Annotated in this window: 31 protein-coding genes and 1 pseudogene; 11 read left to right on the top strand and 21 right to left on the bottom strand. The window is 63.4% G+C overall.

Translation table 11 applies throughout. From position 1 onward, the window contains the following. Positions 1-689: 689 nt before the first annotated feature. Positions 690-1,964, bottom strand: a complete 1,275-nt coding sequence (locus ACIBK9_RS51310; RefSeq protein WP_397166683.1) for a DNA cytosine methyltransferase — start codon at positions 1,962-1,964, stop codon at positions 690-692. A 94-nt stretch (positions 1,965-2,058) separates the two neighbouring features. Between ACIBK9_RS51310 and ACIBK9_RS51315 the strand changes: the two genes are divergently transcribed. After that, the gene (locus tag ACIBK9_RS51315; RefSeq protein ID WP_397166684.1) at positions 2,059-2,556 is read left to right on the top strand and encodes a very short patch repair endonuclease; all 498 of its coding nucleotides are present in this window, start codon (positions 2,059-2,061) and stop codon (positions 2,554-2,556) included. Between the two features lie 68 nt (positions 2,557-2,624). Here ACIBK9_RS51315 and ACIBK9_RS51320 read toward each other — a convergent pair whose 3' ends face one another. The 3 genes from ACIBK9_RS51320 to ACIBK9_RS51330 all read right to left on the bottom strand — a co-directional run bounded on the left by ACIBK9_RS51320 (position 2,625) and on the right by ACIBK9_RS51330 (position 5,614). Beyond that, positions 2,625-3,815 carry a restriction endonuclease gene (locus ACIBK9_RS51320; RefSeq protein ID WP_397166686.1) on the bottom strand — a complete coding sequence of 397 codons (1,191 nt, stop codon included), beginning with the start codon at positions 3,813-3,815 and terminating at the stop codon, positions 2,625-2,627. An 87-nt stretch (positions 3,816-3,902) separates the two neighbouring features. Next, a complete protein-coding gene (locus tag ACIBK9_RS51325; protein WP_397166688.1) occupies positions 3,903-4,889 on the bottom strand; it encodes a NaeI family type II restriction endonuclease in 987 nt (328 codons plus the stop codon). Continuing rightward, positions 4,886-5,614, bottom strand: a complete 729-nt coding sequence (locus ACIBK9_RS51330; protein WP_397166690.1) for an HNH endonuclease — start codon at positions 5,612-5,614, stop codon at positions 4,886-4,888. The genes ACIBK9_RS51325 and ACIBK9_RS51330 overlap by 4 nt, the downstream gene beginning before the upstream one ends. A 212-nt stretch (positions 5,615-5,826) precedes the next feature. On the opposite strand from ACIBK9_RS51330, the gene ACIBK9_RS51335 reads away from it, so the two are divergent. After that, entirely contained in the window at positions 5,827-6,648 is an 822-nt protein-coding gene (locus ACIBK9_RS51335; RefSeq protein ID WP_397166691.1) for a hypothetical protein, read from the top strand. A 1,526-nt stretch (positions 6,649-8,174) separates the two neighbouring features. Beyond that, a complete protein-coding gene (locus tag ACIBK9_RS51340) occupies positions 8,175-8,702 on the top strand; it encodes a hypothetical protein (RefSeq protein WP_397166692.1) in 528 nt (175 codons plus the stop codon). A gap of 64 nt (positions 8,703-8,766) precedes the next feature. Here the strand turns inward: ACIBK9_RS51340 and ACIBK9_RS51345 are convergent, their stop codons facing one another. The 9 genes from ACIBK9_RS51345 to ACIBK9_RS51385 form a co-directional block, all read right to left on the bottom strand. Continuing rightward, on the bottom strand, positions 8,767-9,072 hold the full coding sequence (locus ACIBK9_RS51345; protein WP_397166694.1) for a hypothetical protein: 306 nt from the start codon (positions 9,070-9,072) through the stop codon (positions 8,767-8,769). Positions 9,073-9,146: 74 nt separating this feature from the next. Next, entirely contained in the window at positions 9,147-9,440 is a 294-nt protein-coding gene (locus ACIBK9_RS51350; protein WP_397166696.1) for a hypothetical protein, read from the bottom strand. After that, entirely contained in the window at positions 9,430-9,837 is a 408-nt protein-coding gene (locus ACIBK9_RS51355; RefSeq protein WP_397166698.1) for a hypothetical protein, read from the bottom strand. Before ACIBK9_RS51355 ends, ACIBK9_RS51350 begins: the two co-directional genes overlap by 11 nt. A gap of 324 nt (positions 9,838-10,161) precedes the next feature. After that, positions 10,162-11,745, bottom strand: coding sequence for a PIN-like domain-containing protein (locus ACIBK9_RS51360; RefSeq protein ID WP_397166699.1), 1,584 nt, complete (start codon positions 11,743-11,745; stop codon positions 10,162-10,164). Positions 11,746-12,596: 851 nt separating this feature from the next. Continuing rightward, positions 12,597-17,672 (bottom strand): FtsK/SpoIIIE domain-containing protein, encoded by a 5,076-nt coding sequence (locus ACIBK9_RS51365; protein WP_397166701.1) that lies wholly within the window; start codon positions 17,670-17,672, stop codon positions 12,597-12,599. 109 nt (positions 17,673-17,781) lie between these two features. Next, entirely contained in the window at positions 17,782-19,293 is a 1,512-nt protein-coding gene (locus ACIBK9_RS51370) for a hypothetical protein (RefSeq protein WP_397166703.1), read from the bottom strand. Positions 19,294-19,370: 77 nt separating this feature from the next. Beyond that, positions 19,371-21,152 carry a hypothetical protein gene (locus tag ACIBK9_RS51375; protein WP_397166705.1) on the bottom strand — a complete coding sequence of 594 codons (1,782 nt, stop codon included), beginning with the start codon at positions 21,150-21,152 and terminating at the stop codon, positions 19,371-19,373. Positions 21,153-21,241: 89 nt separating this feature from the next. Further along, the gene (locus ACIBK9_RS51380; RefSeq protein ID WP_397166706.1) at positions 21,242-22,039 is read right to left on the bottom strand and encodes a helix-turn-helix domain-containing protein; all 798 of its coding nucleotides are present in this window, start codon (positions 22,037-22,039) and stop codon (positions 21,242-21,244) included. Positions 22,040-22,259: 220 nt separating this feature from the next. After that, the gene (locus ACIBK9_RS51385; RefSeq protein ID WP_397166708.1) at positions 22,260-23,363 is read right to left on the bottom strand and encodes a hypothetical protein; all 1,104 of its coding nucleotides are present in this window, start codon (positions 23,361-23,363) and stop codon (positions 22,260-22,262) included. A gap of 402 nt (positions 23,364-23,765) precedes the next feature. On the opposite strand from ACIBK9_RS51385, the gene ACIBK9_RS51390 reads away from it, so the two are divergent. Together ACIBK9_RS51390 and ACIBK9_RS51395 are read left to right on the top strand one after the other, a co-directional pair. Continuing rightward, positions 23,766-25,391: an ISL3 family transposase gene (locus tag ACIBK9_RS51390; RefSeq protein ID WP_397166709.1), complete on the top strand. Its 1,626-nt coding sequence runs from the start codon at positions 23,766-23,768 to the stop codon at positions 25,389-25,391. A gap of 1,311 nt (positions 25,392-26,702) precedes the next feature. After that, on the top strand, positions 26,703-27,710 hold the full coding sequence (locus tag ACIBK9_RS51395) for a hypothetical protein (RefSeq protein WP_397166711.1): 1,008 nt from the start codon (positions 26,703-26,705) through the stop codon (positions 27,708-27,710). Between the two features lie 390 nt (positions 27,711-28,100). Here the strand turns inward: ACIBK9_RS51395 and ACIBK9_RS51400 are convergent, their stop codons facing one another. Together ACIBK9_RS51400 and ACIBK9_RS51405 are read right to left on the bottom strand one after the other, a co-directional pair. Continuing rightward, complete coding sequence (locus ACIBK9_RS51400; protein WP_397166712.1) at positions 28,101-29,201, bottom strand: integrase core domain-containing protein; 1,101 nt, start codon at positions 29,199-29,201, stop codon at positions 28,101-28,103. A 204-nt stretch (positions 29,202-29,405) separates the two neighbouring features. Next, complete coding sequence (locus ACIBK9_RS51405; protein ID WP_397166714.1) at positions 29,406-29,696, bottom strand: sigma factor; 291 nt, start codon at positions 29,694-29,696, stop codon at positions 29,406-29,408. Between the two features lie 132 nt (positions 29,697-29,828). On the opposite strand from ACIBK9_RS51405, the gene ACIBK9_RS51410 reads away from it, so the two are divergent. The 5 genes from ACIBK9_RS51410 (at position 29,829) to ACIBK9_RS51430 (ending at position 34,605) form a co-directional block, all read left to right on the top strand. Continuing rightward, positions 29,829-30,494 carry a Crp/Fnr family transcriptional regulator gene (locus ACIBK9_RS51410; protein ID WP_397166716.1) on the top strand — a complete coding sequence of 222 codons (666 nt, stop codon included), beginning with the start codon at positions 29,829-29,831 and terminating at the stop codon, positions 30,492-30,494. A gap of 102 nt (positions 30,495-30,596) precedes the next feature. Beyond that, positions 30,597-31,412 (top strand): hypothetical protein, encoded by an 816-nt coding sequence (locus ACIBK9_RS51415; RefSeq protein WP_397166717.1) that lies wholly within the window; start codon positions 30,597-30,599, stop codon positions 31,410-31,412. After that, positions 31,405-33,345, top strand: a complete 1,941-nt coding sequence (locus tag ACIBK9_RS51420) for a hypothetical protein (RefSeq protein WP_397166718.1) — start codon at positions 31,405-31,407, stop codon at positions 33,343-33,345. The genes ACIBK9_RS51415 and ACIBK9_RS51420 overlap by 8 nt, the downstream gene beginning before the upstream one ends. Beyond that, on the top strand, positions 33,338-34,099 hold the full coding sequence (locus ACIBK9_RS51425; protein ID WP_397166719.1) for a hypothetical protein: 762 nt from the start codon (positions 33,338-33,340) through the stop codon (positions 34,097-34,099). The genes ACIBK9_RS51420 and ACIBK9_RS51425 overlap by 8 nt, the downstream gene beginning before the upstream one ends. After that, positions 34,096-34,605 (top strand): Pycsar system effector family protein, encoded by a 510-nt coding sequence (locus ACIBK9_RS51430; protein WP_397166721.1) that lies wholly within the window; start codon positions 34,096-34,098, stop codon positions 34,603-34,605. The genes ACIBK9_RS51425 and ACIBK9_RS51430 overlap by 4 nt, the downstream gene beginning before the upstream one ends. 600 nt (positions 34,606-35,205) lie before the next feature. On the opposite strand, the gene ACIBK9_RS51435 is transcribed toward ACIBK9_RS51430, so the two are convergent. Together ACIBK9_RS51435 and ACIBK9_RS51440 are read right to left on the bottom strand one after the other, a co-directional pair. Continuing rightward, the gene (locus ACIBK9_RS51435; RefSeq protein ID WP_397166722.1) at positions 35,206-36,837 is read right to left on the bottom strand and encodes a UvrD-helicase domain-containing protein; all 1,632 of its coding nucleotides are present in this window, start codon (positions 36,835-36,837) and stop codon (positions 35,206-35,208) included. Then, positions 36,807-38,837, bottom strand: coding sequence for an ATP-dependent nuclease (locus ACIBK9_RS51440; RefSeq protein WP_397166724.1), 2,031 nt, complete (start codon positions 38,835-38,837; stop codon positions 36,807-36,809). The genes ACIBK9_RS51435 and ACIBK9_RS51440 overlap by 31 nt, the downstream gene beginning before the upstream one ends. 259 nt (positions 38,838-39,096) lie before the next feature. On the opposite strand from ACIBK9_RS51440, the gene ACIBK9_RS51445 reads away from it, so the two are divergent. Continuing rightward, positions 39,097-39,588: a hypothetical protein gene (locus ACIBK9_RS51445; RefSeq protein WP_397166726.1), complete on the top strand. Its 492-nt coding sequence runs from the start codon at positions 39,097-39,099 to the stop codon at positions 39,586-39,588. Positions 39,589-40,052: 464 nt separating this feature from the next. On the opposite strand, the gene ACIBK9_RS51450 is transcribed toward ACIBK9_RS51445, so the two are convergent. The 4 genes and pseudogenes from ACIBK9_RS51450 to ACIBK9_RS51465 all read right to left on the bottom strand — a co-directional run. Then, positions 40,053-40,430, bottom strand: a complete 378-nt coding sequence (locus tag ACIBK9_RS51450) for a tyrosine-type recombinase/integrase (protein ID WP_397166732.1) — start codon at positions 40,428-40,430, stop codon at positions 40,053-40,055. Beyond that, on the bottom strand, positions 40,430-40,699 hold the full coding sequence (locus ACIBK9_RS51455) for a hypothetical protein (protein ID WP_397166728.1): 270 nt from the start codon (positions 40,697-40,699) through the stop codon (positions 40,430-40,432). The genes ACIBK9_RS51450 and ACIBK9_RS51455 overlap by 1 nt, the downstream gene beginning before the upstream one ends. A 339-nt stretch (positions 40,700-41,038) precedes the next feature. After that, on the bottom strand, positions 41,039-41,509 hold the full coding sequence (locus ACIBK9_RS51460) for a helix-turn-helix domain-containing protein (protein ID WP_397166730.1): 471 nt from the start codon (positions 41,507-41,509) through the stop codon (positions 41,039-41,041). A gap of 93 nt (positions 41,510-41,602) precedes the next feature. Then, a pseudogene (locus ACIBK9_RS51465) lies at positions 41,603-41,935 on the bottom strand (ISL3 family transposase); the annotation flags it as partial.

Here is a 41,935-nt window from a genome sequence, read left to right on the forward strand (position 1 = left end):
CCGAGGAGTTCGAAGCTCTCCACTACGCTCAACATCAACCCAGCCAACCCGTCGGAATCAACCGTTGAGGTCTCCATCAAAGTCGGGGCGGTTCACAGTCCCGCACCCAAGATCCAACATCAGATCCCTAGAGCTGAGACTCAATCGGCCGAGAATGCCATCAGTCATCCACCGGATGAACTCCGGACTGTAGGCCCAGTTCTCGTCGTACCTGTCCGCCAGGCGATCGTAGTGAGCCCGCGTGACATCTCTCCGCACGAGACGTTCCCTCCAAGCCGAGGCATCAGGGCAAGACTCAGCATCCGACGGGCGGCAAGGTCAGTCAAGGAACGGCCGATTCCCGTACGAGGTTTAGCCGATGATGCCGGAAATCTTCCCCGTAATTTCAGCCGCTGGCCTCTCGCGGATCAGTTCTCAGATGCGGCGAACCACGCTATCAACCGGCGGCGAGGCAGGGCTTTGTGAGGTCCGCATCCGGACAGCGACGAGCGGCAATTATTCGTGAGTAGCAGATGTCTAATCCTTGTCGCGTATCCCATCCCTAGCCTCTGAGAGCTCCTAGCGCTCAGAGGCTTGCTCGTGTCCCCCCTCCTTAACGGCACTGCGCTGGTGGCGCCCGCCGTTGCCGCTGCGCCCGCTTCAGCCACCGTGGGGCGTGAGAACGCTGCCGCTGCATCCTGCTGCACGAGTCAGCTGATGCGAGATCGGAACTTTTCAAACTGATCGTGACGGATGTGGTCATCCTGGCCCATAAATGCCTTAAAAGCTCCAAGCTTGTACGCTGCAGGCTCGGTGCCGTTGCTGACCTCGATCTGGAAGTCCCGCCCTAGGAGATTGATGCGGCGTTCCAACTCCTTGAGCTCGAGCTCCAACATGGCGGCAAGGTCGGTGGCGGTCATGAAGTCGCCGTGGTTGCGAAGCGCAAGATAGATCGGATCTTGAGGTTCGCGGAAGGTCCGCTCTCTCCGCTGGGTTCTCTTATTGAGCGCGGCGGCGATAGCTTCTCCGAGTACCTTGGCCACAGGCGGAGGGAAAGCGTTTCCAATCTGGCGATAGCTCGAGGTCTTCTTACCCTTGAACTCCCACTTGAAGTGGTCGTCGTCCCAGCCCTGGAGGTGCTTGACCATCTCCACCGTGAGCTTCGGTCCGCGGTCAACGATTATGTCGTCATCTGTATAGGGTGCATGATCTGCCAGTCCGTGGCCATCAACCCACATCTCGCTCCATGCACGCTTTGCACGGGTTGGACCAAGGTCCGCGCCGCCGTGCTTCTTGGATCCGCCCACGATCGTTGGGGCGATGTCATTGGCGCGGTCGCGCCACTCTTCAGCTCTTGCCCAGCCGTTCGCCTTCATGAGGTGGTACAGGGTCTCGCCAACCGTGGAACGCTTGCCTGTGGGCTCAGGCCAGTGAAAGTGCTCAAAGTCGTCAGGAGCCATCGCGATGAGCACGAACCGAGGGCGAAGCTGGGGAACCCCGTAGTCAGACGCGTGGAGGAGCTTCCACTCGGCCGCGTAACCGAACGTCTTGAGCCGGTCCAAGACATGCTGCCGGTAACCTGCGAAGCGCGGCATGCTCAGCCCCCGAACGTTCTCCAGCATGAGGGCTCGAGGGCGGAGGGTGTGGACCTGCTCAACGGCCCAGGCGAATAGATCTCGCTCGTCATTCGCGCCCAGTTGTCGACCTGCGATGGAGAAGGGCGGGCACGGAACCCCTCCAGCGAACAAGTCGATCGGCTGGCCGCCTCGCTTGTCCGGCGTGTAGTTCGCTGGGTCCCACACCTGAGGATCCGCCACATCCCCCGAGGCCACATGCCAGTCAGGACGGTTGTGCTTCAGTGTGTTAACTGCGTTATCGTCCAGCTCGATGGCGAGCTCGTGATCGAAGCCAGCTTTCTCCAGCCCAAGGGACTGGCCGCCGGCTCCAGCACAGATCTCAATGACCCGAAGGTGCTTCTCGGTCACAGGGACCCCTTTCGTAATCTGGATACGGCATGGACCAGTGGGCAGCTGTATCTTCTCGGAGAAGACAGGGAGCCATGAGCCCAACGGAACGATTGTGTCTGACCAGAAGAGACTTCAAGCTAGAGAGCAGGCCCACGAGCGCGGGCTGTACCCGGCGCCGCTCAACGAGGGCCGATCGCGGAACATGCAGGCCAACCGCCGGGCGAACACCAAGCCGGAGGTGGTGCTGCGCAGTGCACTGCACCGGCTGGGGTATCGCTACCGCAAGGATCTTCGCCTTGATCTTGGAAAGCTGAAGGTTCGTCCGGACATCGTCTTCACCGCGCGGAAGGTTGCTGTCTTCGTGGACGGCTGTTTCTGGCATGTCTGCCCCGAGCACGGCCGGCGACCGACGACAAATGAGTGGTACTGGACGCCCAAGCTCCGTCGGAACATGGAACGCGACCAGGCAGTTAACGAGGCGCTGAGATCTGCTGGATGGCGGGTTGTCCGCCTCTGGGAGCACGAAGCGCTGACCGCCGCCGTTGAGGCGGTGATCGCTGCAGTCGATCCCGGTTCCGAACATGCGAGCGACTCTAGCGCTACTGGCTGACAAGTTGCCCAGGTTGGCAAGGTGTATGCGGACAGGATGACGGTAAAGCTTCGTAGAAGCCAAACTGATCATGCTGATACCGGGAACCGGTGCTCGAGCCATGCTTGTACGGCTTCTGCGTCTCCGTACCCATGACGCCGGAGGACATCGACGATGTCGCGGGCACAGATCATGACGATGGGATGCGCATCGCCGCGAACTTCCTTGTAGACCTGGCTGTTGAAGTGGGAGGTTGTCACGAACACACCGAACTGGCGGTGGCGGATTCTGGAGATCAGCCGGGCGACGTCCTCGACGCTCACCGAGTTGCTCGGGGCATAGCACTTAGCTTCGAGAGCGAACTCGACGGCTACCCGATCGCCCTCGGGCCCTAGAAGATACTCGCCAACAGCATCGCGACCGCCATCGCGGCTATGCCGGGTGACCTCACAGGCGCCCGTTGAAGGGGCTAGCATCCGCCAGATCTCGACGGCACAGGCCTCGAAGTCATGGGGACGGCCGGCAAAGTGTCTGTGGATGGCTGCCACCATCAGCTTGCCACCCGCGTCAGGCAGCTGCTCCGCCGTACTCCGAATGACCGTGGTGGACGGCGCGAGGAGCGTTTGGTACGTGCGGGCTTCAACCCACTTACGCCATGGCGGCGGGCAGTTCGGCCCGAGTGGGTCTCCGCTGACGAGATCCATGATCCAGGCTCGCTCGATCTTCGGGACGTCGAGAACCGTGAACCGGGCACGGTAGTTCTGGAAACGAATACCACGGGTCGAACGCCAGATCGCTTGCAGCTCATCGTCGGACGTCAGTGCGGCGCCGCCGGGCGCAAGAAGGCCACGGAAACGGATATCGCGGCCAGCGGGGGCTGCCTTCTCGAACAGGAAGAATGGTGGCACGCTCACTCGAGCGTCGCTGTGGCTCCAGTTGAAGGCATCGCGGAGCAGGAGATTGCCGCGACGCGAAGTCTTGTGGAGTTCTGTGCCCGGGCGACGGTTGTCTCCGTAGAAGGTGAAGAGGCCGGTCTGAGCGTCTAGTTCGTCTGGCCAGTCGGGCTCGGCGCCTGTGGTGAAGAGGACCGCGAATCGGACGCTCTGCCGCGTGGGGGAACCGTTGCAGCGGAAACCGCCCCGGTTGCCGACTCCAGGGAGGAGCCGGGCCAGGGGATCGTCGGACGCGTTGCCTGCGCTGCCGCCCGCAAAGACGGCATCCACCACGAGATCAGCCGTTGCTAGATCAGCAAACGGCACCGTCTGATCTTCATCGCCCACACGGGAAGGTTACTCAATATGCCCGGATTCGCGGTATTAGAGCCCGCTTGCCCGCAACATTGGGTGGCCCGCCGCTCCGCTGGAGAGCTACTCCTGCGCTGAGGGCGATCGCTTGATCTCTGGCAGGGGAGGAGCGGGTTCTACTGGATCATCAGGTCCTGCGACTACCCATCGCTTTCCTTCAAGAAGGATGTACGGCAGGTCGCCATGCTCGGGGCGGCGTTCCGTGAGCCGGACGCTGATGGACTCGCCCGCGCCCGGGACTGGGATCCCCAACTGACGAGCAAGGTCCCTGTGGCTGTCATACTGGCCGAAGATCACGATGCCCTCAGGCTGGAGCCTGGAGCGAGCGCCGCCATTTCCGCGGATCCGCTTCATGTAGTCTTCTTGCTGTGCCACGGTGGCCACAGCCGTCCTGCTGACCAGCCGACCCTGTGCTCTGCGAAAGAGTTCGTCTACGCGTTTGCTCCCATGGCCTTTGCACTTGTGCCCCGCAGGCCCACAGCCGAAGACGGTAGCAACATCATCTTCTGGCATGCGGAGCAGTATATTCTCCGGGAGAGGGGCGTTCTGGAACAGCCAGCGAATGGTCTTCTTACCTTCCTTTGTCAGGCGGCGCTTGAGATCACGGTTTCCCTTGGCTGACGTTAGAAGGTGTGGATGCGCACGAACCAGGCCCGCAGACCATTGGCCAAGCTGATCATTCCCCCAGAGACCTAAGAGTAATTGCCCTACTGCCTCCGGCGGGATCATCCAATCCCCGAGATCCTGGGAGTACTTACAGTCCACCTCGACTCCGACGATCGAGTAGTCCAGTAGGTGACCATCGTCGAAGTCAAACTCCCGCTGCAGGTTGATCTCGACCAGTGTCCCGCAGTGGGTCTTCTCGGTCTTGTGTAACTGCTCCCAGCGGAAGCGGCCGGTGTGCTGACCATCCAGGAGCATGTCGAACGTCCTCCGGATTGACTTTGCGATTCTCGCGCCATCCTCGTCGAGGCCCATGAGGTGGGAGAAGACCGCCTCTAGCTCCGAGTCGTTCACCGGCTGGGTGACGTCGCTGCTGCCGATGATCAACTGCCGCTCCCCAGTGCGATGCCGAGCTGCTTCTTGAGGGCGTCCCGATGCGCGGCGGGAATCTGGCGGTAACGCGCCCAGATCTGCTCGGTTTCCGTTGCGGCCCTTCGATCGGCCACCATCCAGGTCAACAGCTTCGTCTTCTCCCTCCTGGGCAGTTCCTGAATACGGTCCCATACCTGCTCGGCGGAGAGCTGGACTCCCGTCAGGTGCCTGGCGGTCTCGTTGCACCGCGCGCACTCCGTAACAAGATCCTCGAGCTGGGCAGCCGAACCGTGCTTGTGCGGAGTGACATGCCCAAGAGTGAGCCTCGCGTGGCTGCCGGATTCGTCGGGGTATTCCTCGCCGGCGCTAATGCCGCAGCGGACACAGCGATGGTTGTCCCGCTCCATGACCTCGCGGCGAAGCCTGCCGCTGATCGTTCGCAGCCCAACCGAGCGCTGCCCAGGCTCCCAAATGTGGGTACCGACCTTCTCGAGGTACAACTCATCAGGGCCCAGGCTGGCCATGTCGCGGTAGGTCTTGATGACCCAGCCGGCCGGCCGGAGGTCTCGCATCCGCCGGTCCACCTGCTCAATGCCGGGGATCGCCTTCCTCAGCTGCTGCTTGTTGAACCGGTTTCCTTCGCCAACTTCACTGTGTAGCCACAGGGCGACGCGAATCCGAGTTCCCAGTTTGTCGTTCGTCCAGACGACGTCTACCAAGAGGCCCTCGCTCCCGGTCATGGATCCCAATGAGGCCGACTCCTCATCAAGATCCCTCCTTTCGAGACTAGCCTCCGCGGCAGGATCCGGCAAGTTGTCGGCAGATAGTGGCATCGAGCCAGGTAGATCCAGTCATGCCCGCTTTGATTCCATATTTGTCGGTGGCGCCGCTTATCTTCATCTATAGAACGGTTCGATGTCCCTGCAGGCCGCAACCCTCGGATGGGGCCACTGTGATCTTTCGCACCACTGCTCAAGATGTACTCGACCTGTTCAACGTGACCAGCCTCACCGAGGCTGTACTCCAACGATGGCTTGACCACCCCGCCAAGAAGGACACGGTCGTCCCCCAGGTGCTCGCACACCAAACCTCCACCATCTACCGTCTGACTCCTGAAGACGTGGAGCGCGTCTGCATGTCGACTGAGCATGCCCTCGGCGAGGTGAAGCGTGCCACGGCTGAGAGCGTTAAGGCGATCGTTGACTGGCATCCGGACTTCGCTTTCACCCATACTTTCCATCTCGCAGTGGAGTCATTGGAAACGCTGCCCACCTGGCAGCAGTTCCGAGCGTTCGTCCATGACGATTCTCGGGGAAACGAGATGCTGTGGCGTCCCGCTCAGGACAAGATCACCCAGGTATCGTCCGCGCCGGACGGGCCCAGCAGGGCCGTAGCCACAGATTCCATGCGCTGGAGGGTTGGGAACGCCTACTACTCCTTCCTCCGGGAGATCTTCGTGGTTGTGCATCTCCGCAACGCCGGGCTCGACGTACGGATGCACCCGCTCGCGGACGCGCTCTTTCGAGTCGACTTCTGGTGCGGTCGTACGGTGTGTAGCCTGCTTGTGAAGAACGCTAAGTTCCACAAGGACGGTCAGGGGCGCAAGGTTCCAACGAGCGAACTTCTGGCCGGCGCTGTTCCGCCCTTTCACTTCCACCCGATTCAACTGGAGCGGGCGTCCAGGTTCGGAGTGGTGCATCTCCCAAGCCTGGAGCAGGTCCGCGTCGCAGCGAGCCGTTTGCACACGGCCCTCCATGCCTCCGCAGCTTCCTGAGCATGCCATACGCAGAGACTCGTCCGGGGACCATCGCCTGGATACCGGGCGGGCCTGCGGCGCGTGCTCAGATCGCCGCCGAGATCGTCCGTCGGCGTGCCGACAGCCGAACCTTGGTGGGCATGCCCCCGCCGGGTCGGTGAGCCCGTCCAGGCCCGCACCGGCCCACGAGGTGCTCGCGGCGCTATCGCCCGAGCCCTCACGGCTGCTGATGGCCGCCATGACGACCCTGTCGGCTCACCGTACGAGAACACCGCTTATCGGGCCGCGCGCGCCGCGGTGGATGCGCTCCATTGACGCGGCCAGCAGCGCGCTTCCTTCGACCAGGGCGCCGGGATGGAGCCAGCATGAGCCCGAGCACCCACGACAGCTGCGTGCCCGGTGCTCAAGTGCGGTCAGCGCCGGCGGCGGGATGGGGTCGAGAGGACCCGGCGATCATGAGGTTGGTGACGCAGATGACGCAGGCTGTCCGAGGCGATGCGTCATGCCCTGCGAGGGCCATCGGCGGAAGCTCGGTCTGATCGTGATCGTCAAGATGCGGAACGGGCTCGTCTCCACCAGCGCTCTTTCAGCGGAGACAAGCCCGTTCTCTTAGAGATGGGATGAGGGCGGGTGCTTCAGTCGATCATTTTGTGAAGAGTGCTTACGGCCAGCAAACCGATGATCAGGGCTGTTGCCGGCCCCTCCGTCTGGCTCACGGGAGCGGAGATGGCCGTTGCGACAGTAAGGATCAGGAACCAGCGCTGCGGCAGAGGCGGCGGGTTCTTGGGGCGGGGAGTAGGTCGTACCCTGGGCATACGGCGTTTCCTCCTGGCTGCAATGGGGTGGATGCGCCGGATTTGCGGCCCCTGGGCGGTACCCCGGGGGCCGCACTCATTCCGGTGAGTACATGGTGCCCCTCAAGACGTGGCATTGCGACCCGTCCTGCCCGACGTCTTGATCCGCCAGTTGAACATCCCTGAGCATGGACAACTCCCAGTTAGCACTCCTCTATAGACAAGGGGCGGATCAAGGCGTCCAAACCGTTCCGAAAAAACCCTAGAGTTGATCGGAGGACGTTCCTGTAAGGACATCACGTGAGACTGAGGGATCGCGAGAGGCTGGCACAACGACTAGATCGCCTCCTGCGTATGGCGAGGTCGGCGGAGGCCGCCCAGAAGAAGCTGAGGCAGCAGCAGCGGCGGTCGATACAAAGGGTGGCGATTAGATCACGCTTCGTGTACAACGGGACCTTGATTCCACATCGCACGTCTTCCGGTCGTGCACTTCCTCCCAAAGTCGTTCGTCCGCCTGCTGCGCGTCTCGTTTCCCCGAACGGCGTGGCTTTGAGGCTGTATCTAATTGCCCTTTGTGTCGCCCAAGTCGGCTCGGGGGCGGGTGCCCGTCCGAAGAACCGGCTGCCTCTGCGGGAGGGGGGGCCGGGCACCGGATGGATTGATCTCTTTGCCCTGCCGACCTCCAGTGCAGAGACGTCCGCTATGGCAGCCGACAAAAAGTTCCGACGTTTGACGTCTGCCCTAGCTAGCTTGGCGCAGGAGAGAAACCAGCTCGTATACCTGCCTCATGGATACGAGAGATCTGGCAGATACGAGGGATTCCAGCTGCTGGACGAAGGTGGGGTACGATCCACTGGCGACTCGGTGCCGTATGTGGTTCCAAGAGCAGGAGAGACTCAGTTTGGTCTTCCTTACGGCCTCTTCGAGAACGGATGGATACATATTCTGGAAGACGCTGAGCTCCTTTCCCTTCTTTCTCTGGCGCATCATCGCGAGGTGAATCTTCTTTCTGAAGAAACGTGGATCAAAATTGAGAGCGCGGAGCGGTTACATAACTACGGACTGGGACGCGATGCATATCAGTCTCATCAGATTCTCCAGCGGTTTGGCCTGCTAGAAGTCGATGCAGATCCAGACCGGCGCCGTGATGGCACTCTCCCAGTTCGCCCTCGCTATGCCGCCAATGGCCTACTCCATAGGTTTCAAATAGTGGAGGATGGATTCGATGAGCCAGCTGTAGAAGTTGCCGTGGCAGCTCTTCGAAGACTTCTTTCCTGATGAGGTCTGGTCCTTTAATTTCGGGGGTCTCCCTGAGGTTCCCTGAGCATGCCGGCGGGTTCCGCTAGAATAGGAAGGGCGGGCGTTGGAAAACGAACAAGCCCTTCGTTATGTTGCTGACGCTAGCGACATCCAAGCCATGGGCCAACTGGGCATCGCTCTCGGGACAACAGTGTGCCTGCCGACAATTCCATCCATGCAGGTCAAGCCGCTTGTGAGTACTCATGGAGGACGCCGAGGAGCCGGTCTCGTCGGCGGACCTTTCGTGGCGGCATGACTGCACCCACCGCTCCATGATCGAGTTCATCCGCGGCATCCGGATGCCGGTGAGCACCGTCTTGATGCCGGCCTCGGCGAGCACCTCGTCCATGAGGGCAGGGAACTTCCCATCCCGATCGCGGAGCAGAAAGTGCGCCCGACAGCCCGCATCGTTCAGATCCATCATCAGATTCCTGATCGTCTGGATGACCCAGCTGGCGCTCGGGTGTGCGGTGGGCCGAGCACCCGGACACGTCTGGTGGCGTGCTCGATCACCGCCAGAATGTACTGGCGTTGCCCGTTGAGGGTGATGGTCTCGATGAAATCGCAGGCCAGCAGGGCGTCGGCTTGCGAGCGCAGGAAGTCGGCCCACGTGGTGGCCGCCCGATCCGGCGCCGGATCAAGACCGGCCTGCTTGAGGATCTCCCACACCGTGGACGGCGCGACCTTGATGCCGAGCGTGGTGAGTTCACCATGCACCCGCCGATAGCCCCAGCTCGTTCTCCCGAACCAGGCGCAGGATAAGAACGCGGATGGAGCGGACCGTGGGCGGGCGCCCACGTCGCTTCGGCCGGCAGGTACGGGCATGGCGACGTCGCATCAGATCGCGGTGCCAGCGGAGAACCGTGTCCAGACGGATGAGGAGCCGCAGTTGGCGCAGGGCCTTCCAGGGCAGCGAGGTCAGGAGCGCGGCAAGGAAGGCTCGGTCCTCGGGCGCGAATCTCACTCTGGTGTCGGCGCCGAGCTGGCGTTCGAGGACGGTGATCTGGTGACGCAGAGCAAGTATCTCCACGTCCTTGTCCCGATCGCCCATGGGCGGCAACCGCAGCGCGGCGAACGTGTTCGTGACGGTCAGGTAGGCCAGGCGAAGCAGCACAGCGGATCATCCTGCCGTACGCGCTTCCGTCTCCCGGGTGACCAGAGCTCGCGAAGCCCTCGCAGGGTCATGACCTGGGTGGACGTAATTATCGGCAGGCGCAGACCTCATGACGGCAGCCCAGATTATTCGCGAGCTGCCTGCATCGCTGGAGTTGCACGAGCTCGAGCGTCGGATAAGCCTCCTAGGAAGGATTTCCATGTGGAAGTTCGGAACGGCGACAGCGAAACCGCATATAAGCTGGGTTCTTTCAAAGCTTTCCTATGCCAAGTTGACCACGATAGGAACGCCCAGTTTCTCAAGCATAAGGCTCGTATTAGCTGATTAGCCGTCGGCCTCGGCCTCGAAATCGATCTCGTCCAGAGTGCGCAAGAGTCCGTCTCTCTCGCGAGAGGATAGAGCCGGATCGCGCCGGATGTTGTTTGCGACTATAGAGCGGATCATTGCTCTATCGATGCCGAGACCATGCAGGGTGTACACGTCTTCGCCGTTATGCTTTCCTGCGTCAATATCTAGGCCTAGTTCGCGCAACTCTCGCGTGCGTCGTTCGGTATGGACCGAGTCGCCGGTAGCTATGCGAAGGCGCCCTGCTGACACTGGGCTGCCAATGTTCTGATAGAGAATAGCGAATAGGTCCTCATGAATTCGGCTTCCGTAAGGTATCCTGAGGTACTTGCCCGGAATCTTTCCCTCTACTGGTGAAGTAATGAGTGTAGAGAGTTTATCCCTTAGATCATGGAAGGGCGGGCAGCCATCAGAAAGCTGATCCCGCACCAGGGCTTGCATCGACTCAGCGAGGACCCGCTTTACGTTCAAGTATGAATCGAGCAATTCATCTGAAGACTCTCCTGCAGAGAGGCGGGCACGTAGATCATCGACGGCGTGAACGGCTTCCCGATGCATTTTTGATTCTTGAAGCGTCTCTGTTGCGCGGTCAATCTCTTCATATGTCGTTGTGCTGATTTGCGCGTCTAGATAGAGATGGGCTCCTTCAAAGAACTGTGCCGACTTGAGTATCTGGAGATCTGCCTCCGCGCGTGCCCACAATTCGTCTGACAGTGTCGGCCACGGCCGTGCCGGGCGGCCTGGCTCTGCTGGCTCATACCAGTCTTTCTTTTCGTCGGAGGATACGAATATCACGCGCCGCGGCTCGGGGAGTTGCCGGGCGCGGTCAATAATTTCCTCCCAGATTAAGTAATCACCCGCGCGACTTAGGTCCGTGCTTTTGGTGCTGTCGGAAAACCCTGGCGGTATATCATTCGGAAATCTGTATGTAATGGCCTCGATCACCCGGTCGCGGACAACGTCGGGCGGCACTGGCGCGGCGACTTGATCACCATAGAGGCCCGCTACTGTCGGCAGGATATGATCATCTGTATCGATTGATCCCAAGGCGAGATCATGCTTATCCTTCAGATCTTTGACGCGCTGGCGAAGTTCTTGCTTGGCGGCGGCAATGGACGAATCGACGGATTGGGTAGTTATTGAGTCAGAAAGCTCCTGTGCAACCTCATGATTCCATGCGTACTTTGCGTATAGTTGCCCAACCTCATCGCGTGCCGCGATGATGGCCTGCCGTGCAGCAGTGAACCTTTTTTCGATGTCTTTTAGCGCTTCGTTGAGAGTCCTCGTCCGTGCCGCTATTACGCCGTGGCGTCGCCGGACGAATTCTAGTCCCACCTGATGAGGAAGCCATAACCGTGATTGGACGCGTGTTAGCGCGTTTATCACCTCGTCTCTGGCTGCCGTGTGAAGCTCGTAGAGACTCAGGAGAATATTTGTGTCCAAAACAATCAAAGCATGTTCAAAGAATTCGCGGTGGCGTATGTCACCTTCATCGACTTGTGGCGCCTGCAACCAAGACTTGTACTGGTGAAGCAACCGTAGATCCTTGTGCTTGTCCGCCATCAGTCTCTCCCATTGCCGGAGGCTCTCATGGAACCCTTGGGTATGGAGACTACATGGTTGAAGCTGGTTTGTCTGAATGTAGCCATATGGTGCTGAGTGCTCCATAGGGGGACGATTCGCCCATACATTCTATTTTGGGTACATTGAGAGATGGGATGGACGGTATGTCCCGCGAGGTCATGTATGCCTCAATGTCGGTACCGCCAAAGACGCAGCCATCACCGCGTTTTCGTGGCATGACACAGTGGCATGATGCCATCACTGTCCGCTGCATCACTTCCCCTTCCTGGGTGACTGCCAGCGCACCTGCGGGCTCGGCACCAGCGCTCTCACCCGGCGGCACGATAATGGTGCGTCGGGGCTGACTCAATTAGTGTCCCCTCCGTCATCTCTTGGATGTATTAACTGCGAGTGTTGTAACAAAGGGGCCTGCTCAATAAAGAAGCCTCCGGTGTAGTGAGGTGCCGAATCTGCGCCGCGCGGAGGCTTCATGTTCCCGCGCAACGCCTGGCCGAGCGTCCTTGGACGCTGTCTGCTGGGTGGCTGGTCGCACACGTGGCTGCTGATATGGGCATCCCCCGGCTCACCGCCTACAAGGTGGCTGCGCCGCCGGGGCCAGTTCGCCGTGTCTCTCGACATTGTCTGCAGGGCGACCTCCTCCGGCCAGCTGGCCGAAGGAGGGGCGGCTCCCCCTATTCGGGGAGCCGACATCTAGGTACTGCCAGCCATTCGGCATCTTGAACATATCAGCGGTCTTCTGTTGCTGATCATTGCGTTGATCTCGGCCATGACACAGTGGCGATGGAGGCCTCGTGGTACAGGTTCAGCAGCGTGGGACTTGGCGTGCCGGGCTACCTCAGAACTGCTCGTACATCCGAGAGATTGGTGAAGGGAGCCTGTAGCCTCTCCACCCTGCCATTGCGGTAGAAAAGCAAGTCACCGTCGCCCAGCAGGTTTTCTGCTCCGCCTTGGTCGAGGACGGTCATTGAGTCTCGCACGCTCGGCAAGGAAAAGGCGATTCGGGCACTGAGGTTCGCCTTGATGCTCCCGGTGACGACATCGACGCTGGGTCGTTGGGTCGCGAGGACGAGGAAGATCCCATAGGCGCGTGTGAGTTGCGCGTAGCGCTGGATGAGTTCGCTGAACGCCTTGCGGTCGCTCCCGGACAGGACCAGATCGGCGAACTCGTCGACCAAGATGACAAGTTGTGGTAGCTCCTCCAGTGTGCCTCCGGATTCGTAGAATTCGGAGGCAGAACTTACTCCTGCCGCTTCCAGGATGGGCTGGCGGCGGTCGACTTCGCGCTCCAGCGTGGTGCGCAGGATTTCCAGAGCCGTGTCGGGATCGCTGATGATCTGGCCGTTGCGGACGTGAGAGGCCCTCGCGAAGGGCGCAAAGTCCAGCCTCTTGGGGTCTACAATGACGAGTTCCAGCTGGGCTGGCGTGCGAGCACGTAGCAGCTCGACGAGGAGGCCTCTGAGGAATACGGACTTTCCGGATCCGGTGGCGCCGGCGACAAGCAGATGCGGGAGCCGGGAGAGGTCGGCAACTTGCACCGCTCCGCTGGGAGCTACGCCGGCGATGAAGGATAGTGCTCCCGGTTTCGCGGGTCGGTCGAGTTCCACTAGAACTTCGGTTAGTGGGACGGACCGCCGGTTGCGCCTGGGCACGTCGATGGTCACATACCCAGGTTCGTGGCCAACGGAGATTTCGCCGACCGCGGCAACTTCCCTGCTGATGTCCCTGGCTCGTCGCTCAATGTCGGTGATTGAGAGCTTGCCCAATGTGCGTGTTCGGAAGCGGATGACGCTAGGACCGGAGTAGGCCAGAGAGGTGTCGAACGGCTCGACGGCCAGGCCGTATTTGGCGAAGGCACTGTCCAGGCGGCGCGCGCTGGAGACAACCTCTTCTTGCTGCTCCTGGGAGGACTGCCGATCCTGTGGGGGTGCAGGCATCTGGCCAGGAGCGGTGGCTGGGAGGTACTGCAGGTCAGGGGCAGCGGATTCGGGCGAGGCCGGATCGAAGCCGTCAAGGCCGGCAGCCGCGAGACGGGGCGGTCCCATGGGAGGGGCGGGGTCAAGACGCTGCCAGGTTTCGGGCGCGTCGATCGGGTCCGCATGCAGGGCACTCCGGACGGCCTGGCTGCCGATGCTAACGATGTCTACTGGTCCGTCGGCACCGTTGAGCTGGGCCAGCGACAGATTGCCGGGTGCGTTCCTCTCAACGGAGACGACCAGCCCCCGGCGGTAGGCGCCGTTGCGCCAGTGACCGAAGCCGAGCTCATAGTCTCCTTCCGCGATTCTGTGGAGGAGGGGTTCGGCATCATCCGGGCTTGAGTCGGCGAGTCGGAACGCGGTGTTGCGCGCTACGGCGGAGCGGATTAGTTCGGCGAGTTCGCATCCTCTGAGGTCTTTGAGCGGGCCAGGGTCCTGGTACCTGCCGGCAAGCCACCCTATGCTCTCCTCCACCTGGGCAGCTGCGGCGCTGTAGTCTGGCGCCTCGCTCCAGAACTTGATCTCTGTGACGACCATCTGGACCAGGGGAGGCTCGGTGCCTCGGGGGAGGACGGACACCAGCAGGAGGTCATCGCACATCGCGTCACGGTTTTTGCGGGACGCGGCGAGTCGGCGCGGTATGCCGGCTTGAGGGAATGATGGGATAAGTTCTTCAAGTGAGACGACAGCCCGCAGACCGGGCGTGTGGTCCAGCACCTTTTCTACCGTCTGCGCGTATCGAATGGCGCATGCGGTCCCAGCGCGTTCGAGGACCTTGTTCTGAGGGCGCTGAACGATCTGCAGGGCCCACCTGCCAGAAACGCTTTCCAACAGGGACATCAAAGAGCGAGTTTGCTCCTCGTTGGGGGCTGCGATGCCGTCCAGTGCCTTATTGAGCGCGGCGACGTAGGGGCTCAGGTATTCGGTGCCAGTGATGCCGTCGTAGCCGTAGGTGCCTGGGTCGGCTCCTTCTTCGTACTCCAGGAGCGTGCGCCTCGCCTCTCCTGAGTGGGTGAAGGCCTCTAGCCCAATGAGGCGGTCCAGATGGACGACCCAGGCGGACTTCCTGTACCACTCGGATAGGTCTTTGTCCGAGGTGCGTACGGTGACCATGCGTGTCTGCCCGGGGACGAGGTTTTCGCCGCCTTGCCCCCCGACGAGCTCCAGGCACCGATACTGGATGGCTTCGAGGTCGGAGGCTCCGATTCCGGGTTTCGGCGCGAAGACGCCGGTGGCGAAGACGGGGTCGGCTTCCGGGACAACGATGCGGCCAGGCGAGCTGGCCAGGGCACGGGCGTGGGTCGTTCCTGCGCGGTGGTGCAGGCTGACTGGCCGGACCTTGCGCTCGCCAGGGCTGCGGAAGAGGAAGGTCAAGTGAGAAAAGTCCTCTTCGTTGTCTTCGCTGTCCACAGTGTGGTGGCGGATGACTGAGCGGGTGCACACCAGGCGGTCAAGCGGGTCTGAGCCTGCGGAGGCCACCAGAGCGCCGACGGAGTGGCGGGTGTCCTCGTCTCCCCCTGCCAGCACTACCTGGAGTCTGGGGCGGGTGTAGGCCTCGCCCGTCAGATCCTTGCGGTAGAACTCTCGCAGTGCTTCCAGGGCCGGTTCGGCGCCTGGGTCTGCGAAGGTGACGGCCACGGTGGTGTTGGGAGTGTTAAGCCCTGGGTGGACGTCGAGAAAGAAGGCGATACGGCCAGCGATAAAGGTGCTGTTGCGCTCCAACGCGCCTGGGATGCTGTCGTCCAGGGGGCGATATCGCCTCCAGAGGAAGGCTGTGCCGCTTGGGGCGGCCTCGTGCCAGCCGCTGTCCGCCTTGAGCAGAGGAAGCAGGTATTGGGGTGAGAAGGCCTTGATATCGGCTCTGTCGAGTGCTCCTTCCTCGCCTGCAGCGAGCGCACTGAAGCGTTCGGCCAATGAGGCGTAGTAGGCGACGCTGAGGGGGTTAGTCGGAGCAATGAGCAAGTCGGGGACGCCGGCGATCTCTACCGTGTCGATCAACAGTATCTGCTCATATTCCGTGCGGGAAACCCCGGTGTTGGGCAATGCCTCAAGGAGGGCCCGGTATGCCGTGGTATAGGCGCGAATCTGGGGGAGGCGGGGGTCGAGGGCGAAGACGCTGCCAACAGAGGCGGCAAGCTCGAAGAAGACGCGCCTAGCCTCGGTGAACACCTGCATCTCCATCTTCCATCCAGGTTCTGGCAGCGGGAGAGACTGGTGGACCTCGAGGCCCTGATCGTAGATGCGGTATGAGGCCCCGCGGGGGTGCTGAAGTATCAGCCGTTCGGGGAGGAGCAGGTTGGTCTTGCCTAGCCGGGGGCGCACTTCCAGGCGCTGGGCGCCGTATCTGGCAGTGATGACCGACTCCTGGGAAGAATTGTCGCTAACGGGGATAGATGCGTTGGCCGGCCAGTCGGTCTCACGGAAGGCCAGCATGGCGTGGGCGAGAGTGGGCTGCTGGCTGTTGGCGGCTGGCGGCTCGCCGCGGCCGCGCGGTTGCGGGTTCAGCAGCGGATCTTGCTCCTGTCCGGCAGTATCGGAGTCGGCTTCATCGGTCTCGTCGTCAGCAAGAGGGGGGCCGGAATCATCGACGGGATCCTCAGTGCTCGACGGTTCATCCTCCTCGGCACCGTCTTCTTCGGCTCCGCGGGGCAGGACCGGGACCGGTCCGACGGGGCTGTCGTGCCACATGCCGCTGACAAGCTCGAGGCCATTGCTGTCTGCGGCTGCTTCCGAATCGGCGAGCTGTGCCAAGCCGAGTTCCTTGCCGCTGCCATCCCAGATGCCGATCTGCGGCTGGTCGGTACAAATGAATCCGCCAGCGTCCGGGTCGATCTCCAGGGCCCGCTCGAATCCAGCAAAGTCGCTGCTGCTGAAGAACGCAGCGAGGTGGACCGGCTGTGCGCCGCCGCCGAGGGAGACTAGTTCCACAGTGCCGAACAGCCATGGGTTCGCCGCCAGCGGGGCGATGCTGGCCACTGCCTTTCGGCCGCTGACTGTAAGGCGGGAATAGCTGTCGTGCTGCCAGCGGATGCGGACCTGCTCGCCAGGCGCCAATGGGCGGGTGAGGTTGAGCTGGAGTTCGCCCCCATCTGCTGGGAGCCATATGGCGAGGCTGCGCCTACCCTGCAGAGCGATACGAGGCCCGGTTACGGGGTGGACAGCGTCGAGGCCCAGAAGCGCCCCTCCATCGCCGGGCCCGAGGTCATCGAGGGTGAAGTTGCTGTAGTCCAGGCCGCGCAGACCGTGCGCCAGGATGACCTTGCCGGCGCCTTCAGTGGAGATCTGCTTGGAGGCAAGCTTACGCGCGAGGTCTACCGAGGGGGAGGCGACCCAATCGTCCAGGTCACGTCGCCAGTCGGCGCACTTAGCCAAGCGCCGAGCAGCGGGGCGTGCATCGGCGATGTAACAGCCGAGGTCCGGCAGGGCCAGTCCGATCTCCCGGTCAGGCCGGTCTCCATAGGCCGCAACCCAGGTCTGCAGCCGCTCAGCCTCCCGCCAGGTGGTTTGGACATTCTGCCGACACCGCTTGAGGTAGTCATCCACCACGGCTCGGACGAGTGCAGGCAACGAGAGGGTGGCCGAGACGGCTGCCTGCTCTGCGAGGACATGCCATGCCAATTCGCCAAGCTCTGCAGCATCCTCGGTGGTAGACAGGACGGTCTCTGGCGGCTGCCGGTCCAAGATGAGCAGAGTCCTCGGCTCAGAAGCACCAGCGAGGAAGTGGGTGCGCAGCGCGGCTGCGAAGCCGTCTCCTCCAGAGTTGGACGTCGAGGTTGCTGCCGAGGGGTCGACGAGATAGGGAATGAGCAGTGCACCGTCAGCGAAGCGGATAGCGCCTATGGTGCATGGCGCCCCGATCGGGCCCTCCGGGTAAACCGTCGCCTTGGTCGTTGTTGCGCGCAGGAGGGCGGGCATTAGGTCGGCCGGTTCCATGCCATGTAGGCCGCGCAGAAGTAGACGACGGCCTGCCCATTGCGGCTTGGCCAGGGCCCCTTGGAGTGCTTGGACAGCCAGTGCGGCGAAGCGGTGCCGGGCTGTGGCATCAGATGATTTGGCGAACATACAGTGCCTCCCCGGCATCGCTGTAGCGTTCAAGCAGTCCCAGCCGACTCAGAGCCTGAGCAAGGTGCTCTTCTTCTGCGCTGCTCTGTGGGGCCAGCCCGTACGCGCACAGTGCGGGCAAGAATTCCTTGCGGAAGGCCAGCTGGTTCCGGTGTGAACTGGTGAGGATGAGCTTGACGAGGAGGAAGATGACCTGTTCGTCAAGTTCAAAGAAGCGGACACGTCCGCGATTCCGCTTGAGTTCGCCGCCGAATCCGCCGACGAGGCTGTTCACAATGTCGCGTCCCCGCTGCTTCAGGGCGTTGCCGCGGCTACGGAAGGAGGCGAGCACCGCCTCACGTAGCGCGTACCCTCCGGCGCCAGGCTCGTTCATACCAGGGTCCTGCTTACCGCTAGGCAGGGTTGCTGCCGAGGCGGCGCACAGGAGGTCGGTCAATACTGCACCGACCGGATCTGCGGCCAGGGCCTGCGCGCACGCATAGGGATCGGGTATGGGGCCGCAAGCGACGCCGCTAGCCTGCGCTGCCTCGTGGAGCAGGTTCGCCGAGACCATGCTGGGCGTCAAGGCCAGGAGGTGCTGCTCGTCCAAGTTCCACCAAGAGCGGGCGCAGGGGTCCGATGCGCTGACCGGCCGGTCGCCTGCGCTGCCGACTTGGAAGAGAATTCGCCCATAGAAGTTGGGACGGTCGGGCAACTCCTGCCCGTCCAGAACTTGCGCTGCGGAGCGCAGGCCCTCACCTAGCCGGTAGGCGAGCCGGTAGTAATACAAAGCTATGTGGAGGCTGAAGACCACGATGAGGGCATGCGCCTTGTCGTGCCGGGGCAGGTCGAGACCCACGATGGTCCGCAGGTCGCGGCGGATGCGGTCCAGCCCCTCCTGATCAAAGGCCCCCTGGGCAAAGTTCTTTCTCAGATCGGCGCCGAACTGTTGCACCAGGCGTTCTGCGTCTGCTGCAACAGGCGCCTCCAGGTCGGCAGCGATGCGTGCGGCGGTCAGGAATGCCCGATCCAGGGGGTTGAGGTCGTCGTCGCTACTGAGGAAACCGATGATCTCCCGAGGAAGTGCGAGGTCAAAGCCTTCACCATCCCAGCATAGGAATAGCAGCAGGCTGCCTCGGAAGGATTTGTAGCGGCCCTGATACGTGAAGCCGCCGGGCAGGTCGCTATGGAAGGGAGCCAAGAACGGCCGCGTGCCGCCCGAGGCGGTGCTCGGGTGGATCCAGTATTGCTTCTCCGCAACGTCTGCGAGGACCTGTCTGTGGTTCGAGTCGGCGGGGAGTAGATCGGCGAGCTTTTCCTGGAGTACGGAGTCACTGATTCGGGAGCCCGGCTGCCCCACCATGTCCTGGAGGATGTTGTAGAGCGTCTTCTCGCGTACATCACCCCGCGCGCGCGAAGGCAGGGCGCCAGGGATGCTGGCGCGGCTGTCGAGGCCGGCGCTGTCGGCGGGTAGTTCGAACTGGGCCGTGCGGCCGCAATATGTGGCGTTCACGGTCCGGCCGTTTACATGCGCTGTCGCGCCCCTTACCACAGCTGCTGCTGAAACGGCCTCGGCCAATCCTGGGGGCGTCATTCGGTCACCATCCTGGCACTAAGTGTTTGCTTCCCGCTAAAGCTGCGCTTGGGCTCGATGATGTAACGGCATCCTGACCCGGGGTCGTCCACGAGCATGAGGACGCCGGATTGCTTGGCTGCGAGCCGGGCCAGCGTGCCGGCCGCCCGGCGCAAGGCATATACCCGCTCGGCGTCACTGCTGCTGGCCATGCCACGTTTCGCAGCGATGAGAATCCGGTATGAGGGAAGGTCAACTGGTAGCTCAATGCTATGCCTGTAATCTTGTGCCTTTTCCAGGCGCAGAGTGACAGCCATCGGCCGGTAGCCAACCCAGCGTGCCCCGTTCGGATTGGCACGTGACGGCAAATCCCTCGTCGGCGGGGTGTCCTCGTTCAAAAAGAGCTCGAACCGCACGTAGGCCCGGGTCCGCTCGCGGGCATCGTAGTTGTGCACGGGCAGGTAGGTGCCACTGGCCGCTCGGGCGCCGAACAGAGCAGCGAAGCCCGCCGCCAGCTCGGCGACCATTGACCCCACCGCCGCCTCTACCTCTTCCAGCACCGCTGCGTCGGCACCGTCGGCGAGCTCTGCCGCTTGCCAACGTTCATAGGCTGCCAGCGCGCGGTAGAACTGCGTCTCCTCGTCCTCCTGAGGATCCGGAAGCTCACCCAGGAAGAAGAGGGAGCCGAGCACGATACGGGCCACCAGGTCACGCCATGTCCGCTCCTGGGAAGAGTCGGTACCCCTGAACCCCTTTTCCAATGCCTGAGCCGCTGTTTGCAGGGCAGGGGCGTTCAGCCCGGTCTCCTGTATTGCTTTCGCCAGGCGCCGTACTGGGGCGGCGTCCTCGGCAGGGAGCAGCCCTGCGTTGGCGAACGCCTCGTAGGCATGCCTGGTGGGTGCGAACGCTGGTGCCTGTATGGCAAGACGGGGTCCCACCTCGCCTTTAGCGATGAATGCCGTGAGGGGGAGCAAGCCAGCGAGGACGAACCCGGCGTCGTCGCTTTGCTGGGCTTGCATACTCGCCTGGCATGGGTCGGGAAAGCGGTCGTACAGGTCAGGTGGCAAGATCACTCGGCTGACCAGGTCCCACAGAGCCCGAGGCGTATCGCTACGCCCGCGCTCGACGGCAGCCCGGCGCGCAAGCTTGATGAATTCAGGGGCGGCGACGGACGACAATAGAACGGCGTTGGCGTGTGCCGGGCAGTGGGAGATCGCCGGGCAGCTGCCGCACCGCGCGGCATCGAACAGACTTCCAGGTACGCCGGGCGACAGGCGCTTCAGCATAGAGGCCAGCAGGCCCTCGTCGCCAGACGTCGGGCGGTGGTCGAGGTTCAGCACCGCGATTTCCAGCGGCAACTCCACTCGTGCGGGCGGCTCGCTAGTCGGCAGCCCCAGGCGGGTGAACAGTTGGTGCACGAGGGACGTGAACTTGTAGCCACGCTCCTCCCACATGGGGGCGAGCTGGATCAGCATGCCAATGTTCGCAGCCACCAGCAGGGGAGCGCTTGGTCGCTGGCGCGCGTCGTCAGCGAGCGGCGCAAGCCGACGTGCCAGGGTGTCTGTTTGGTCCTCCCCAGGACTGTCTGCGTGCGTGGCATCTTCCACAATCGCACTGAACAGACTGTCGTGGTTCTGACGCTGGTACTCGGCTGCACCGCTCTTGCCTCCCCCCGCGCTGCCAGTCACGAAGATGGCGTGGGGAGGGCGGCGAGCGGATGCTAACTCGGTGATTGCCGCATCGACGGGACCATGGATGTAGGCGGCGGCCTGGGAACTCGTCTGGCTGCCCACTGCCACGACGGCATCCTGAGAATCAGCCCTCATCTGGCGGATGACCATTAGCGGGCTAGGGGGCTGGTCGCCCAGTAGTTTGAGTTGCGTGTTCATCACCAGGGGAGCTCTCCGATCCTGTCTTCTGTCAGTCGCGCTGCCGCCCAACTAGCAGGAGCACGAAAACGGGAGGCCACCTTCTCCAAGGTGGCGGTGAAACCGACCGCTGATGCGGGAAGCGGACCTTTCCTCAGCTCGGCTGCCAGCAGCGACCGAGGCACCAGCACATGGGCGGCCACATATGTCGCTTCGCGCTCTTCCTCCGTACTCAGGGCAGCCGATCGGCATTCCGGCGCGCCGCCAACATCACGAGCGATAAGCCGGTGCGCTATTCCGCGCGCGATCCAGGACCTCTGCGAAACGTGGCTGTCAGGCGCGCTGGGGGGTATCCGATACGTCGCCCCGCCGCAATCGAACCCTGGCTCAGTGCGGGACGTCACCAAGGCGAGACCGAGTTGCTTTGCGGCCATGCGTACGTCTACCGGCCACCCGGCTCCCAGGCTCGCAGAAAACTCTGATGCCAGCTCACGAAGATGCTCCCGGCGCAGAGCGCTTAGCGCGCTTCGACTAAGCCGTCCGGCTATCAGGGCGCGCCTGATGCCTGGATCTGAGAGTTGGGCGGCGCCTGCATGGGCAAGCGGGTCGGCCAACCTCAGCACCTCGCCCTCTTCCAGCCCGACCTTGCGCGCAACGGCCATGGCTACGTCCAAGGACGGTGCTATGCCGTGGCCGTTCTCGATCCTGGACAGCGTTGAGTATGAAATCCCGGTCCCTTCTGCCGCAGCACGGAGGGTAAGACCGGCCTGGCGGCGCGCCTGCCGGAGCGCTGCACCGAGGGGCCCGTGGTCCGCCATTCCCGTCACAGCAGAGCGTCTCAGCCGGTGTATGCCCGTTCAAGGGATTTGCATGTTGCGCAACAGCAACAGACGTCGCCTCGACAGATCGGATTCACCTTGTACCTAGCGCTCGTTCGTTGCGGAAAACGGCACTGCAGAAGACTGAGGGCAGTGTGCTTCAATGGCTAGTCTCGCACTGGCAACTGCTGCGGAGGGCCTGCGGCGCATAACGAGTCCATCATTCCGGTCGGAACGATTCCGGCAGTCGCTTGCACAGGAATGTGCCGTGTCCATCCTGAATCAGGATGTCCTCGCCCTGCAGGCTTTCATACAACTCTGAGATGCGTTCTGCGGTACCTGTGAACCTGCAATGAGCGCCGTCCGGTCCCGTCTGGATCAGGTAGGCGGTGCTGCACTCGCACGTCGTCCCGAATGCGTAGAACCTGCCGCGCATCGCATCGTGGACTAGGCCGGCGGGGTAGTACACGACGTGCTCGCCACAGATTGTCGGCAGCTCCACTATGTCGCCGACAGCCCTGCTCTCGGGCAGTTCTGTCGCGGGCTTCCACGGCCGCACCTGGATGTGCTGCTCGGTCGAGCGGATAGCTTTGCCGTCGGCAAGGTAGAGGAACAGCGCATCGTCTATGGGCGCTCCGCCGGGCCACACTGTCGACACTGCAACAGGCCAGAGCTGCGGCAGGTCCTTCCGAGTGGTCACCTCAACCTGCAAGCTTGGCGTCGTGAACCGCACACCGTGCAGCACCAACTGTCCGACCAGGATGGTCATGCTGTAGCCCTGTGGCAGGTCGGGCTCCGGCAGCCCCTCGACTACCACTGCGAGTGGCGTAACCCACGCTGAGGCGAGCCGGCTTCCCGTGTTGTATTGGCCGATCCAGAACTGGCTCGTTGGAAGAGGTCGCGCTTCGTCCCTGAGGGTCCACAGCTCGCGGTACTCGGATGCCGGGAGCCCGTAGCCCGCCTCCCGCTCCTCCTCGGACGACACCAGCATCGCGGTGAGCGCCGTCTTCTGAACCCACGCCGCGATGGCTCCTGCTTCTGTTACCGCGATCTCGCCAGGCTCTCCAAGGATGAGAGGTGTCATCACCCGCTGGGCCACGACCTCAAGCTGGCTCATCCAGCCATGGTTGCAGGTGCCGCAGACATCCTTCACCGTCTGCCGGAACGGCGGGCGTACGCCCAGTTTCCGTATGACCTGATTCAGTGGTCCAGCGTGGTGCGGCGTTGGCTCCAGGGGTAGCCCGATCCGCGACAGCCAGCCCCCAAAGACGTGCTCGCCGGTCAGCTTGCCGCTGAACCCGCAGAAGGCGCAGATCCTGGCCATAAAAGGGCTCCTCTGTGTGGTCCCTGGTGCTGCAGATGGCCCGTGAGAACCCCCTGTGCGCTTACCAAGCGTATTCACAGCGAGCTGGCCTCGCTCAGGATCATGGCTGCCGTGTACCATTCGAATATTGTGTCAGTGGCGTGAGCTGCGGCTGAGCGGTGTGGTGGTATTCGCTGATCATGCCTGCAACGACCGGTTTTCGGCGGATGGTCCGCTGGACCGAATGATCACGTCGATCGCGCGGGACCTAGGGGTCAGTCGCAAGACGCTGCGGGTGTGGGTACGTGTCAACGACACTTGAACTCTGGATCAGGCACACTTTCCGTGATCGGACCCGTTGCGTAGATCACGGTTCGGGCGTTCCGGCCGGTAGCCGGGCCTTTGATCACGAGCATCTGCAGCGTGTTGATCAAGGAGCTGGTCGCCGTCCTGTTCCCTCATCTGGTCGGTGTGTGCGTGGAGCAGGTCTTCCGGTCGGGAAGCACGGTGCGGATTCGGGCCAGGACCGGCACCGTGGAGGCTGCTTGCCCGGCCTGTGGCACGCCGTCGCAGCGGGTGCACAGCCACTATGAACGGCGGCTGTCCGATACCGCGGTCGAGGGCCAGGAGGTGCTCATCCAGTTGCGGGTGCACCGGTTCTTCTGCCGCGCTTCCACGTGTGCGAAGGCGACGTTCGCCGAGCAGGTGCCGGGGCTGACCGTCCGGTACGGCCGTCGCAGTGTCCGGGCGGCGAGGGCGTTGCAGGCCATCGCGCTGGCGTTGGGTGGCCGGGCCGGAGCTCGGCTTGCCGGCCGGCTGGCGGCCTCGGTCAGCCGGATGACGCTGATCAGGCTGATCCGCGCTCTGCCGGATCCCGCTCCGGCATCCGGTCCGCGGGTGCTCGGTGTGGACGACTTCGCCCTGCGGCGGGGTCACTCCTACGGCACGATCCTGATCGACATCTCCAGCAGCACCGTCGTGGACGTGCTGGTCGACCGGACGGCCGACACCCTGGCAGCGTGGCTGCGCGTGCACCCCGGGGTCGAGATCGTCTGCCGTGATCGAGCCGGCGCGTATGCCGAGGGCATCGCCCGGGGCGCGCCGCACGCGACCCAAGTTGCGGACAGATGGCACCTCTGGCGGAACCTCGGCGAGGCCGTCGAACGCACCGTCACCCGCCACCGCGATCATCTCCAGGCTCTGACCGCCGCACCTAGCACGCGCACCGACACCTCCCCACTTGCAGCTCCACCTGCGGCGTCGTCCGTCCCGCCCCGCTCGCCCGCCGACCGTCGAGACCGCATCGCCACCCGGACCCGCGAGCGGCACGCCGCCGTGCACGCCCTGATCGAGCAAGGCCAAGGGCTGCGGGAGATTGCCCGCCTGCTGTCCCTGGGCCGCAACACTGTCCGGCGCTTTGCCCGCGCCGCCAGTCCCGAGGACCTGCTCGTTCACGACGGCACCGGCCGGCGGCCCAAGAGCCTGGAAGCCTACGACGCCTACCTGCGCAGACGGTGGGCCGAGGGATGCACCAACGCCGAACTTCTCTGCCAGGAACTGCGGGCGTTGGGCTTTCGCGGCGGCGGCACCAGCGTCCGCCAGTACGTCCGGCCCTGGCGCGACGGAACGCCTCCCGCGCCGATATTGACGCGACCGCCCACGGTCCGGCAGGCCACCAGCTGGTTCCTGCGCAACCCCGCCCACCTCGACCCCGATGAACACCGCCATCTCCAGGAACTCACCACCACCTGCCCTCAACTGGCGGCGCTTCAGCTGCACGTGCGCCAGTTCGCCGAGATGATGACGCACCGCCACGGCCAAAACCTGGAGACCTGGATGACCGCGGTCCTGGGAGACGATCTGCCTGAGCTGCACTCCTTCGTCACCGGACTACGCCGCGACCAAGACGCCGTCACTGCCGGGCTCACCCTGCCCTACAGCTCCGGGCCCGTCGAAGGGCACGTCAACCGGACCAAGATGCTCAAGCGACAGATGTACGGCCGCGCCAACCTCGATCTCCTGCGCAAACGCATGTTGCTGACCGACTGAGCAGGGTCCGTCACGGAATATGTGCCTGATCCAGTCTTCACGTGTCGTCGACAGGTACGCTCCGCGCGGGCGCGGAGTGAAGGTGGGCCACGAGCGGCCGACGGTGCCGCTGCTCCGTCAGGACCCGTCGGCCGGGCACTGCGGCTGCCGAAAACTCCATCCATGCAGTTCAAGCCGCATATGAGTGGTCTGTGAAGGCTGCAGCCGAGGCTGTCTGCCAAAATTTCCGACCTGATGTGAGAGATGATGGCCTGTCGTGGTCGGCAGGATGGACGCGGGCGTGCTCGGTGCGTGCTCGCGTAACGTGCCGTCAGAACCCCGCTTCTAATCCGACGGTCGCAGGTTCGAATCCTGCAGGGCGCGCTTTGTCAGCAGGCGCAGACGCGGCGATCAGCCCGGAGCCGGAGCGCCACCGTTCGGAGGCTGGTTTAGCAGAACGCCTACGGTTCATGGCGATCTAGGCTACGCTTCTCCATGTAATTGCGCTGAAAACCCTAGTTGATCACGGGCGTTCAGCGCTTTTGCGTTTCCAGTAACGAGGGAGATGAGATTTGGAGACGCTCGCGACCGAGATCGGACGTACAGTGCGGCTTGCTATTGAGACGCGGGGAGGCACCGTACGCCTCGCAGTACTCCTGGCAGTGGTGGGAACATTCCTTTTGGCGATCAAATGGTTGCCGTCCGGGGCTCTGCGGACGCGAACCATCTTGGAGGCCTGCTGAGTGTGGACCGAATGGCGGACCGCGCGCGAGAACGGCCCGTAGGTCGCACGTAGAGCGCGCGACCCGCAAGCTCGGGCCATGCGGCCGCGCGGCGCGCTGGCGCTTGATCCCTGCGAGAGCAATTTGGCAGTTAGGCCGAAAAGTGTCAAGAATCAAGTGAGAACAGGCAGGTCGGCAAGCGCCAAATGAGACTGAACATCTGGACATTGCCAAGCTTCCACTGTGATTGAACCGGGGGTAACAGGCGGCTAGCTCCTAACTTCGACGACCAGATTTATCTACCTCATCTGCTGATATGGGGATGCATGGTACCTTCTGGAAGGGCCGGGTATAGCCGCGGTGCCGCCAAGGATTGGGGTACGCGATGACAGCGTTTCTGCGACCTGACGCTGAGATCGTCGAAAGATTGGAAACTCTCCGATATCAGCGCAAACCAATGCATTACTCTGAGGCGTGGCGAGGAGGTCGATGGAAAGGTTTCGACGCCCACCTAGTGCTTATCATCAGTAGAGATGAAATACGATGGCTTGGGCGAGCCGTAAAGGGGCATCGCGTCTCGAGTGTCGACCATCTCCTAAATGTAGGCGAGGTGAGCGAAATTGAAGGCCCAAGCCTCGCTGAACTAGAAAGGGAACTACCGAGCCGTCACCTGGATGTACTGTCCATCAACGGCATACTGCCCCCAGCGGGTGGAAGAGCTGTTGCTGTGGCATTCAAGCGTTTGCGGCCACAATATAGCGACCTAGTGGACACGCTTTCGAAACCACTAGGGATAAACCTCTCATCCGGGGCAAGGGGAGAACTTCTAGGCCTCGAAAGAGATGCTGTCGGCGTTCTGCTAGATATCGCGCGGGTCGATAGGCGAATTCTGCGATCATGGCAGGAGCCCGCCGGCGACGCATCATCATTCTTGACGGGACTGCCACAGAACATCGCTACAGAGGACGCTCTAATTTCACACGATCTCGAACGTTTTAGCATCTGGACGCAGCTGCCGAGCAACCGGGTTGAATGGCGTATCTTCTCAGACGGCAACCGCAGAGTCTTTATCATGAACGCCAACCGCACTGCCGTTGAGAACAACATGGGCGTTGATCTTGTTTACTTGAACGAGCTACATAAGGCCTTCATATTAGTGCAATACAAGAAGATGCGCAACGAGGCTCACGGTACAGGCAAAAATCTAATCTACAGACCGGACCACAACTTGGAGGATGAGCTCAATCGTATGCGCGAAGTCGATCGGGTAGCCGAGTCGGCGCAGGGGGACTTTCGATTGTTCGCCCCACCGTGCTGGCTGAAGCTGTGTGAGCCCACCTCTAGGATCGAAGATCCTAGAGAGCTAATCCGCGGAATGTACCTACCCCGCGAACATTTCGAGTCGCTCCTCGTTTCTCGCATCGGCCCCCGCGGAGGTAAAGGTATTGGGTATGGGAATGTGAAAGAATATCTAAACAATACCACATTTGTTGATCTTGTCCGCTCGGGGCTTATTGGAAGTCGAGCAACCGGAACCGACGAGATCATGCGAGTAATTGACGAGAGCCTGTCCAGTGGACATGCCGTCACTCTGGGCGTAGACGCAGGTGTTCGATAGCCCTGTGCCGCTCGAATATTGAGTTATGTGTCCTGAGCTGCGGATAAGCGGCGTGATGGTATTCGCTGATCATGCCGGCTACGACGGGTTTTCGATGGACGGTTCGATGATCGTTGAGGTCGGTCACGTCGTGGGTGGGCGGCGTTGTGAGGTCCGGGGGCGTTGCTGCCGGGATTGGTGCGGCCGGTGCCGGTTGTAGTGGATCAGGTGCTCCTGGAGCACGAGGGCTAGGTGGCGTTCGTTGAGGATCAGGATCCGGTCCAGGAGTTCACGGCTGCGCCTGCCGACAATTCCATCCACGCAGGTCAAGCCGCTTGTGAGTACTCATGGAGGACGCCGCCGAGCCGGTCTCGTCGACGTTGCGCCTGCCGAAAAATACGTCCGTGCAGCTCAAGCGGCATGTGAGTATTCGTGGAGGATGCCGCCGAGCCGGTCTCGTCGGCGTACATTCAGGTCGTCGATTCGCTCTGGATCCGTGATCGGATCGGGGACGGTGCGTAGCGGGGCTGCTTGGTTCAGGGCTTGGTGGGCTCGGTGCTGGTTGTAGAAGTGTTCGTACTCGCGCAGGGTGTGCCGAAGGTGGCGTTCGTTCCATACGAGGCAGCGGTCGAGAAGTTCGCGGCGGCATGACTGCACCCACCGTTCCATGATCGAGTTCATCCGTGGCATCCGAATGCCGGTGAGCACCGTCGTGATGCCTGCCTCGGCGAGGACCTCGTCTATGAGGGCCGGGAACTTCCCATCCCTGTCTCGGATCAGGAAGCGCGCCCGGCAGCCTGCATCGTCCAAATCCATCACCAGGTTCCTGAACGCTTGGATGACCCAGCTTGCGCTCGGGTGCGCGGTGGTGCCGAGCACCCGGACACGTCTGGTGGCGTGCTCGATGGCCGCCAGGACGTACTGGCGTTCCCCGCTGAGAGTGACAGTTTCGATGAAGTCGCAGGCCAGCAGGGCGTCGGCTTGCGAGCGCAGGAAGTCGGCCCACGTGGTGGACGCCCGCTCGGGCGCTGGATCAAGACCTGCCTGCCTGAGGATCTCCCACACTGTGGACGGCGCGACCTTGATGCCCAGTGTGGTGAGCTCACCATGCACCCGCCGATAGCCCCAGCCGGGGTTCTCCCGGACCAGGCGCAGGATGAGAGCGCGGATGGAGCGGACCGTGGGCGGGCGGCCAGGCCGCGTCGGCCGGCAGGTACGGGCATGATGCCGTCGCATCAGGTCGTGGTGCCAGCGCAGGACTGTGTCCGGCCGGACGAGAAGCCGCAGGCGGCGCAATGCCTCGCGGGGCAGCGACGTCAGGAGAGCGGCCAGGAAGGCTCGGTCCTCGGGTGCGAATCTCACTCTGGTGTCGGCGCCGAGTTGGCGTTCAAGGATGGCGATCTGGTGACGCAGGACGAGAACTTCCACGTCCTTGTCCCGATCGCTCATGGAGAGCAACCGCAGCGCGGCGAACGCGTTCGCGATGGTGAGGTAGGCCAGGCGAAGGAGCACAGCGGATCATACTGCCGTACGCGCTTTCGTCTTCCGGGGTGACCGGAGCTCGCGTACGCCACGCGATGTCCTCGCAGAGTCATGACCTGGGCGGATGTAGTTATCGGCAGGCGCAGTGTCGAGCCCTGCCCCGGATGCTAGCGCGCACGGCCACGCCAGTACGGGCAGCAGAACGCCCAGTGCGCAGAGCGCCTGCCACAGTTCCTAGTCGGGCTCGGACGGCAGCACGTCCTCCATCGGATCCTCTGGGAGTGCCCACGTGAGCTGCTCAAGCCGCCGCTGCCAGACGCTGATGTGCAGCCGCACCGTGATCATCTTGGTGTGGCTCTCCGGGCCCTCCTTGCGCACCCGTGACCAGGCCCGATGCAGCCTGGTGAGCGCCTCCTGCGTCAGGTCTGCAGCGTCGTGCGTGTTGCCGCTCAGCGCGTAGCCATAACGCAGCAACGCATCAGCACGTTCGGCGACAAACTTGACAAAGCGCGAGTCGTCTTCCACTTGGTTTCGTCCTTCCGCGGCCCGTCATCTCGTAGACGGGCTCATCCCCCGACTTGTTGAATCGGCCGCCGCCTCGCTCGTGGAGTCCGCCTGAGACTTGATGGAGTTCACGAGCCCAGGTATAGGGAAGAGGTGGCTAACCTTGAGTCACCCGTCCAAGGGCTCGGCGGCGCATTGCCCGTGCCGGCGTGGGAGGGGCTGATCAGGGCTGGCGCGGCTCGGTCCTACGCCGTCGGAGACGTCCTGGTACGGCAGGGCGAGACGGGTGCGTTCGTCCTGTGCCTCACCGCAGGCAAGATCAAGGTCACCCGCAGCGAGCCGGATGGATCCGAGGTGCTCCTGGCCGTACGCGGGCCTGGAGAGGTGGTCGGCGTGATCGCGGCCATCGACGGCGGCCGGCGCTCGGCCACGGTGACAGCCCTGCAACCTTGCGTCGCCTATGCACTTCCCGCCGCCCGATTTCGCGCGATCCTGGACGGCCACCGGCTCACCGATCAGCTCGTCCGCCACGTCGTCGAACGCCTCAGGGAAGGCGAGGACCTCCGCAGCGAGCTGGCGCAGCTCTCCGCCCAGCGCCGCGTCGCGGCGATGCTGCTCCGCTTCGCCGCGTGCGACTCTTCACCGAGACAGGTGATCGAGATCAGCCAGAGCGAGCTGGCAGGCGCTGCTGGGATGTCCCGCGCGGCGGTCGCGGCCGAGCTGTCGGCGCTGCGCAGGGCGGGCCTGGTCGTCACCGGCCGCCGCCGCCTCGAAATCCTGGACCTCGCTGGCCTCCGGCAGATCCTCCTGGAAGGCTGACGGGAAATCTGCGCTCTGTGTCCAGTTCTGGACAGTTCGCTCGCCCGACCTCCACGACCATGTGCAGCAGGAGCAGCACATTAGGAGAGCGAGGAGAGAGACATGGACGGAGCCATCCCGACCCGGCTGTTGCCGCCCTACCGGGCGCTGCTGGCCGTGGACATCGTCAAGTTCAGCGCCGCCAAGGGGGTGTTCTTGGGAGACCTGCACGAGCTGGTCCCCGAGGTCCTGGAACGTGCCATGAACCTGTCCGGCCTCCAGGAGGTGTGGAACGCGCGCCGCTTCCCCGACAGCGCAGGAGACGACTACATCTTCGGCACCGATCCGGCGTGGTTGCCGCTGCTCGTCAGCCCACTGCTGGCCAACCTGCAGACCGTGCTCGAAGAGATGGATCACCGACTGGCCGCGCGCGACCGCAACCTCCGTCTGCGCCTGCGGGCCGCGCTCCACGTCGGCCCCGTCCCGGACTCCGGCGACCCGGTACGCGACCGCATCAGCGAGCCAACCGTCACCACGTTCAGGCTCCTGAACTCGACCCCGATCAACGACATGCTGAAGCGCTCGCATCCGGACGTCACCCAGACCGCGGCCGTGCTTTCCCAACGGGTGTTCGACGACGTCATCCGGCCTGGGTACACGACGTTGCATCCCAGCGAGCTCACCTCCGCGACGGCAGAGGTACCCGGCAAGGACTTCGCCGAGCCCGCTTGGCTGTACGTTCCGCGCCCCTCTTGGCAAGCCGGGACTCAGGATCGGCCCGCCGCGCCCACCGTGGAGGCGGAGAAGGCCAACGGCTCGCCGCTTGCGGTCTTCCACGCCCCCGTCGGCCAGAGCAACACCGCGCACCACATGCAGGTGAGCCAGACACTTCCCGCCGACTTCTTCGGCCGTGAGTCCAAGGGAGACCGCAGTGAGTGAGACGCCGGCAGCAGTGTTCCAGGCTCCCGTCACGAACGCATACGTCGCGGATCGCATCTACACGAGCAGCTCGATGATCCGGTCCATCGCGCTCGACCAGGAAGAGATCAAACGGCAGCAGGCGATGTTCGTGCCGACAGCCGTCATGGAGGCTCTCACCGAGCGTCTCAAGACATATGGAGTCGTCGCGCTGGTGGGCCCCAAGGGGAGCGGCAGGCGGATCACCGCTATCAACCTGCTGGCCGGGCTCGGCCTCCAGCCGCGTGAGGTCCCCCTCGACGAGGACGACGCAGGGGAGCTTCTCGGGCCGCCGGACATGGGCTACATCGTTCACGCCGATGACCTGGCCGGCAGTTCCAAGCCGCTGCAGGCGTGCATCGGATCGGCACGCGAGCGAGGGCTGCCGATCGTCATCCGAGTGGCCTCCAACGTCTGGCGGCGCGTCGCCGTCGACGGGGTTCCTGAGCTCCCCATCGCCTCCGCCCCCGCCATCGACATCTTCGCCAGGCATCTCACGGTCTCCCTGGGTGAGATCAAGGCCAGCGGCTGGAGCGCCCACCCGAAAATCAAGGAGTGCCTGTCGCCGGCCGGTCCTCGTGACGCCGTACGGCTCGCCGGACTGGCTGCGGAGGCCATGTCCAAGGCGGGGCACTTCAGCGAGCACCTGGTGGACGAGGTGCTCGGCGCCTACACCAACTGGGAAGCCGAGCTGGAGCACATCTTCTCCGCCGTGCCCGGCGAGACGGAGGACGAGGAAGGCAGGACGCGAGCACTCTGGCTGGCCGCTGCGGTGCTGGAGGGGAGCACGTCGTCGTCGGTCTTCACCGCGGCCAGGACGCTCTCCGAAATCCTCGAGCTCCGCCCGGAGGCCGGACACGGGCTGGTTGGGCCCAGTACGAGAAAGCGCCTGGAATCCATCTCCGCCCACAACGACGATGGACGTGTCGTGTTCTCACGAACGGCGTTCGGCGCCTCGACCCTCGATTTCGTCTGGAGCCACTGGCCGCAGCTGCACAAGGATCTTCAGGACTGGTTCGGCAAGCTCGCGCAGCAGCTGCCGGAGGACGGACCGCTGATCGCCGAGCGGGTGGCGGACCTCGCCATCCGTCAGCGTCATTTCGCCATGCTGAACACGCTGGCAACTGGATTCCTGGAGGGGACCGCGACCTTCGGCCTCGGGGTGGCCCTTCTCACGCGGGCGGCGATGAGTGACGAACTCGGCCGCGCCGCTCGCCGTGCGCTCTACCAGTGGTCACGGCAGTCCCCGCCACGGCACCCCGCCGCTGTCGTGGCCACCTGCACCGGCCCGCTGGCCGAGGCGTTCCCTCGCGTGGCGCTGACCCGGCTCAAGCACGTCGCGCTCACCGCTGTCACCGACGTCAGGAAGAACCTGGTGGACGGTCTAACAAGCCTGGCGACGAACCTGCAACTCCGCCGCGAGCTCCTCGACGAACTCGTCCGCTGGCTCGACCGATCCGAGCCGGAATCGCGACGAATCGTCGCAGCCGAAGCCCTGCTCAAGGTCCTGCTGCTGCAGGACCCCGACGGCCGGCTCCTGCTCCTCGAGCACCCCGATCCGGGATGGGAGCCGGCGCTGGCGGTGGCCTGGAGGTCACTGCTGCGAAGCCCCCTCCCCGAGGCGGAGATACGATCGGGCGTTTCCTACTGGCTGGAAGCGGCCGCCCAGGCAAGGGCGCCTCTTTCCACGGTGGTAACTGTGCTCGGGGAGGTTCCCAGTAGCGCGGTCGAGGAGAGTCTCCTGGTCATCGCCGTTTTCAGGTGGGCGCGCGAAACTTCGGACGAGGCGGAGGCCCCACGCCAGCACGTCTTCCACCAGGTCATCGACGCCGTCCTCGCGGGGAGCGGAACCTCGACCAGGGAATCCATCGACCTCGCGCTTCAGATGGAGCAGGAGGCGCGGGCCGATGACTAGGGGCTTCCTGCAACGGCTGCTGGGAGCCAGAGCGAGCCATTCGAACGAGTACATTTACCGCACCCGGCTCCCCAGCGAGCTCGATGGCGCCTGCTTCGACGCGACCATCGAGGTCCACGGTCAGCTCGATCACCAACAGCCCGCTCAGGAGGCCCAGGTCTACCGAAAGTTGGAGAGCCATGCCCGCGTCGTCAGCGGCAAGCTGTCCGTCCTCGACCTGGACAGGGCCGCCGCCGAGATCACCATCGAGCTGAACCGCGAATCGGTCGTTGCCATGCCCGACCTGCACGTCCGGCTCGACCGGGTCCGGGCGCGGATCAGCGCCGGTGCGAGCGCCGTGGAGACGGCACGATCGCTCCAGGAGGCCGTCCAGAAGACGACGCTCGCCCGGATGGAGTACCGGGAGCAGGCCCGGCGGCTCGGCTTGTTACGAGATCACTTCCTGGCGAGCCCCGCCATGGCTCGCATGTGGTGGGTGGGCGAAGACCCCAGCCGCCTGGCCGATCTCGCCGCCATGTCCACCAGTGGCAAGGCCGACCCCTTCGAAACCGCAGTAAGACTCCTCGGTGAGGCCGCCGATGCGGGTTCGGCCCGCAACGAGGTCGCCGCGATCATCGAAACCTTCGTCCGCGGGCTGACCCCCGAGGCGAGAAAGTACCTCATCTCGCAACTCGCCCAGGTCTTCACCAACTACGAGCGGCCGGAACTGGTCGAGCGCCTGCTGTCCACCGCCCGACTCAACGGGGCATCATGACCGGCGGCCCGCCCGCGCACGCGGCCACGATCCTGGAACATGCCAGGGAAGAACTCAGCCGTGCCGACGTCAAGGCCGGAATCCTCCTGACGGTGAACGGCGTCGGCGTCGGCGCGGTGCTGAACAAGCTCACCGCCGGCGGCGGCCCCGCTCCGGCGAACACGTTCCTCACGATCCTTTGGTGGGGCGCAGTTCTTACGGTCGCGGTGAGCTCAGGCTTCCTGATCGCGGCGATCAAACCCCGAGCCTCCCGCCGACGCGGGCCGTCCGGCGCCCGGATCGCCTATTTCGCCGACGTCCGCGGCCTGTCCGGTCCCGGCGAGCTCTCGACGGTGTTGCGGCAGCGCCAGGACGACTGGCTGGATGCGCTCGCGGACCAGATCTGGCACATCAGCCGACTGTGCCAGGTCAAGTACGGACACCTCAACAGAGGCCTGTGGCTGATGGCGTCCGGCTGGGCGGTGTTCATGGCCGTGTCCGTCATCGGCCACGCGATCTCCCGCTGAACTCCCGAGCTCACCTCCGCCCGCTCAGTCGCGCACGTCCGCGACTTCGCAGACCCGCTCGAACCCCACGCGCGGCTGGCGGCCGTGCGGGACTCACCGATATGTTGCGCGCCGACCTGGAGAACTGACCGGCAGCACGGACGTGACGACTGTCCCGGTATCGACCAGCACACCTCCCGTCCAGGCCCTCGTGGACGATCCTCGGCCTGGACGCGCTATCACCTGCCTGACCTTGACGCGGCGCTGCGGTTGCGTCATACCCCGGCAACAACGTGATCGCCAGGCATTTGCACGCCGCTGTGACCGTCACCCGCTGGCTCGCCACGCACGGCTTTCCCACGATCATGCCCTGCCCGTACGCCAGCCGGTCAGGGCGGATGGCTGGCATGCCACCGCCCGGCATTATGTCCCTCACACTGAAGGTACAACGCCCACGCCGGAAGGCCTCGGCCTGACCCTGCGTGCCCTGCACGCTCTGCCGCGACCGCCGATTGAAGCAGTCCGGGGTTCGTGGAGATTTTGGTGCCCCGGCCTCCAACAAGCTCGGTTCCAGTCCATGTATCGAGATGTTGTTTGCACTTAGCCGAAAGTGGCCTTCTATCAGGGATGGATCACGCCCCCAGCAAACCAGGTGCGTGCTGTGTGCTCTGCTGTCGGAGACAGGTCACTCAGGAGGACAATGGCAAGGCGGTTCCTGGCACGGGAGCATGAGACGTAGAAGAGGTTTTTTGTGCGGACGATGCGGTCCTTAACGCCGGAAGGGTTAGTCAGCATCTCGTTCATGCTGTACATGGTCCACGCTTTGTCGTCGATCACGACCACGACGTCGTCGAACTCAGCGCCCTTGACGCCATGCTGCGTGGCAAGCGGTGTTTCCTCGTTTTTGTATAGGCCATAGGCCATGGCCTGCTTATAGGGGCAAGCAAGCACAGCGCGGGCGAGGTCTGCCCTCCGCTGAGCGCGGTTGTCGAGGTCCTTGGCCATGATGCTTCGCTCGCGCGCGCTGACCTCCGCGGGCTTCAGCAGCAATCCAGACTCGTGGACGTGATCGAAGACCGCACCGATGGTCATCGTCGCGCGGGAGGTGAGCACGCTTTGAAGGGCGTCGGAGATTCTGCCCTTGTCCGCATGTTTGGTGATCTTCACATTTCTGGTGGTGAGCAGGGTGGCCAGCAATGCGTGGTCCTCGGACTCGAAGGCGGTGCAAAGAGCCTCAATGTCGAGGGCATGGCGAATCAGAAGGTCAGTCGCGTCATGCAGGGCGTCCTGCCGGCCAGCCTTTCGATAAGCCTCGTTGAGGTCGGAGTAGTCCAGATCTCGGGCGATGGCCCGGTGAGTCAGGTAGAGCCGTTTGGCAGTCGCCGACGTCCAATCAAGGTCGTCGAGTCGGGTGAGCGCCGACTCAAGGCGCTTGTCCTTTGGGACGTCCCGTTGCAGGAAGAGCTGGATCTCTCCACCACGGGGCGGGCCGACCGGTTTTTGCGGCAGCTCAGGACGCATGGCGTTGAGGACGTTGATGATTGATTGAGCGGAGCGGCGGTTTTCGTCTTTGGTGATGCGTTCGAGTTCAGGGTAGCCCGTCACTTCGCCCACGCCTGTCCGGTAGATCCTCTGCATCGAGTCGCCGAACAGTCCGATGGTGCATCTCCGGCTGACGGCGCCAGCCAGGTGGTCGAGTAGGACTTCTACTGTCAGGGGAGAGGTGTCTTGATACTCGTCCACGAGGATGTATGGGAACCGGTCGGCGATGATTCGTGCCAGTTTCGGCGAGCTGGATACGAGTCGGTGGGACAGAGCCAGGACATCGTCGTGTGAGATCAGGCCCTGGGCGAGGTTCCGGCCCAGCTGAACGTATCGGATCTTGGTGCTCTCCGTAAGAGTCTCCAGATCCTGAGGGTCGTCGAACTCCTCGTTCCTGGCGATGAGCGCCGCGCGTAACGGTGTCTGGAACCGCTCGATCTCACCCCAGAGGAACTCGTGAATCGTGGCGACGATCACGAGGGGGTCGGCGCCGATTCGCTCGCGGATCTCGTCCTTCGCCACGTTTGTGTAGGTGATGCACGCGATCCTGCCGCTGGTTCGCTCCAGGTCGGCGCGGCGCTCAGTGAGGAGGTGTCGCAGCGCCTGGACGAGCGTGTAGGTTTTCCCCGAACCCGCACCTGCGTCGACGAGAAAGCTACGCCGTTCGTCCAGGGCGAGGATTACCCGTTCGGTGACGTCGCGATCAGCCACTGCAGCCCTTCGACGATGTATCGGGGAACGTTCCAGCCATCCAGCATGAGAATGTCGAACGCGAAGTCGGTCTTCTTCTCATTGAGGGAGGCAGCAATCTCGAAAGCGTTCTGAAGGATGTCCTCGGCGGTGATGGGATCTTCCAGGTGTCTTTCGAACGTGCTTTTGAGCGCGAGCTGGTCGAGGTTCTTGGCCAAGATTTCGGCGTTGGCGAGGATGAAGGCCTCTTCGAAGCTCCGCCCGCAACGCATACCAGATGCTTCGGGCACCTGGTAAGCCAGCCGCACGCGATCGAAGGTGCGTTGCTCGGCCGTGGTGGCGAGCAACGCGTCGATGGTCGACAAGTTGGGCAGCCGGTCCTTGATCGTGGCGTTTGATGTGACCGCGCCATCGGTCTCCGTCCGGCAGGTCAGATACGTCGTCCGCTTTCTGCCGTTCTTGTCGACGCTCTCAAGCGGCTGGACAGAGTCGATATCCGTGATGATCAGGGTGCGCACGCCGAGGAAAGTGAGGAGCTCGCGGAAGCGGTGGGCATAGGCGTCGCCCACCTCGACCACGGACACGTAGTCGCGGCGAAGTTGCTCGGCGCAGATCCGGATCATGGCTGGCATGAGGAGTCGTTCCGTCGCACCCTCGATAAGGATGACGCTGTCAGCGAAGAACATGTCGCATCGGTGCAGCACCATGTACTTGGCGAGAAAACGCATGGTCTCCTCCGCCGGTACGGGTTTTGTAGTATGGCGGAACTCCGCCAGGTCCTTCACGACGAGTGTGGGGCCGGTGCAGTCGAAGTAGCGCACCGCCTCGAAATGGCCGCTAGCGACGATGTGGGACGAGTGCGTGGTCACGATGACTTGAACGCCTTCTGCGTCCTGATCTTCCAGAAGGTCTCTGATGCCTCGTACGAAGACCTCCTGCATTTGAGGATGGAGATGAGCTTCTGGCTCTTCGACGAAGAGCAGGCTCACGGCGGGTCTGGGTGACGCGCGCCGATGGGACTCCAGGAAGCTGATGACTTGGAGCACGGTAAAAGCCAGCTTGCTGTAGCCGAGCCCGTTGTGCGCTTCCGGCAATTGCCGGCTGCCGTCGCTGCTGGCATAGGTGATGCGCGTGGTGTTCTTGACGATGGACACGGGGTCAAGCTCTGAGACGATGCGGGGCCGCTGTCCCGGGCCGAAGATGCCTTTGCCGAAGGCGTCCATCCAGGAAAGGACCGGAGCGAAGATCTCGTCGTAGTTACTGTCGAGTCTTCTGGCCATCCCCATGAGAGCGTTTTCGAACTTGGCGACGGTTGTTTGCTCGTCCTGGTGGTAGGTCTCCATGAACTTCTCGAAGGTGCGTGACAGCTTTCTGGTCCGATCGGCGGAGACGTCGTCGAACTTGACTTGGGCAAAGACAAACATTGTTGAGATGATCTGCCTTGCCAGCGCCCGTTCGATGGGAAGTTCGGTCCCCGTTGCCGAGCCTGTGCCAACTGCATGAAATGTCGCGTGAAAGTGGCGCTGGAAATACTTCGCGAGTTGCTTGTCGTCGGCCTTCGCTTTGATGGCGGTCCTGAGAAAGTCCAGAGCACTCCGCACCTCGAACCGCGCCTCGATTTCGGCTTCGTGGCAGTCTTCGGACAGGTCGATGATGATCGCGCTGATTGCTGAAAGGTCCTCGTCTTCCCGGTAGGCGATGGTGAGCCGGAAGAGAATCTTCGGCAGTAGCTTGATCGCTCGGTCGGTCAGCGTACTGGCCTGTACCGGGTCTGAATCCCTGAAACGCTCTGCCTGCCGGTAGGTGCGGACAGCGCGCTTGAGGGCGTCGATCTGGGAGGTCGGTAGGTCGTCCAGCGTGAAACGTGGCCGCTCGCCGCCAAAGAACCTCTCGAAGAGCTCGACGAAGGAAGTCTTGCCGCTGTTGTTCCTTCCGACGATGAGTGTGGTCGCGTCATCGATGCGAATCATCACCGATTCGAGGGCGCGGAAGTTCGTGACTTTGGCGCATACAAGTCGCATCTTTGTCCTGGATGTCCCTGCTTGGCCGTTTTGGCTGGCCCTGAAATAGCTGGTGCTTGTGAGAAGTATAGAAGCTTGCGATGACGTAGGGGCTGAAGAGCCCAGAGCGCTCCTCAGGTGGCAATCGAGGCTGCTGGTACGGCGATGAGGACGTCGCAACCACCACGGCCCCTGGAGTGAGCTGCGATGATGCCGCCGATCACCATTAGGGCGGAATAGGTGTATGTGTATCGTGTGACGGAGTTGTACCTTCAGGCAGGTGAACGAGTTGCAGGAGGGGCCACTCTTCAAGTTCTCCGAGTGGCCGAACGACCAGATTCCTCTCCTGGCTGCCGGGGCGTACACCGTGTGGACGGGAGATGTGTTCTTGTATGCCGGGATGAGCGGGCGAGGGCGAAAGCAGGAGCACCTGGTGGCCGAGCCCGGCCAGATTCAGAAGCCGCTGGGGTTGCGGACACGGCTCAAGGCGCACGCGTCGGGGAGGCGCTCGGGGGACCAGTTCAACATTTACGTCTGCGACCGCTTCGTCATCCCCGCTCTCACACCCGAGCAGCAGGCCGACATTGGCCTTGGCCGCCTCAGCCTGGACCAGCTGACCAAAACCTACGTTCATGAGCATCTCGGCTACCGGTATCTGATCTGCCGCGATGGGAAGGAGGCCGGCCGGGTCGAGCGCGCTGTCCGCGGGGGCGCATTGAAAGCCGGGCCTCCGTACCTCAATCCCCGACAAGCCCAGGCTGTCCGCAGGTGACTGCGTTGGGCGGTGCGGTGGCAATCATGATGCTGGCACGCTTACCGTCGGTAAGCCGGAGTCCGTCTCCAGGCAGGTCGCAAACTAGTCTCCTGCCCAGGGGGCCACCTGGCGAGCCGTTCAAGAGGTTGGAGCACGTATCGAGCACAGCGCATATCGTCTCTATGTGTTGTCCCGTGCTCTTGCGTACGGACGCCACGATGCAATGATCGAATAGGCTGTCCGCCGTGCTCGGTGCGTGCTCGTACGCCCCATCACACGCTGTCAGAGCGCGGCATCGCCCGCCACGCAAAACGCATTGAGGTGGCACGAAACGTTACCCAGCGGCACGGCGCGGCACTTAGGGATCTTCTAATCCGACGGTCGCAGGTTCGAATCCTGCAGGGCGCGCTTCTCCACCTGCGGAAACTCCAGCCGCGGCCGCCTGCTGCGGCGGTATGGGGCAAATGTGAGGCAATCCTGAGTCAGCCGCCGAGTGGTCGGCGCAGTGCGGACGCGGCGGTCAGCACCAGCCGGACCGTCTCTCGGGCAGCCTTGTGGGCCATCTCGGGCAGCATCGAGACATAGGTGTCAGCGGTCAGCACGATGCTGGCATGCCCCAGCATCGCCTGCACCACCTTCAGATGGGTGCGCGCGGCCAGCGCCAGCGTGGCGGCGCCATGGCGCAGGTCGTGCAGATGGATCGGTGGCAGCCCGGAGGCGGCCACCAGCCGGCGGAACCGGCCGGTGAGGTAGTTCGGCCGCAGCGGCGCACCCTCGGCGGTGGTGAACACGTACCCCGAGTCCTGCCAGCGCGTGCTTGCCCTTGCGCTCAGCTTCTCTTGCCGCTGGCGGTGCCGCATCAGTACCCGCACGGTTTCGCGTCCAGAGCCACCACCCGGCAGCTGGCGGCGCTCTTCGGCGGCCCGACCACGACCTGGCCGTCGGCGTGCACGCGCTGCTGCGCCACCGCCAGCTCGGCACCTTGCAGGTCCACGTCCGTCCAGCGCAGCCCGGCCAGCTCACCGCGGCGCAGGCCGCGCAGCGCGGCCAGCCACCAGGCGGCGTACAGGTGGTCCTGCGCGATGCCGGTCAGGAAGGTGACGAGCTGTTGTGCGGTCCACACAGCCACCGCCGGGCGCTCTTCCGCTTGCTGCCACCGGGCCGTCCGCCCGACGGTCCAGATGACTGGATGCGGTCGTCGGGGGGTGGGGGAGTTCGGCTCCGTTAGCCGGGTTGACCGGGGTCAGCCGGCGCGGACCGCGGCGTTCAGCGCGGTTCGCAAGGTGGCGTGGATCCACGCACCACGGTGGCAGGCGACAGCGCGCCGACTGGAAGCTGATGCGGAAGAGGATCGACGATCTCGGCGAGTCCTTGATCACGATCGTGCTCCCGGCTGACGCTGAGCCGCCATTGTTCGACGACGACCCGGAGGAGGCGTGAGCACCCATCCGCGTCCGTTGGCGTCAGGTCACCCCACCGCAGTTATGTGGCTGGACCACACGGTGGAAGCGGCGACCTTGATACCGAGCACGGCGAGCTCTCCGTGAATACGCCGGTAGCCCCACGAGGCGTTCTCCCGTGCCAGCCGCAACACCAACATCCGTACGGACCGGACGGTACGTGGACGTCCACGCCCGCGAGGCGCGCTGGCCGCGGCGTGACGGCGCCGCAGCAGATCGCGGTGCCAGCGCAGGACGGTGTCCGGTCGGACCAGCAACGCAAGGTGCCGGAGTTTGTCCATCGGCAGGCGGTGAAGCAGTCCAGCGAGAAGGAGCCGATCAGCTCGCGTGAACACGGGCTTGGTCACCTGCCGCTGGAGCACCATCAGCTGGTGCCGTAACACCAAGATCTCGATCTCCTTGTCGCGATTCGTCCTGGGTAGGAGTCCCAGGAACGAGAAGGTGGTCGTCATCGTCAGGTAGGCCAAGCGCAGCAACACGATCGGCCATCATGCCGTGCGAGGCGCGCGACGAGAGCACAAGAGAGCGCGTCACCTCCATGACCTGCACGGATGAATATTCGGCACCCGCACGGCGAAGTCCCGGACAAGGCCGGCGAGCATGGCCATCTCGTGGCAGGCGGCGATGGCGGCATCCAGTCGCTCGGCGTGATGGCTGGCGAGCTTGCCCGGTTCGGTGAGGAGAAGGCCGGCCAGATGCTTGGGCGAGATCGCGGGCCGGTCGCATTCGACGCGGCCTTGGGTGATGTAGCGGTAGAGCAGGTTCTGGCTGCCGGTGTAGCCGAGTTCCTTGATCTCGGCGAGGAGGTGTTGGACCGGCACAGCGGGATCTTCGGCCCGGCGCCGGCGCAGATGGTCGCGGAACGGGTCGACGAGCGTGGGCCGGTACTTCGGCACGCGTACCAG

Source organism: Nonomuraea sp. NPDC050227, from assembly GCF_044459705.1.
Classification (GTDB): Bacteria; Actinomycetota; Actinomycetes; order Streptosporangiales; family Streptosporangiaceae; genus Nonomuraea.

Coding starts and splice junctions, on each gene's coding strand:
- ACIBK9_RS51330 (WP_397166690.1), bottom strand. CDS start 5,614: ATGACCGGGAGCGAGGGCCTCTTGGTAGACGTCGTCTGGACGAACGAC.
- ACIBK9_RS51345 (WP_397166694.1), bottom strand. CDS start 9,072: ATGGACGAGGTGCTCGCCGAGGCCGGCATCAAGACGGTGCTCACCGGC.
- ACIBK9_RS51360 (WP_397166699.1), bottom strand. CDS start 11,745: ATGGCGGACAAGCACAAGGATCTACGGTTGCTTCACCAGTACAAGTCT.
- ACIBK9_RS51365 (WP_397166701.1), bottom strand. CDS start 17,672: ATGGAACCGGCCGACCTAATGCCCGCCCTCCTGCGCGCAACAACGACC.
- ACIBK9_RS51380 (WP_397166706.1), bottom strand. CDS start 22,039: ATGGCGGACCACGGGCCCCTCGGTGCAGCGCTCCGGCAGGCGCGCCGC.
- ACIBK9_RS51385 (WP_397166708.1), bottom strand. CDS start 23,363: ATGGCCAGGATCTGCGCCTTCTGCGGGTTCAGCGGCAAGCTGACCGGC.
- ACIBK9_RS51415 (WP_397166717.1), top strand. CDS start 30,597: ATGGACGGAGCCATCCCGACCCGGCTGTTGCCGCCCTACCGGGCGCTG.
- ACIBK9_RS51425 (WP_397166719.1), top strand. CDS start 33,338: ATGACTAGGGGCTTCCTGCAACGGCTGCTGGGAGCCAGAGCGAGCCAT.
- ACIBK9_RS51430 (WP_397166721.1), top strand. CDS start 34,096: ATGACCGGCGGCCCGCCCGCGCACGCGGCCACGATCCTGGAACATGCC.
- ACIBK9_RS51440 (WP_397166724.1), bottom strand. CDS start 38,837: ATGCGACTTGTATGCGCCAAAGTCACGAACTTCCGCGCCCTCGAATCG.
- ACIBK9_RS51450 (WP_397166732.1), bottom strand. CDS start 40,430: ATGCGGCACCGCCAGCGGCAAGAGAAGCTGAGCGCAAGGGCAAGCACG.